The 53,739-nt window shown below is 62.7% G+C and carries 61 protein-coding genes and 1 riboswitch (2 of these 62 cut by a window edge); of the genes, 27 read left to right on the top strand and 34 right to left on the bottom strand.

Annotated features, from left to right (window positions below; all coding sequences use genetic code 11):
• On the top strand, positions 1-104 hold the end of the coding sequence (gene sseA / locus AC1RM7_RS08885; protein WP_024920413.1) for a 3-mercaptopyruvate sulfurtransferase. The gene continues 751 nt to the left of window position 1, outside the view; only the last 104 of its 855 coding nucleotides appear in the window; its start codon lies off the left edge, out of view; it ends in the stop codon at positions 102-104.
• Between the two features lie 10 nt (positions 105-114).
• Here the strand turns inward: sseA and AC1RM7_RS08880 are convergent, their stop codons facing one another.
• Complete coding sequence (locus AC1RM7_RS08880; protein WP_024920412.1) at positions 115-1,017, bottom strand: prolipoprotein diacylglyceryl transferase; 903 nt, start codon at positions 1,015-1,017, stop codon at positions 115-117.
• A gap of 344 nt (positions 1,018-1,361) precedes the next feature.
• On the opposite strand from AC1RM7_RS08880, the gene AC1RM7_RS08875 reads away from it, so the two are divergent.
• The 4 genes from AC1RM7_RS08875 (at position 1,362) to AC1RM7_RS08860 (ending at position 4,243) form a co-directional block, all read left to right on the top strand.
• Positions 1,362-2,618 (top strand): L,D-transpeptidase, encoded by a 1,257-nt coding sequence (locus tag AC1RM7_RS08875; RefSeq protein WP_024920411.1) that lies wholly within the window; start codon positions 1,362-1,364, stop codon positions 2,616-2,618.
• 178 nt (positions 2,619-2,796) lie between these two features.
• Entirely contained in the window at positions 2,797-3,342 is a 546-nt protein-coding gene (locus AC1RM7_RS08870) for an outer membrane protein (protein ID WP_492837979.1), read from the top strand.
• Positions 3,343-3,425: 83 nt separating this feature from the next.
• Entirely contained in the window at positions 3,426-3,635 is a 210-nt protein-coding gene (locus tag AC1RM7_RS08865) for an outer membrane protein (protein ID WP_492837981.1), read from the top strand.
• A 128-nt stretch (positions 3,636-3,763) separates the two neighbouring features.
• A complete protein-coding gene (locus AC1RM7_RS08860; protein ID WP_024920409.1) occupies positions 3,764-4,243 on the top strand; it encodes a VOC family protein in 480 nt (159 codons plus the stop codon).
• 166 nt (positions 4,244-4,409) lie between these two features.
• On the opposite strand, the gene AC1RM7_RS08855 is transcribed toward AC1RM7_RS08860, so the two are convergent.
• Together AC1RM7_RS08855 and AC1RM7_RS08850 are read right to left on the bottom strand one after the other, a co-directional pair.
• Positions 4,410-5,366: a D-2-hydroxyacid dehydrogenase family protein gene (locus AC1RM7_RS08855; RefSeq protein ID WP_024920408.1), complete on the bottom strand. Its 957-nt coding sequence runs from the start codon at positions 5,364-5,366 to the stop codon at positions 4,410-4,412.
• Between the two features lie 241 nt (positions 5,367-5,607).
• Complete coding sequence (locus AC1RM7_RS08850; RefSeq protein ID WP_034459231.1) at positions 5,608-5,817, bottom strand: hypothetical protein; 210 nt, start codon at positions 5,815-5,817, stop codon at positions 5,608-5,610.
• A gap of 280 nt (positions 5,818-6,097) precedes the next feature.
• Between AC1RM7_RS08850 and ettA the strand changes: the two genes are divergently transcribed.
• The 5 genes from ettA (at position 6,098) to AC1RM7_RS08825 (ending at position 11,255) form a co-directional block, all read left to right on the top strand.
• On the top strand, positions 6,098-7,747 hold the full coding sequence (gene ettA, locus AC1RM7_RS08845) for an energy-dependent translational throttle protein EttA (RefSeq protein WP_024920407.1): 1,650 nt from the start codon (positions 6,098-6,100) through the stop codon (positions 7,745-7,747).
• A 24-nt stretch (positions 7,748-7,771) separates the two neighbouring features.
• On the top strand, positions 7,772-8,284 hold the full coding sequence (locus tag AC1RM7_RS08840) for a MarR family transcriptional regulator (RefSeq protein ID WP_024920406.1): 513 nt from the start codon (positions 7,772-7,774) through the stop codon (positions 8,282-8,284).
• Between the two features lie 93 nt (positions 8,285-8,377).
• Entirely contained in the window at positions 8,378-9,148 is a 771-nt protein-coding gene (gene tam / locus AC1RM7_RS08835; RefSeq protein WP_024920405.1) for a trans-aconitate 2-methyltransferase, read from the top strand.
• Positions 9,149-9,287: 139 nt separating this feature from the next.
• Positions 9,288-9,908 (top strand): TIGR00645 family protein, encoded by a 621-nt coding sequence (locus AC1RM7_RS08830; RefSeq protein WP_006021777.1) that lies wholly within the window; start codon positions 9,288-9,290, stop codon positions 9,906-9,908.
• Between the two features lie 105 nt (positions 9,909-10,013).
• Positions 10,014-11,255 (top strand): lytic murein transglycosylase, encoded by a 1,242-nt coding sequence (locus tag AC1RM7_RS08825; RefSeq protein WP_024920404.1) that lies wholly within the window; start codon positions 10,014-10,016, stop codon positions 11,253-11,255.
• A 166-nt stretch (positions 11,256-11,421) separates the two neighbouring features.
• Here AC1RM7_RS08825 and AC1RM7_RS08820 read toward each other — a convergent pair whose 3' ends face one another.
• From AC1RM7_RS08820 to AC1RM7_RS08800, 5 genes are all read right to left on the bottom strand, one after another.
• Entirely contained in the window at positions 11,422-11,712 is a 291-nt protein-coding gene (locus AC1RM7_RS08820) for a hypothetical protein (protein ID WP_006021775.1), read from the bottom strand.
• Between the two features lie 273 nt (positions 11,713-11,985).
• Positions 11,986-12,297 carry a hypothetical protein gene (locus tag AC1RM7_RS08815; protein WP_006021774.1) on the bottom strand — a complete coding sequence of 104 codons (312 nt, stop codon included), beginning with the start codon at positions 12,295-12,297 and terminating at the stop codon, positions 11,986-11,988.
• Between the two features lie 200 nt (positions 12,298-12,497).
• Entirely contained in the window at positions 12,498-12,893 is a 396-nt protein-coding gene (locus tag AC1RM7_RS08810) for a hypothetical protein (protein WP_024920403.1), read from the bottom strand.
• Positions 12,894-13,170: 277 nt separating this feature from the next.
• Positions 13,171-13,665: a CinA family protein gene (locus AC1RM7_RS08805; RefSeq protein WP_024920402.1), complete on the bottom strand. Its 495-nt coding sequence runs from the start codon at positions 13,663-13,665 to the stop codon at positions 13,171-13,173.
• A 163-nt stretch (positions 13,666-13,828) separates the two neighbouring features.
• A complete protein-coding gene (locus AC1RM7_RS08800; protein ID WP_041712818.1) occupies positions 13,829-14,434 on the bottom strand; it encodes a pyridoxamine 5'-phosphate oxidase family protein in 606 nt (201 codons plus the stop codon).
• A 237-nt stretch (positions 14,435-14,671) separates the two neighbouring features.
• Here AC1RM7_RS08800 and AC1RM7_RS08795 point away from each other — a divergent pair, with 237 nt between their 5' ends.
• The 3 genes from AC1RM7_RS08795 to AC1RM7_RS08785 all read left to right on the top strand — a co-directional run bounded on the left by AC1RM7_RS08795 (position 14,672) and on the right by AC1RM7_RS08785 (position 16,599).
• On the top strand, positions 14,672-14,944 hold the full coding sequence (locus AC1RM7_RS08795; protein WP_006021770.1) for a (2Fe-2S)-binding protein: 273 nt from the start codon (positions 14,672-14,674) through the stop codon (positions 14,942-14,944).
• A gap of 135 nt (positions 14,945-15,079) precedes the next feature.
• On the top strand, positions 15,080-15,586 hold the full coding sequence (gene bfr / locus AC1RM7_RS08790; RefSeq protein WP_006021769.1) for a bacterioferritin: 507 nt from the start codon (positions 15,080-15,082) through the stop codon (positions 15,584-15,586).
• Positions 15,587-15,828: 242 nt separating this feature from the next.
• On the top strand, positions 15,829-16,599 hold the full coding sequence (locus AC1RM7_RS08785) for a DUF169 domain-containing protein (protein ID WP_006021768.1): 771 nt from the start codon (positions 15,829-15,831) through the stop codon (positions 16,597-16,599).
• A gap of 147 nt (positions 16,600-16,746) precedes the next feature.
• On the opposite strand, the gene AC1RM7_RS08780 is transcribed toward AC1RM7_RS08785, so the two are convergent.
• From AC1RM7_RS08780 to AC1RM7_RS08750, 7 genes are all read right to left on the bottom strand, one after another.
• Entirely contained in the window at positions 16,747-17,100 is a 354-nt protein-coding gene (locus tag AC1RM7_RS08780; RefSeq protein ID WP_006021767.1) for a hypothetical protein, read from the bottom strand.
• 124 nt (positions 17,101-17,224) lie between these two features.
• Complete coding sequence (locus tag AC1RM7_RS08775) at positions 17,225-17,836, bottom strand: hypothetical protein (protein WP_024920400.1); 612 nt, start codon at positions 17,834-17,836, stop codon at positions 17,225-17,227.
• A 58-nt stretch (positions 17,837-17,894) separates the two neighbouring features.
• Positions 17,895-18,587, bottom strand: a complete 693-nt coding sequence (locus AC1RM7_RS08770) for a YoaK family protein (RefSeq protein ID WP_006021765.1) — start codon at positions 18,585-18,587, stop codon at positions 17,895-17,897.
• A 36-nt stretch (positions 18,588-18,623) separates the two neighbouring features.
• Positions 18,624-19,019 (bottom strand): hypothetical protein, encoded by a 396-nt coding sequence (locus AC1RM7_RS08765; RefSeq protein ID WP_024920399.1) that lies wholly within the window; start codon positions 19,017-19,019, stop codon positions 18,624-18,626.
• Between the two features lie 30 nt (positions 19,020-19,049).
• Entirely contained in the window at positions 19,050-20,000 is a 951-nt protein-coding gene (locus tag AC1RM7_RS08760) for a hypothetical protein (RefSeq protein ID WP_024920398.1), read from the bottom strand.
• 16 nt (positions 20,001-20,016) lie between these two features.
• On the bottom strand, positions 20,017-20,238 hold the full coding sequence (locus tag AC1RM7_RS08755) for a hypothetical protein (RefSeq protein WP_081758519.1): 222 nt from the start codon (positions 20,236-20,238) through the stop codon (positions 20,017-20,019).
• 115 nt (positions 20,239-20,353) lie between these two features.
• Positions 20,354-20,608 (bottom strand): helix-turn-helix domain-containing protein, encoded by a 255-nt coding sequence (locus AC1RM7_RS08750; RefSeq protein WP_024920396.1) that lies wholly within the window; start codon positions 20,606-20,608, stop codon positions 20,354-20,356.
• A 277-nt stretch (positions 20,609-20,885) separates the two neighbouring features.
• On the opposite strand from AC1RM7_RS08750, the gene AC1RM7_RS08745 reads away from it, so the two are divergent.
• Together AC1RM7_RS08745 and AC1RM7_RS08740 are read left to right on the top strand one after the other, a co-directional pair.
• Complete coding sequence (locus tag AC1RM7_RS08745; protein WP_024920395.1) at positions 20,886-21,152, top strand: DUF2277 domain-containing protein; 267 nt, start codon at positions 20,886-20,888, stop codon at positions 21,150-21,152.
• A gap of 333 nt (positions 21,153-21,485) precedes the next feature.
• Positions 21,486-21,926 carry a hypothetical protein gene (locus AC1RM7_RS08740; protein ID WP_024920394.1) on the top strand — a complete coding sequence of 147 codons (441 nt, stop codon included), beginning with the start codon at positions 21,486-21,488 and terminating at the stop codon, positions 21,924-21,926.
• Between the two features lie 9 nt (positions 21,927-21,935).
• Here the strand turns inward: AC1RM7_RS08740 and AC1RM7_RS08735 are convergent, their stop codons facing one another.
• Entirely contained in the window at positions 21,936-22,634 is a 699-nt protein-coding gene (locus AC1RM7_RS08735) for a class I SAM-dependent methyltransferase (protein WP_006021757.1), read from the bottom strand.
• A 233-nt stretch (positions 22,635-22,867) separates the two neighbouring features.
• Between AC1RM7_RS08735 and AC1RM7_RS08730 the strand changes: the two genes are divergently transcribed.
• The gene (locus tag AC1RM7_RS08730) at positions 22,868-23,305 is read left to right on the top strand and encodes a hypothetical protein (protein ID WP_006021756.1); all 438 of its coding nucleotides are present in this window, start codon (positions 22,868-22,870) and stop codon (positions 23,303-23,305) included.
• 90 nt (positions 23,306-23,395) lie between these two features.
• Here AC1RM7_RS08730 and AC1RM7_RS08725 read toward each other — a convergent pair whose 3' ends face one another.
• The 5 genes from AC1RM7_RS08725 to AC1RM7_RS08705 form a co-directional block, all read right to left on the bottom strand.
• Complete coding sequence (locus tag AC1RM7_RS08725) at positions 23,396-23,902, bottom strand: collagen-like protein (protein WP_006021755.1); 507 nt, start codon at positions 23,900-23,902, stop codon at positions 23,396-23,398.
• 139 nt (positions 23,903-24,041) lie between these two features.
• Positions 24,042-24,509 carry a DUF6691 family protein gene (locus AC1RM7_RS08720; RefSeq protein WP_006021754.1) on the bottom strand — a complete coding sequence of 156 codons (468 nt, stop codon included), beginning with the start codon at positions 24,507-24,509 and terminating at the stop codon, positions 24,042-24,044.
• Between the two features lie 4 nt (positions 24,510-24,513).
• Positions 24,514-24,942 (bottom strand): YeeE/YedE family protein, encoded by a 429-nt coding sequence (locus tag AC1RM7_RS08715; RefSeq protein ID WP_006021753.1) that lies wholly within the window; start codon positions 24,940-24,942, stop codon positions 24,514-24,516.
• Positions 24,943-25,031: 89 nt separating this feature from the next.
• The gene (locus AC1RM7_RS08710) at positions 25,032-25,586 is read right to left on the bottom strand and encodes a dTDP-4-dehydrorhamnose 3,5-epimerase family protein (protein ID WP_006021752.1); all 555 of its coding nucleotides are present in this window, start codon (positions 25,584-25,586) and stop codon (positions 25,032-25,034) included.
• A 95-nt stretch (positions 25,587-25,681) separates the two neighbouring features.
• Positions 25,682-25,819, bottom strand: coding sequence for a hypothetical protein (locus tag AC1RM7_RS08705; RefSeq protein ID WP_192824440.1), 138 nt, complete (start codon positions 25,817-25,819; stop codon positions 25,682-25,684).
• A 186-nt stretch (positions 25,820-26,005) separates the two neighbouring features.
• Between AC1RM7_RS08705 and AC1RM7_RS08700 the strand changes: the two genes are divergently transcribed.
• Positions 26,006-26,698, top strand: a complete 693-nt coding sequence (locus AC1RM7_RS08700) for a hypothetical protein (protein WP_024920393.1) — start codon at positions 26,006-26,008, stop codon at positions 26,696-26,698.
• A gap of 107 nt (positions 26,699-26,805) precedes the next feature.
• On the opposite strand, the gene AC1RM7_RS08695 is transcribed toward AC1RM7_RS08700, so the two are convergent.
• The 6 genes from AC1RM7_RS08695 to AC1RM7_RS08670 form a co-directional block, all read right to left on the bottom strand.
• Positions 26,806-27,276, bottom strand: a complete 471-nt coding sequence (locus tag AC1RM7_RS08695; RefSeq protein WP_024920392.1) for a hypothetical protein — start codon at positions 27,274-27,276, stop codon at positions 26,806-26,808.
• Positions 27,277-27,460: 184 nt separating this feature from the next.
• Complete coding sequence (gene thiC, locus AC1RM7_RS08690) at positions 27,461-29,392, bottom strand: phosphomethylpyrimidine synthase ThiC (protein WP_024920391.1); 1,932 nt, start codon at positions 29,390-29,392, stop codon at positions 27,461-27,463.
• 35 nt (positions 29,393-29,427) lie between these two features.
• Entirely contained in the window at positions 29,428-30,036 is a 609-nt protein-coding gene (locus AC1RM7_RS08685) for a thiamine phosphate synthase (protein ID WP_492837995.1), read from the bottom strand.
• Positions 30,023-30,805, bottom strand: coding sequence for a thiazole synthase (locus tag AC1RM7_RS08680; protein ID WP_024920389.1), 783 nt, complete (start codon positions 30,803-30,805; stop codon positions 30,023-30,025). The genes AC1RM7_RS08685 and AC1RM7_RS08680 overlap by 14 nt, the downstream gene beginning before the upstream one ends.
• A 189-nt stretch (positions 30,806-30,994) precedes the next feature.
• Complete coding sequence (gene thiS, locus AC1RM7_RS08675) at positions 30,995-31,192, bottom strand: sulfur carrier protein ThiS (RefSeq protein WP_006021747.1); 198 nt, start codon at positions 31,190-31,192, stop codon at positions 30,995-30,997.
• Positions 31,183-32,217 carry an FAD-dependent oxidoreductase gene (locus AC1RM7_RS08670; protein WP_024920388.1) on the bottom strand — a complete coding sequence of 345 codons (1,035 nt, stop codon included), beginning with the start codon at positions 32,215-32,217 and terminating at the stop codon, positions 31,183-31,185. The genes thiS and AC1RM7_RS08670 overlap by 10 nt, the downstream gene beginning before the upstream one ends.
• Positions 32,206-32,315: riboswitch (TPP riboswitch) on the bottom strand. Its footprint overlaps the gene before it by 12 nt.
• Before the next feature lie 255 nt (positions 32,316-32,570).
• On the opposite strand from AC1RM7_RS08670, the gene AC1RM7_RS08665 reads away from it, so the two are divergent.
• The 3 genes from AC1RM7_RS08665 to AC1RM7_RS08655 are packed head-to-tail and all read left to right on the top strand — an operon-like array spanning position 32,571 to position 37,032.
• Entirely contained in the window at positions 32,571-34,067 is a 1,497-nt protein-coding gene (locus AC1RM7_RS08665) for a hypothetical protein (RefSeq protein WP_024920387.1), read from the top strand.
• Positions 34,064-35,563 carry a hypothetical protein gene (locus tag AC1RM7_RS08660; protein WP_024920386.1) on the top strand — a complete coding sequence of 500 codons (1,500 nt, stop codon included), beginning with the start codon at positions 34,064-34,066 and terminating at the stop codon, positions 35,561-35,563. The genes AC1RM7_RS08665 and AC1RM7_RS08660 overlap by 4 nt, the downstream gene beginning before the upstream one ends.
• Positions 35,560-37,032, top strand: a complete 1,473-nt coding sequence (locus AC1RM7_RS08655) for a hypothetical protein (RefSeq protein WP_024920385.1) — start codon at positions 35,560-35,562, stop codon at positions 37,030-37,032. Before AC1RM7_RS08660 ends, AC1RM7_RS08655 begins: the two co-directional genes overlap by 4 nt.
• Before the next feature lie 18 nt (positions 37,033-37,050).
• Here the strand turns inward: AC1RM7_RS08655 and AC1RM7_RS08650 are convergent, their stop codons facing one another.
• From AC1RM7_RS08650 to AC1RM7_RS08635, 4 genes are all read right to left on the bottom strand, one after another.
• Positions 37,051-37,551 (bottom strand): transglycosylase SLT domain-containing protein, encoded by a 501-nt coding sequence (locus tag AC1RM7_RS08650; protein ID WP_024920384.1) that lies wholly within the window; start codon positions 37,549-37,551, stop codon positions 37,051-37,053.
• Between the two features lie 235 nt (positions 37,552-37,786).
• A complete protein-coding gene (locus tag AC1RM7_RS08645) occupies positions 37,787-39,343 on the bottom strand; it encodes a DUF4403 family protein (protein ID WP_024920383.1) in 1,557 nt (518 codons plus the stop codon).
• A gap of 85 nt (positions 39,344-39,428) precedes the next feature.
• Positions 39,429-40,958 carry a FecR family protein gene (locus AC1RM7_RS08640; protein ID WP_244434390.1) on the bottom strand — a complete coding sequence of 510 codons (1,530 nt, stop codon included), beginning with the start codon at positions 40,956-40,958 and terminating at the stop codon, positions 39,429-39,431.
• 155 nt (positions 40,959-41,113) lie between these two features.
• A complete protein-coding gene (locus AC1RM7_RS08635) occupies positions 41,114-42,157 on the bottom strand; it encodes an MBL fold metallo-hydrolase (RefSeq protein WP_024920381.1) in 1,044 nt (347 codons plus the stop codon).
• Between the two features lie 345 nt (positions 42,158-42,502).
• On the opposite strand from AC1RM7_RS08635, the gene AC1RM7_RS08630 reads away from it, so the two are divergent.
• Positions 42,503-43,744 carry an extensin-like domain-containing protein gene (locus tag AC1RM7_RS08630; protein ID WP_024920380.1) on the top strand — a complete coding sequence of 414 codons (1,242 nt, stop codon included), beginning with the start codon at positions 42,503-42,505 and terminating at the stop codon, positions 43,742-43,744.
• 3 nt (positions 43,745-43,747) lie between these two features.
• On the opposite strand, the gene AC1RM7_RS08625 is transcribed toward AC1RM7_RS08630, so the two are convergent.
• Positions 43,748-44,389, bottom strand: a complete 642-nt coding sequence (locus AC1RM7_RS08625; protein WP_024920379.1) for a TetR/AcrR family transcriptional regulator — start codon at positions 44,387-44,389, stop codon at positions 43,748-43,750.
• A gap of 194 nt (positions 44,390-44,583) precedes the next feature.
• Between AC1RM7_RS08625 and AC1RM7_RS08620 the strand changes: the two genes are divergently transcribed.
• The 5 genes from AC1RM7_RS08620 (at position 44,584) to AC1RM7_RS08600 (ending at position 51,359) form a co-directional block, all read left to right on the top strand.
• Positions 44,584-45,837: an HlyD family secretion protein gene (locus AC1RM7_RS08620; protein WP_024920378.1), complete on the top strand. Its 1,254-nt coding sequence runs from the start codon at positions 44,584-44,586 to the stop codon at positions 45,835-45,837.
• Positions 45,838-45,877: 40 nt separating this feature from the next.
• Entirely contained in the window at positions 45,878-47,470 is a 1,593-nt protein-coding gene (locus AC1RM7_RS08615; RefSeq protein WP_006021735.1) for a DHA2 family efflux MFS transporter permease subunit, read from the top strand.
• Positions 47,471-47,527: 57 nt separating this feature from the next.
• Positions 47,528-48,664, top strand: coding sequence for a thiolase family protein (locus AC1RM7_RS08610; protein WP_024920377.1), 1,137 nt, complete (start codon positions 47,528-47,530; stop codon positions 48,662-48,664).
• On the top strand, positions 48,661-49,023 hold the full coding sequence (locus AC1RM7_RS08605) for a Zn-ribbon domain-containing OB-fold protein (protein ID WP_024920376.1): 363 nt from the start codon (positions 48,661-48,663) through the stop codon (positions 49,021-49,023). The genes AC1RM7_RS08610 and AC1RM7_RS08605 overlap by 4 nt, the downstream gene beginning before the upstream one ends.
• Before the next feature lie 539 nt (positions 49,024-49,562).
• Positions 49,563-51,359: an ABC transporter ATP-binding protein gene (locus AC1RM7_RS08600; RefSeq protein ID WP_024920375.1), complete on the top strand. Its 1,797-nt coding sequence runs from the start codon at positions 49,563-49,565 to the stop codon at positions 51,357-51,359.
• Positions 51,360-51,409: 50 nt separating this feature from the next.
• Here the strand turns inward: AC1RM7_RS08600 and AC1RM7_RS08595 are convergent, their stop codons facing one another.
• A complete protein-coding gene (locus tag AC1RM7_RS08595; RefSeq protein WP_024920374.1) occupies positions 51,410-52,249 on the bottom strand; it encodes an alpha/beta fold hydrolase in 840 nt (279 codons plus the stop codon).
• A gap of 64 nt (positions 52,250-52,313) precedes the next feature.
• Positions 52,314-53,150, bottom strand: coding sequence for a class I SAM-dependent methyltransferase (locus AC1RM7_RS08590; RefSeq protein ID WP_024920373.1), 837 nt, complete (start codon positions 53,148-53,150; stop codon positions 52,314-52,316).
• A 97-nt stretch (positions 53,151-53,247) separates the two neighbouring features.
• On the opposite strand from AC1RM7_RS08590, the gene AC1RM7_RS08585 reads away from it, so the two are divergent.
• Positions 53,248-53,739, top strand: partial view of a transcriptional regulator gene (locus tag AC1RM7_RS08585; protein ID WP_034459242.1) — the 5' portion only. It continues 1,575 nt past the right edge of the window; the window shows 492 of its 2,067 coding nt (coding positions 1-492); its start codon is at positions 53,248-53,250; the stop codon falls past the right edge of the window.

The following is a 53,739-nucleotide window of genomic DNA, read 5'->3' as shown; positions in this document are numbered from 1 at the left end:
TGGCGCTGTACCGGCTCGGGATTGCCGACACCGCGCTCTATGACGGCTCATGGGCGGAGTGGGGCGAGCAGGGCGGACCGCCGGTTGCGACCGGGCCGGCATAGCCGGGCCGTCTTAACCGCCGAACAGCGGAAATGCTTTTTGCTGCTGCCGCAATTGCTCAGCCCGTGCGCGTTCCTCCGCGCGGGCGCGAGCGACCTGACGCCGCTGTGCGACGGCGAGCGGATTGACGCGGCGGACTTTCTTCGCCGCAGGCCGGGGGATCGTCGCGGAGGCCGTTGCTTCCGTCGATCGTTCTAGAGACGCAACCGTCTCCGTCGATCGCGGTTCGGAGGCTTCGGTTTGCGAGGGCTTGGCCTCGGTTGGCTTCGCTTCGGGTGATTTCGCGTCCACCCGCTTCGGTTCAGCCAGGCGAGTTTCGGACACTGCATCGACAGCTTTCGCTTCGGAGATCCTGAACTCGGAGGCCTTCACGTCGGCGGGCCTTGCTTCAGCCGGCTTCGCCTGCTGAGGCTTCTCGCCCTGAACCTTCGTCTCGGGCGCGCCGGCTTCGGACGTCTGGATATCGGGGGATTTGACGTCCGCAGCCGATGTCTGCTCCGCAGGAGCCTCGGCGCTGGGCTGTGCATTCAGGGCGGCGGCGGTCTCTGCTGGCGGAGCAGGTTCGGCCGGAGTTTGCTCGGCGCTCCTGGCCGCGTCGCCGGTATCCGGTTTCGCGATCTCGGCCGGCTTCGCGTCCGGCAGGTTGCGCGGAATGTCGCGGATGATGGCCTGCTGGCGGATTGTTCTCTCCGGAGCCGGCTTCGCGTTCAGCGCCTCGACCCGCAGCATCGCCAGCGTCGGTCCGCTCATCTCGAACTGCGGCGCCAGCATCGGCTGCTGCGCCAGCCGCCATGACGGCAGGCTCGCGAATTCCTCATGCGCCGCGCGCAGCAGCGCGGCCGCGCCGAGGCCGAAGATCAAAATCGAGATCGCCAGCACCGTGGTCGCGAACAGGAGTCGGAGTCCGGGGAGCATGGTGAGGTGTCCTGCCTTCGGCGGCGGAGGCGCGAAGGTCTTCGAGCCAAAACTGAACGGATGTGAACGCTGGAAAACGCAAATCTGGAAGCTGACGGGTGGGCAAAAGGCCACGAATCAAGCCCCTTGAGAAGGATACCGCACGCCATGGATTTGCCCGAAAAAAGTTCGGCCGGGGCTGGGGACTGCGTCACATTGTCGGGAACCTGTTGCACGGCTGCAATCTCGCGAAAAAGTCAGCCATTCCGGGCGCTTTTTTCCAACGAATGTCTTGAATGCGCCGCTATCCTGCGCGAACTGCCGTTAACGATACGGTGGCGGGTTCGCGCTATATAAGGGGCATGATGTTCAATCGGCTTTCCAAGGGTTTTTCTGCCAGGTCTTTCACGACGGCTTTTGCGGTTTCCGCAGTGGCCGGCCTCTCGGGTGCATCTGTCGCACTGGCGCAGTCCTATCCGCCGCCTCCGGGCTATTCGCAGCCGATCCAGCCTGCGCCCTATGACGCGCGGGACGATCGCGGCGTGCCGGACTTCGACCGCCTCGACGGCGACGACCGCGGCACCGCGCTGTCGCCTCCGGGCTATCAGCAGCAGCCGAATTACCAGCAGTCCGCTCCGCAGCAGCAGAGCTACCAGCAGCCGGGCCTCGACCCGCGCGGCCCGGTGATGTCGCCGGACGATCCGCGTTATGGCCGGCCCACGGCCTATTCGCCGCCGCCAGCCTATTCGGATCGCGGTCCTGCACCGGCACCTGCCTATTCAGATCGCGGCCCCGCCCCGATCTACAGCGACCGCGGTCCGCCGCAGGGCGCCGATTTTACCGACCGTCCGCGTCCGCCTGGGACAGTGGACGGCGCGCCGACGGGCGCGCTCGATCTGCAGGCGCCCGGCACGGCGCAAGGCGCCAACGGCCGCTCCGTGATGTCGGCATTGCCGCCAGAAGAGCAGCCGGAAACCGGCCCGCGCAAGGAATTGCCCGAGCGCCTGCGCCGGCAGGAAGTCAATTATCCGACCAAGGAGCCGGCGGGCACGATCATCGTCGATACGCCGAACACGCAGCTCTATTACATCCTCGGCAATGGCCGCGCGATCCGCTACGGCGTGCGCGTCGGCCGCGACGGCTTCACCTGGACCGGCGTGCAGAAGATCACCCGCAAGGCGGAATGGCCGGATTGGCATCCGCCGGCGGAAATGATCGAGCGCCAGCCTTACCTGCCGCGCTTCATGGCGGGCGGCGACGGCAATCCGCTCGGCGCGCGCGCGATGTATCTCGGCTCGACCGTGTACCGCATCCACGGCACCAACCAGCCCTCGACCATCGGCCAGTTCGTGTCATCCGGCTGCATCGGCATGCTCAATGAAGATGTGACCGACCTGTTCGACCGCGCCAAGGTCGGCACCCGCGTTGTGGTGCTGCCCGGCGGCAAGCCGCCCGCACTGTCGCAGCCGGTGACGGCGTCCGCGCAGCCGTATCAGGGCGGACCTGCGCCCGCGCCGATGGCGAACGGTGCTCCTGCACCGCGTCCGACCGCGTCGATGGGCGTGCCCAATCAGGGGCCGACGGTCGTGCCGCCGATGCCTGCGCCGGTCACCATCCGGTAAATCAGGATTTCAGTTCGAATGAAAATGCCCGCGCCTGTCGCGGGCATTTTTGTTTGGGCTCGCAGTGTCAAAGAAGCCTATCGACAGAGTTCCACGCTGTTGCCCGCGCGCTACAGTAACGACCTTCGACTCTCCCTAAGGTGCAGCCAGATTTCATTGCATGTTTTTGAGGAATTTCATGAAAAAGCTTTTGGCCGCTGCTGCGGTTGCCGCTCTTGGCGCAACCGGCGCACACGCTGCTGACATCGCGGCGCGCCCCTATACAAAAGCGCCTCCATTGGCGGCTGTCTCAAGCTGGACGGGCTTCTACGCCGGACTCAACGTCGGCTATGGTTTTAACGATCCGGTTGCGACCTTTGCGCCCAAGGACGTTGTATCCGCGAACGTATTCAACTTTTCCAATCCAAACCCGGCGGCGTCGGTTGCATACGATGTCAAAGGCGTTCTTGGCGGCGCGCAGGCTGGTTACAACTGGCAGGTCTCGCCGAATTGGCTGATTGGTCTGGAAGCGGATTTTCAGGGCAGTGACATCAAGGGATCGGCGGCCACGCCCTACGCGCTCATCGGTCGGCCCGGGCAGGTTAACGCCGAGCAGAATGTTGAATGGTTCGGAACGCTGCGCGCGCGCGCTGGATGGCTCGCGACTGACAAACTCCTCGTTTACGGAACGGGCGGCCTGGCTTACGGCTCGGTCCACGCAAACTCCACCCTCAGCAACACATAGGCTATACCGCAACGGGTGGTGGCTTCGGTGCCGCGTGTCCTCCTGCTTCAGGAGCTTGCTACACGGGACCAACGACAAAGGTGATGACCGGTTACACCGCTGGTGGCGGCTTTGAATACGCAGCCTGGCGAAATGTTTCTTTCAAAGCTGAGTATCTCTACGTCAATCTTGGAAGTAGCAGCATCACTTCGGCTGCCCCCGGCGTTCCCGGTAACGCAATTTCATCTTACAACACGCACTTCAGCGATCTTGACTTCCATGTCGTGCGCGTCGGCGCGAACTATCACTTCTGATCTTTGATCCGTTAAACAGAAGCCCGGCCAAGACCTTAGGTTTTGCCGGGCTTTTTGTTGCGCATGACATGCAACTTTTGCAAATTTGCGATCTTGATGGAGTGACAACGACCGAGGAAGGAACCCGCATGGCCAAGAACAAGAGCACGATCTGCGTCTGGTACGACAAGGACGCGGAAGAGGCCGCGACGTTTTACGCAAGCGTATTTCCGGACAGCAAAGTCAACGCCGTGCACAAGGCACCGACCGATTATCCCTCCGGCAAAAAGGGCGACACCATCACGGTGGATTTCACCGTGGCGGGCATTCCCTATATCGGCCTGAACGGCGGCCCGGTCTTCAAACACAACGAAGCGTTCTCGATCTGCATCGCAACCGACGATCAGGCGGAGACAGACAAATACTGGAACGCCATCGTCGACAACGGCGGCCAGGAAAGCGCCTGCGGCTGGTGCAAGGACAAATGGGGCATCTCGTGGCAGATCACGCCGCGTGTCCTGACGGACGCGATGGCCAAGGGCGGCGAGGAAGCCAGACGCGCGTTCGAAGCGATGATGACCATGAAGAAGATCGATGTGGCCGCAATCGAGGCCGCGATACGCGGGTGAAGGCTTCGTTCATTCGTCATTGCGAGGAAACATATCTTCTCCCTCTCCCCGCCTGCGGGGAGAGGGTTGGGGTGAGGGGCAACCTGCCCACATCACGGATGCTTCCGCCCCTCACCCGGATCGTTTCACGATCCGACCTCTCCCCGTAAACGGGGAGAGGTGAACACTACGTCATCACCCGCACCGGCGCGCCGCTGAGCCACGCGGCGATGTCCTCGACCATGTCGCCGTAGTAGCGCCGGTAGTTGTTCTCGGTGACGTAGCCGAGATGCGGTGTCAGCACGACATTGTCGAGTTTGCGCAGCGGATGATCGAGCGGCAGCGGTTCCTGCGAGAACGTGTCCAGCCCCGCGCCTGCGATCTTCCTGCGCTGAAGCACATCCAGCAGCGCGGCTTCATCCACAATCGGGCCGCGCGCGGTATTGACCAGATAGCTCGTGGGTTTCATGCGTGCGAGATCGTCGCGCGTGATGAGCCCGCGCGTGCGCTTGCTCAGGATGACATGGATGGTGACGATGTCGGCGGTCGCGAATAATTCGTTCTTGCTGGCGTAGGTGACGCCCGCGGCGGCGCAGGCCTCCGGCGTCAGGTTCTGGCTCCAGGCGATCACGTTCATGCCGAGCGCCTTGGCGATCGTGGCGACCTTCGTGCCGAGCTTGCCGAGACCGACGACGCCGAGCGTCATGCCCTCGACGTCCTGCCCCATGGTGGTCTGCCATTGCTCGCCGGCGTGCATGCGCGCGTTCTCGAAGCCGATCTTGCGGGTCAGTTCCAGCATCAGGCCGATGGTCAGTCCCGCGGTGGCGTTGCCGACGCCGCCGGTGCCGCACACCGTGACGCCGCGCTCTTTCGCTGCCTCAAGATCGAACGAGGCGTTGCGCATGCCGGAGGTCAGCAGCAGTTTCAGCTTCGGCAGCGCGGTCAGCATCTCGCGGCTGAAAGGCGTGCGCTCGCGCATGGCGCAGACGATCTCGAAATCCTGCAACGCGCGTACGGCTTCGTCCTGTGAGGCAAACGGCTTGTCGAACACGGTGATGTCGATCCGGTCCTTGAGCGATGACCAGTCCGCGAACTTGAGCGCGACGTTCTGGTAGTCGTCGAGAATGGCGCAGCGCAGGGGCATTTGTTTGCTCTCTTTGTTATGTCCGCAAGAAATCGCGGTTCAACCCTCTCCCCGTTTACGGGGAGAGGGTTGGGGTGAGGGGCGCACGCGCGGCTTGCCCCTTACCCGGATCGTTTCACGATCCGACCTCTCCCTGCAAGCGGGGAGAGGTGACGCATGTCGTAAGCGGCGCGCAGTCGTCATCCTTCGAGGCTCGCAAGTGCTCGCACCTCAGGATGACGACCGATTGTCTTGGAAATTTTTACTTCGCGGTCTTGCCGAGTTTCCGCGCGCAGGCGGGGCCGGGGCCGCGCATATAGTGCCGTTCCGGGTGATAGGGGTCGAAGGCCGCCCTGATGAAGGTGCGCCAGAATTCGGCGATCTCGGCCAGCAATCCCTTGGAAGAGGAGGCCGTGCGGGGTGCGGACAGGTCCGCGATGCCGGGTGTGATCGATGTGCTTTGCGTCGTCATGGCTTCTGCTCGACGATCTGTATTCTTGATTCGTGTGACGCTTGCTTATTGGTCGCGGCGCGCCTGTCCGCGGTTCGAACCGGCAGGTTGCGCGGATTCGATTAAAAAGCCGTTTCGCCGCGGCAATGGCCTCAGATCGCTGGAAAATTCTCTCGGCAGCCTTTCCAAAACCCTACCTTTGGAGGGCGTGCCGGTTGCCCTTTGCGGTTCCCGCCGCTACATCAACGGCAGCAAATTTCCCCGCACAACGAAGGTTTTCCGGAACCGTCAAAGGATCACGATGGCTCGCCAGTTCGTCTACTTCATGCAGGGTCTGACCAAGGCCTACCCGACCCGCAAGGTGCTCGATAACGTGCATCTGTCGTTCTATCCCGACGCCAAGATCGGCGTGCTCGGCGTCAACGGCTCGGGCAAGTCGACGCTGCTGCGGATCATGGCCGGCATCGACAAGGACTATAACGGCGAAGCCTGGGTCGCCGAGGGCGCGCGGGTCGGCTACCTCGAACAGGAGCCGCAGCTCGACGCCACCAAGACCGTGCGCGAGAACGTCATGGAAGGCGTCGCCAAGCAGAAGGCGATCCTCGACCGCTACAACGAACTGGCGATGAACTACTCGGACGAGACCGCCGACGAGATGACCAAATTGCAGGACGAGATCGAGGCCGCGGGCCTGTGGGATCTCGACAGCAAGGTCGATCAGGCGATGGACGCGCTGCGCTGTCCGCCGGACGATGCCGACGTCACCAAGCTCTCGGGCGGTGAGCGCCGCCGCGTCGCGCTGTGCCGCCTGCTGCTCGACCAGCCGGACCTGCTGCTGCTGGACGAACCGACCAACCATCTCGACGCGGAGTCCGTGTCGTGGCTGGAAGGCCATCTGCGCAACTATCCCGGCGCGATCCTGATCGTGACCCACGACCGCTACTTCCTCGACAACGTCACGGGCTGGATTCTCGAACTCGACCGCGGCAAGGGCATTCCCTACGAGGGCAACTATTCGCAGTGGCTGGTGCAGAAGCAGAAGCGCCTCGAGCAGGAAGGCCGCGAGGACGCCGCGCACCAGAAGACGCTCGCCCGCGAGCAGGAGTGGATCGCCTCCTCCCCGAAGGCACGTCAGGCCAAGTCCAAGGCGCGCTATCAGCGCTATGAGGACCTGCTCAAGCAAGCCAGCGAGAAGCAGACCCAGACCGCGCAGATCATCATTCCGGTGGCCGAGCGTCTCGGCAACAACGTGGTGGACTTCGAGGGGCTCAGCAAAGGCTTCAACGATCGCCTGCTGATCGACAATCTCACCTTCAAGCTGCCGCCGGGCGGCATCGTCGGCGTGATCGGCGCCAACGGCGCCGGCAAGACCACGCTGTTCAAGATGATCACCGGACAGGAAAAGCCGGATGCCGGCACCATCACCATCGGTGAGACGGTTCATCTCGGCTACGTCGATCAGTCGCGCGATGCACTCGACGGCAAGAAGACCGTGTGGGAGGAAATCTCCGGCGGCAACGACCTGATCCTGCTCGGCAAGAAGGAAGTGAACTCGCGCGGTTACTGCTCGGCGTTCAACTTCAAGGGCGCGGACCAGCAGAAGAAGGTCGGCGCGCTGTCGGGCGGTGAACGCAACCGCGTGCACCTCGCCAAGATGCTGAAGTCGGGCGCCAACGTCCTGCTGCTGGACGAACCGACCAACGACCTCGACGTCGACACGCTGCGCGCGCTCGAAGAGGCGCTGGAGGATTTCGCCGGCTGCGCCGTGATCATCAGCCACGATCGCTGGTTCCTCGACCGCATCGCGACGCATATCCTTGCCTTCGAGGGCGACAGCCACGTCGAATGGTTCGAAGGCAACTTCCAGGACTACGAGAAAGACAAGATGCGCCGGCTGGGTCAGGATTCCGTGATCCCGCACCGCGTGAAATACAAGAAACTGACGCGGTAGCGCAGCAAGGGTGGCCGGGGGCAAATGGCAGACGACGACAAGGCATTGACGTCTGAGGAAATCAGCGCCTCCGCGCCGGTCACATTCCATCAGAGCGAATGCACGATCGATGCGCAGGAGCGCGCCGCACTGGCCATCGATGTCGCTTACGTTCAGTGGCGTGCGGACTTTCGGCGCACGGTGATCGCCGCCGGCGTGCTGAACCGGCCATGGCGCAGCGTGTTCGAGGCCGACATGATGTTCAGCATCGTGGCGCATCGCTGGCTGGCCGAGCGTCCGATCACGCACAAGGAGCTTGCGACCTATTTCGAGATCTTCGTGACCGAAGCGACAGTCTCGCGACATCTCGATGACATGGAAGAAAGCGGCATGATCGTGCGTCAGACCGATCCCGACGACCGCCGTCGTATCTTTCTGCTGCCGACGCGGCGGCTGGAGACCATCGGCCACGGATATCTCCAGGCGAGAATCCGTCTCATGCGCGAAAACGGTTTTGTCTGGGTGGGGCGCAACGAAGCCGCCAGCGATCTTGCATGAGCCGGCGCTGAAGGCCAGACGTCGCGCTCGGGTAATCTGGCCATCGCTTGCCGGGTGACGTAGAAAGGTCATCCGAAAGCGTGGAGCGTCACGATGGCCGACTGGGATGCGCAGCAATACCTCAAATTTGAGGACGAGCGGACGCGGGCGGCCCGCGACCTGCTGGCGCAGATTCCGGTTCAGGACGCGCGGGGTGTTGTGGACATCGGCTGCGGGCCCGGCAATTCCACCGAGCTTCTTGCCAGGCGCTGGCCGCAGGCGAAGATCACCGGCATCGATACCTCCGCGGACATGCTGCGCCAGGCCCGCGAGCGGCTGCCGCAGCACACCTTCATCGAGGCCAATATTTCGCACTGGGCGCCGCCGTCCGGCACCGACGTGCTGTTCGCCAACGCGATCTTCCAGTGGGTGCCGCACCACCTCAAGCAACTGATGCGTCTTGCCATGGCGCTGCCGGACGGCGGAGCGATGGCCGTTCAGATGCCCGACAATATGGATGAGCCGTCGCATGTGCTGATGCGCGAGGTGGCGCGCCTGCCGCAGTTTCATACCCAGCTCGCGCACGCGCTGGAGGCGAGGGGCGAGTTGCCGAAGCCCGGCGTTTATTACGACGCGCTGCGGCCGCTGTGCCGGCGGATCGACATCTGGCACACCATCTACAATCACGTGCTCGAGGATGCCCCGGCCATCGTCGAATGGGTCAAGGGCACGGGGCTGCGGCCGTTCCTCGATCCGCTCGAAATGCCCGAGCGCCGGGAATTCCTGGAGGCCTATACCGCGCGTATCGCCGCGAGCTATCTGCCTCAGTCCGACGGCAAGGTGCTGCTGCGGTTCCCGCGGATTTTCATCGTGATCGTCAAGTAGCGCCGCAGCCTGACAAATCTGACGCGATGATGTCGAATCGGAAAATCCACTGCGGTTAAACGCCGCGACAGCGCGCGTCGACAGAATCTGACATGTTCCTTAGCTGAGTACCGTCCGAAAACGGCCAGCCGGAGCACACATGTCCCTTACGCCCGATACCCCCTTGCCACCACGAGGCGATACCTCGCTGCGTCCGATCCCGATGCTGATCTTCGGATCGCGCTGGCTGCAATTGCCGCTCTATGTCGGTCTGATTGTGGCCCAGGGCGTTTACGTCATTCTGTTTCTGAAAGAGCTCCTGCACCTCATCACCCATTCGTTCGACTTCTCCGAGCAGCAGATCATGCTGGTGGTCCTCGGTCTGATCGACGTGGTGATGATCTCCAATCTTCTGGTGATGGTGATCGTCGGCGGCTACGAGACATTCGTGTCGCGGCTGCATCTCAAGGGCCATCCCGACGAGCCGGAATGGCTGAGCCATGTCAACGCCAGCGTGCTGAAGATCAAGCTCGCCATGGCGATCATCGGCATTTCCTCGATCCACCTGCTGCGTACCTTCATCGAGGCGGGCAACCTCGGCGGGGCGGGCCGCACCACCAACTACACCGAAGCCGGCGTGATGTGGCAGACCATCATCCACGGCATGTTCATCCTCTCCGCCATCGGCATCGCCTATGTCGACCGGATTTCAAACGGGCCGGTGCTGGCGCCGAACGGCGAGGGCGGGCATGGCGGCACGAAGGGACATCACGGGCACTGACGCAGCCACGCGAAAGCCGTCATTGCGAGCGAAGGATGAACATGGAATTTCTCCTTCTTCCCTCATTGCGAGCGAAGCGAAGCAATCCATATCGGACCCGCAGCGATGATCGATAAAAGACTAGATTGCTTCGTCGCTGCGCTCTTCGCAATGACGTTGTTTCTGATTCCGCAGTCTTCACGCGCCGCCGACGCCGGCTTCACGAACTTCGTCGCCTCGCTCTGGCCCGAGGCGCAGAAAGCCGGTGTCTCGCGCGCGACGTTCGATGCGCAAACGCGCGGGCTGGAGCCGGATTACAAATTGCCGGATCTGCTGCTGCCCGGACGTCCATCGACCGGCGCGCCGTCACAGGCCGAATTCGTGCAGGTGCCGGCGGATTATCTGAAGGAGGCAAGCATCGCGCGGCTTGCCGCGCACGGCCGCACCCTGATGCAGCAGCATGCCGCGACGCTGAAGGCCATCGAGCAGCGCTTCGGCGTCCCCGGCACGATCATTCTGGCGATCTGGGGCCGCGAGACCGACTACGGCCGTTACGCGCTGCCGTATGATGGCCTGCGGGTGCTGGCGACACAGGCCTATGTCGGGCGGCGCAAGGACCAGTATCGCGGCGAATTCATCGAGGCGCTGAAACTGATCCAGAACGGCGATGTCACGCGCAAGGATCTGCGCACCTCATGGGGCGGCGCGACGGGGCTGACGCAGTTTCTGCCGTCCGAGTTGTCCAAGCACGGCGTCGATTTCGACGGCGACGGCCATATCAACATCTGGACCTCGGTGCCGGATGCGCTTGCCTCTGCCGCCCAGCAGTTGAAAAACAAGGGCTGGGAGCCGGGCCTGCGCTGGGCCTATGAAGTCCGCGCGCCGGCCAACGCCGATTGCTCGCAGGGCGTGCCGGAAGTGACCCGGCCGATCTCCGAATGGCTGCGTCTGGGCTTCGTGCCGGTGCGCGGCCTGCGTTTGTCCGCCGCCGAGCAGGCGCAGGAGGCATCGCTGTTGCAGCCGGAGGGAATCTACGGCCCGGCGTTTCTGACCACGAAGAATTACTTCGTCATCAAGGAATACAATTTCTCCGATCTCTATGTGCTGTTCGTCGGCCATCTCGCCGACCGCATGGCGGGCGGCCAGCCGTTTGCGACGCCGTGGTCGGCGTCCACGCAACTGCGCAGCGCCGATGTCGAGGCGATGCAGAAGCATCTGACGCGGATCGGCCTCTACTCGTCCAAACTCGACGGCAAGGCAGGGATGCAGACCCGCGCGGCGCTCGGCGCCTATCAGAAGCAGGCCGGGCTGAAGGTCGATTGCTGGCCGAGTGCGGACGTGCTGCGCGCCATGAGCGCGGGGCGATAACTCGTCATTGCGAGCGAAGCGAAGCAATCCACTCTTAAGAAGACAAGCTGGATTGCTTCGTCGCTGCGCTCCTCGCAATGACGGAGCTTCTTCAAAAACAAAAAACCCGGCCGCGAGGCCGGGTTTTGAAACGCATGTCTCACGACGCAATCGTGAGAAATTCAGATCAATCGCAAACCTGAACGCGGCGAACGCGCCAGCCGTAACCGTCCCAGAAACGCTCGCGCACGAGGCGGCAGGCGGGTTCTTCAACGTACACGGGGCCGGGAGCGTAGCCGTAGCCGTAAGCCGGACGGCTGTTGGCGATCGCGGCACCGGCGATCGCGCCGCCGAGAATGCCAAGGCCAACGCCGGCGGCAACGGCGCCACCATCACGCGCCTGAGCGGCAGGCATCGCGGTTGCAAGCGAACCAGCGATCGTCGCGACCGCGAGGAACGCTGAAAGAACCTTCTTCATGTTTATCTCTCCTCAGATCACGCCACAGCCCGGCGCAAGGCGATTGGTCTGCAAGAAGCCAATGACGGAACTCAAGATAGCCCGATTTGGCCCCCGTTAGAAAGTACCGGCGTCATCCCCCACCGGCGATTCAGCATTGTCCCGGCGTCAATATAGCGGATTCTGGCCCCCGGACCTTTACAAAAAACGCCCCGGAGCGGCTTTTGCCGTCCGGAGTGTACCTTTCTTCCAAGCCCGGACGGCCAAAAAATGGCCGCCCGATGAACGGTTGCGTCAGTTACAAACCTGCACGCGGCGGACGCGCCAGCCGTAACCGTCCCAGAAGCGCTCACGCTGCCAGTAGCAGGGCGCGCCACCGTAATAGACGGGGCCGGCACCGTAATAGCCGTAGCCTGGGCCATAGTAACCGCCGCTGTTTGCGATCGCCGCGCCTGCGATGGCGCCGCCGAGGATGCCGAGGCCCACGCCGGCCGCGATGCGCCCGCCGCGCGCTTCGGCCGGTGCCGGGGCTGCGAGGGCGGTGACTGCGACAGTGGCGGCAGCGGCAACTGCCAAGACGATCTTCCTAGCGCCGATCTTCTGCATGGCTTTCACCTTTCATCGTTGTGACCGTTAGATAACGGGTCCCGGCGGTGAAGGTTTCACAGTTGCGTTGAACGGGATCTGAATGGAGGGGCCGGATTTCAGCCATCATCAGGCGCGGGCATAAGAAAAACGGCGCCTCGCGAATGCGAAGCGCCGCTGGAATTTTCGAAAGCCGCGCGGATGATCCGCGTGGCCGATGATCAGAACAGCGAAGCGTACTGCTGCAGACCAGCCTTCTGCACGAGGCCCATCGCCGTGCGCTTCTGGTCTTCATCGAGGGTGGCGAACAGCGCCGAGGCTGCCGGAGCGAAGCGGCGGACGGCGGCTTCGTTGACCTGCGGTTCGCGGGCGAGCGCACGCAGTGCGTTGGCGACTGCGGGCCAGTACCTTGCCTGTTCGGCCTTCAGCTTCAGCGCGGCGCGATAGCGCATGATGGCGACTTCGCTCATCGCCGACTGGAACATCGAAATCTTTTTTTGAGGCGCGGCGGTTTCGGTGCCGACGGACGCAGTGAAGTCCTGAGCGGAGGCGGGTGCAGTGACGGCAATTGCCAGCGTGGCAACAACAGACGCAATCGCGATTGGCAATTTTCGCATTTGTCTCACTTCTGTGTGGGGAATGATGGTGGCGAGGTACGTGCCATATGTGACCAAAATGCGATGGGTTGAGTTAACAAACCCAGAAAATCCGGGTTGATGCACCATTAAGGTTTAGGGGCCGGATTTGTTCCCAAAAAACAATGCTGTATTTGCAGCCGTAACATTCGCTCACGAAAGGTGAAGCGGGTTCCTTGGTTAATTCAGGAACATGAACGACGGAATCTGCCGATAAATGCTGGATATTCGCAATGATTGCGATTCGCGGCAGTTTAGTTCAGCGCGCGGAATCCATCGTTTCGGCGAACAGCTCGAGCGAGCGAAGCGCGAAGGCGCGCATGTTGGCGATGCGATTGCTGTCACCGGTCTCGAGCGTAATGACGCGCGCGAGCGGTCCCGCAACCGCCATGCATGAATGCCCCGCGGCGTCGCCGTAACGGTTGCCGCTTGGGCCGGTCGCGCCGGTCTCGCTCAGGCCCCACGTGGTGTTGAGAAGTTCGCGCGCGCGGTTCGCCAGCAGGGTGGCATAAGGCTCGGTCGCCCCGCGCATGCCGATGGCTTCCATTTCTTCCTTCGTGATGTTCACCAGCGCCGCACGCGCACGCGGCGTGTAGATCACGCCGCCGCCGCGGTAGTAGGCCGATGCGCCGGGTACGGAGAGCAGCGCCGCCGAGATCAATCCGCCGGTGGAGGACTCCGCGACGGCGATGGTTTCTTTTCGCGCGATCAGGGACGCGGCGATTTTTTCCGCGAGCGGCAGCAGCTTTTCCATAACGGGACTTTCAGTATGAGGGCGACGTAAGCGGTACGAGAGGAGAGTCCTGATGCAAGATGATGTCTGTCTCTCTGCTCGTCCCCGCGAAAGCGGGGACCCAGATATTGAGTACTGGATTCCGGCTTCCGCGGGAATGAGCGGATACTTGTATCGGCGCAGATCAGAGCTGCGTCTTGTAACGCGCTTCGACAGCGTCCTGACTTTCCGGCGTGCCCTGGCCGGTCTGCTCGTGGATGACCTCAGAGATGCTCGGCTGAGCCGAGCGCGCCACGCGCGCCTCCGGCGACCACAGCTTCGAGCGCATCAGCGCCTTGCCGCAGTGGAAATAGACTTCGCGCACGGCGATATCGAGCACGGCGCGCGGCAGCTTTCCGAATTCGATCATGGTGGCCAGCACGTCGGCGTCGGCCGAGAGCTTTGCATTGCCGCCCACGCGCAGGGTTTCATCGAGGCCCGGCACGAAGAAGATCAGTTGCACATAGCCGCTGCCCGACAGCACATTGCGGAAGCTGTCGATGCGGTTGTTGCCGGGGCGGTCCGGCATCAGGAGGCGCGTCTCGTTTTCAATGCGGACGAAGCCGGGATTGCCGCCGCGCGGGGAGGCATCGACGGTGCCGTCGGGACCCGCCGTCGCCAGCACGCAGAACGGTGACATGCCGATGAAATTGGCGGCATGGCGGTCGATGCGCGGAAGCTGTTTCGCGATCACGCGGTCGGTGGGCGGCGCGTAGATGGCGCCGAGGTCGTCAGGTCCGATATGCGTCACGCCGTCGTGCTCCTGTTCTTGCGATACGGACGTTTAACCCAATCTGCAGCGCCCTGCATTTGGCGGCTGCGCCACAGCGCGAGCCTTGCAGGCAGGTTCCGTTTAGATCGATTCTAGATTGGATTGCAGCGGCTTAGCCAGTTTGGAATAGCTTAAAACTGGCTGTTTTCCTTTTGCATCGGGGGCTGCGGTTTAATACCTGTTGGTCAACAGTCCTTACAGGTTCTCCAGACATCCATGATTGTTTGTTCCTGCAACGTCCTGACTGACCACGACGTGCGCAACGTTGTGACCCAAGCCAAGGATTTCCCGCGCACGGCCGGGCAGGTCTACGGCTGCCTTGGCTGCAGTGCCGAATGCGGCCGTTGCGCCCGAACCATCAAGAAAATCATGGACGAAGCTCTGGGCGCCTGCGCCAAGGCCTGCTGCTCGGGATGCCCCCACAGCCAGCACGAAGCCGCGAACGAAGACCAGCAGCCGGTGGTCTTGCTGGCTCAGGCCGCCTGCTAACCACCTTCCGACATTCAAATTTCCCCAGCCCCTCCCGGTCCTTCGGCCCGGGGTTGTACTTGCCCGTAATCTCATTTAGAACGCTTCTAAATTGAATTGGGGCCGTCCAGCGACGGTTCCGCAAGGGAGTGCAACATGAAGGGCGACCCGAAGGTCATCGATTATCTCAACAAGGGACTGCGCAGCGAACTGACGGCGATCAATCAGTACTGGCTGCATTTCCGGCTGCTCAATCATTGGGGCCTGAAGAGCATGGCCAAGCATTGGCGCAAGGAATCCATCGAGGAGATGCACCACGCCGACCGCTTCACCGACCGCATCCTGTTTCTCGACGGCTTCCCCAACATGCAGGTGCTGGATCCCTTGAGGATCGGCCAGAACGTCAAGGAAATCCTGGAATGCGATCTCGCCGCGGAAGTCGGCGCGCGCACGCTTTATCAGGAGGCGGCGACCTACTGCCACAGCATCAAGGACTACGTCTCGCGCGACCTGTTCGAGAGCATCATGAAGGACGAGGAGCATCACATCGACTTCCTCGAAACCCAGCTTGATCTCGTCGAGCGCATCGGAATCCAGCTTTACGAACAGAAGCATGTCGGCGATATCGGCGACGACAATCCGCCCGAAGGCGAGGGGCACTGAGCTTCTGTTTTCCTCGAGCGATCTTCGTCCGGGCATAATTTACAACGGGTCGTCCCCGCGAAAGCGGGGACCCATACTCTCTTAAGTCCCGTTTTCCGGCGGCTTCTTTGTCCGCATTTTTCCAAAATGAAAATCCGGTGGTTATGGGTCCCCGCTTTCGCGGGGACGACGCACGTTTTTGTGCGCCTTCGCGTAAAAATCATTTAGCCTCGCCGGCAACAAAAACATTCGGGAGAAACGCGATGACCTACGACTGGCCCGCGATCGTCGATGATCTCAACACGCTGCTGAAGCTTCGCTCGATCCCGTTCGGCATGAAGATGTTCGCGCGGCGCGAGGACATGGAAGCGATCCCGAAGATCCGCCGGCCGCAATCGGTGCACACGCTGGATCAGATCGTGGCGCAGGCGGCGCGGATCGGCTGGACGGTCGGCATCACCAGCGACGATCTGGTCGGCGCGCAGTGCCGCGCCGTGGTTGGTCTGGGCGGCGCCAAGACCGAGGCGTGGCAATCCGGTCAGCACATGACCGGCGTGTGGTTCTCGACCCAGCAGGATGCGCAAGCGCATCAGGAAGCGATGCACTGCGTGCCGGACGGACAATACGATGCGCTCGCGGTCGGTCCGCTGTCGTCCGGCAAGCTCGATCCGCCGGATATCGCGCTGTTCTATGCGACGCCCGGTGCGATGATCTATTTCATCAACGGATTGCAGTGGTCGGGCTACAAGCGGTTCGACTGGAGCGTGGTCGGTGAATCCGCCTGCGCGGACTCATGGGGCCGGGCGCTGACCACGCGATTGCCGAGCCTGTCGATTCCGTGTTTCGCCGAGCGCCGCTACGGCGGCGTGCTCGACGAGGAAATGCTGATGGCGACACCGCCGGAATATCTCGTCAGCGCCATCGCCGGCATGAAGGCGCTGTCGAAGAACGGATTCCGTTATCCGTTCGCACAGTATGGCGTGCAGCAGGACGTGCGCGCCGGCATGGCGGTGAGTTATCCGGGCAGGGCATAGGGCGCATCTGAAGACCAACACTCGTCATTGCGAGGAGCCATGAGCGCGTCTTCGACGCGCTTTGGCGACGAAGCAATCCAGCTCTTTCCTGTAGCTATGGATTGCTTCGCTCCGCTCGCAATGACGATCGGGAGACGCCTGCGTTCCTCACGATCCGTCCGCCGGCACGAAGCATGTGATCTCGATGTTGCCGCGGATCGTGACATACCACACCACGGCGCCGCCGGTGGGATTGCCGCCGGTGCGGATGATCGCCTTCTCCGGCACAAGCCACCACGAACCCTCGATCGGCACCCAGTAGCTGCCCTCGCGGACATCGTAGTCGGTGCGATGGCCATCCGACACGTCGCAGCACGGCACACCGGCCGGACTGCGCGCATCCCTGAACCATTTGCGGATGTGTTCGGGGACATCGCCGAATTGCCCGCGATCGACCGCGAGGGCCGCAGCAGCAGACAGCGTCAGCGGAATCATCAGGGCAAGGCGAAGCGGCCACCGCATGCGATCCTCCGCGATCAGAATCGTCAGGAGTTTCGGACGGCCATCTGAAGGCGTCCAGACACACCCGCGCGAGGCGCCGTGTTCTTCCCGCGCATAGTTGAGGCACGATGCATCGCAGCATCGGTTACGCCTTCGCGGCGCGCTTCTTCTTTTTCGTCTCTGGCGGCGGCGCAAGAGGCGTCAGCGGGCAGCCGGCAAACGCGGCTTCAAGCGCGGCAGGCGCACCGTCGAGCTTGAATTCGGCGGTGGTGCGTCCCGCGGCGAGCGAGCGGATCCGGATCACGAGCGTGTTTGAGGTCGCAAGTTCGTTGGCGAATGTCGTCACCGCCGCCCGGTCCTCGATCACGACGGTCCGGTATTCCTGAAGAAAGCGCGCGGCGATGTTGTCGTGGCCGGGCTTGTCGTCGAAGCGATAGCCGAGCGTCGAGTTCGGGTCGGTGCCGACCTTGAACTCGAAGGCGAAGCGCACCATCGGCTTGCCATCGAAGCAGGTGAGCTGCATCGAAGCCATCTTGGCGTAATCGGCGAAACTGTTGGAGGCATTGTCGACAATCAGCATCGCGCTCGGCACCGGAACGCCGGTGATGCGATCGGTCTGCTTCTCGATCTTCCAGTTGCCGGACGTTGTGGTTGCCGGGGTGGCCACATAGGGATCGCGCATGGCGCACGCGCCAAGGCCCGCGCTCAAGCCTGCGCCCAGCAAGACGGCCATCACGGCGAACGCGACACGACGCACAACGCAATCCCCAGCCCGTCCTTATCCTGCAACCGGAGCGGGTAGGGCGCAAGCGGGTTTATGCCGGGCGTGTTTCCTCGACGCGGATTATCGCGGCGGCGAAACCTACGGCGACCGAGAGCGCCAGACACCAGAAGCCGACATAGACATACATCACCGCAGCGACAGCGCAGCCGGACGCGAAGAAGCAGATCGCAAGCGCAAGGCGGCTGAAACGGGTTTTCACCGCCACACGCTCCTCGGGTTTGGTGCCGGTGAGGAGATCGACGGCGTCAAGCGTGACCTGCACGGTCGATCCGGTCATCATGGTGGACGGCGGCAGGCTGGCCATGTGCACGCGCTGCACGGCGTTCTGCATCGCCATCGCGGCAACCCCGGCAAATCCGGTTAGCAGCGCCATCGGTGTGTTGGCGTCGGGAAACGGCCCGTACTGCACGGCGAGAAGAAAGAACGCCAGCAGACATGCGACTTTAACCCCGAGCAGGATCTGCATCGCAGGCAGACTATGCGCGCGCAGCGCAATGCCGGCGAGCCGGGCAAGCGCGATCACCGCGACGAATTCGGGCAGTGCCAGGATCTTGCCGACGATGCCGTGGCTGCCATGGACCAGCGCCGCGCCCAGCGTGACGAAGTTGCCGGTGACATGCGCGGTGAACAGCCCGGCGAGACCGAGGAAGCCCGCGGTGTCGACGAAGCCGCCGTTGAACGACAACAGTGCCGCGACGACATTGGATCGGGTGATCTGTTTCATATGCAGATACTCGCGCTCGCAGTTGAAGTCACCAGATCATGGTATGTGCCGGATCACGCGCAGAATTCGCAGCAGGATCGACGAATGATAGAAAGCGTAGCCGGCCAGGACGGCCGCCGTGCCTGCGGGAATCCATCCAAGAATCAGGCCCCAGAACTCGAATTCCGAGATCAGGATAGCGTACAGAATTATCACTGTTAAAGAAGCGCCGAGAAATGCAGAAGCCATGCGCACCCGGTGTTCCGCCTTGTCGGCTGTGTCCCGTCTCTTGACGGCAATGAGCTTGCCCGAAGAGTAAATTTGATAACTTACGGCTTCATCGCCGATAAAGGAGCGGCCTTCCTTCGCCCAATGAAAGGCGTCGGCGCGATCCTCGAATGTCCTTTCGTTGGTCGCGCCATCCAGTGACTTCAGTCGGACCTTAAAAGTCATCCCATGTGTCCCGGTTAGGCGTGCGCCGGTCTAGGTTTCATCATCTGTGAACAGCCCGACTTCTTCGCGCACGGCGTCGATCGGCTGGATCGCAGCCGACCAGAAATCCCACTCCGGAGCGAACAGGTCGGCGGTGGTGTCTTCACCGCGCGCCCAGGCGTAAAAGAATTCCTCCGGCTCGAAGGCGCCTGTCGCAGCGCCGGCGACATCGTTGAGCGGAATGCCGAGATGCCAGCTCAGCATCACCGGCAGCACGTGGCCGGACATGGCGTTGACGCGATGCATGGTCGCGGTCAGCGTCGATGTCATCAGTTCGCCGCGCGGCGAGGTGTCGTAACCGGCGAGCACGTGGGTGGAATCGTGCGGCACGGCGAATTCGAAATTGAGCGCGGTCGGCTCGCCGGGATAGGCGTAACCGTTGGCCTGATAGAACATCGCAAATGCATGGCCGAACGTGTTGTCCGGCAATCGCGCCAGCGCGTGAAATCGCGTCGCCAATGCGGGATCGGGCTCGGTGTCGTAGGGCTGCAGCCACGGGCCCATCTCGTCGGCAGTCCATGTACGGCCGGTCACGCTTTCGAGATTGGCGAGGAGCATATGGGCCTTGGCGTCTTTCAGATCGCCCAGCGCGATGCGCGCAAGATCATGGACAAACTCGTCCTTGACGCCGAGCGAGTCCGCAAGCTTCACGACCCCGCTGAGCTTCGCGGTGTTGATCGTACCGTCGACGAGCGCCATGACCGCTGCGAAACTCACGGCCTGCGCGGCAAGAGCGGGATCTTCGGCAAGTTCGGCCTGCCGGTGGGGACTGAGAGGCGTCAGCCCCGCGAGGCCGAACTGCGGCTCAAGATGAAAAATGTAACGCGTGGCCGCGGCGATGGTCTCGTGGTCGATTTCGGTCGGCGTTCCCTCGGTGGCGGCAATGCCGAGCATCACGGCGAGGGTGCTGCGGGCCTGATCCAGCGTCGCGGGAATGTGCATGGGGTCTGCCGCGTTCCTACCTGAACTGCGTCTGGCAGAGCGGACTGAGCCTTCTGACATTCTTCTGCATGCAGGCGGTGATGCGCTTCACGTCCGGGACGAACTCCCGGCAGTATTTCATCGCGTCCTTGCGGCAGGCACGGCGCTGCTCCGGCGTGCCCGCGGCATGTGCCGACGAGGCGTAAGCCATGGCGATGGCCGCACAGGCGGCAAGGGTTTTGACGAGCGGTCGGGTCATAATCAGATTCCTGGTGAGGGAACCGTAACCCGATCGTTCTCGCCCATCAAACGGTAAACCGGTGCTGGCGAACTCCGGCTTTTTTGTCTGGCATAATCCTGGACCAGCATCATCGCTAATGATGTGCAGGGACCTCGGCGCCGTCTGCCGAATACTGCCGGATCTTGTTGCGCAGTGTGCGCACCGAGACGCCGAGAACCCGAGCCGCATGGGTGCGATTGCCGTCACAGCGGGCAAGCGTTTGCAGGACGAGTTCGCGTTCGATTTCCTGGACTGTGGCGCCGATGAGCAGCGGGACCACCTGGCCCGGTGCCACGGCCGGCGCATCAGGCAATAATTGCGATGCGCGTACGTGCATTTCCTGGGTCATCGAGACCTCCTGACCACTGCTGCACCTGTCAGGGACGCAGACTATATCCAAGGTTCTCCGATCTCAGCCCGGGTTGAGGGTGGGCCGATAGGGTTAACAGGACCTTAATTTCCGGGATAACCCGTTCATGGAACTCGTGAATTGGAACCCGATGGAACCGCGCGGGATCGCAGGAGAAATCGGATCGGCTGCGAACGCACGCCTAAAATTTGCGCGTCTCACCGCCGGGAATTAAGTGAGATGCAGGCCCGCGCCGGGCGTGAAGGGAAGAAGACTCATGTGCCGCAATATCAAAACGCTGTTCAACTTCGAGCCGCCCGCCACCGAAGACGAAATTCACGCGTCGGCCTTGCAGTTCGTGCGCAAGCTCTCCGGCTTCAACGCACCGTCGAAGGCGAATGAAGAAGCGTTCAACCGCGCTGTCGCCGAAGTCTCCGACAGCGCGCGCAAACTGCTGACCTCTCTGCACACCCACGCGCCGGCGCGCGATCGTGAGGTCGAGGCAGAGAAGGCGAAAGAGCGGAGCCGGGCGCGGTTCGGCTAAACGCAAAACGGGCCAGCGAGAGCCGGCCCGTTTTCTTTTGCGTTGCGAAGTGCTTCAGGAGCGCGGCATTGCGATCGGCACGAACCTTGGATCGCTGGCGCGGCGATCGATTGCCGCGACCCGGAGCAGGGCTTCAAGCTTCAATAAAAAAATTTCCGCCAACATTGTCATAATCCCTTCCGGTTGACTGTATGGCAGTTGGACGCCGACTCAACGCCGCGCGTTCAATGTCTGAAATAAAACTATGCCTCGCCGTTGTCGTTCGCAATGGTCTTGCCGCCGGATGATAGGAAGTTAACGTTACGCACCGCCAGTGGGGATCGGGGGCATTTGATGAAACGTGTCGTCGCACCGCTGCTGTTCATCCTCTCGCTGGGCTGCGCGGCGTCTGTCGCGCAGGCCGACACCTCGGACCGCTTCGCCATGGGCGGCTGGATCGAGAAATTCCAGCCGGCCATCGATCAGGCCAACGCCAGCGGCGAACTGTTTCGTATCCGCGGTCATTGCCAGTCGAACTGCACGCTGTTTCTCGGGGTGCGCAATGTCTGCGTCGAGCGCAGTGCGCGGCTGCTGTTTCACGCCGGTCATGGCCGCGGGCCCAACAGGTATGTCATCAACGCCGGTTCGACCCAGCGGATGCTGAACGCCTACAACGGAAAGCTGCGGCAGTACGTCGTCGCGAATGGCTATTTGGAAAAGCTGGAGTTCAGCACGATCTCCGGCGCGCGGATCATCGACGAGTTCGGCTACAGAGAATGTCCGCGCGGCGGGTGATGCCGCGCGTCACGCCGCGCGCTGCGCCAGGAAGCCCCAGTCCCACGGCAATTGCCGGGACAGCCGGGGTTTGCGCAGGCCGTCCACCGACCAGGGATAGTACACCTTGGCGATCCGTGTGACCTCGAAGCCCGTCCCGGACACGGTGGAGATCAATTCGTCGCGCTCGTAGAATTTCTGCCAGACGCCGTCACGGTGAACGAGACCGCCCGCCTTGATCCTGTCCGCCGACGCGCCGAGCTTGTTGACCATCAGTTGCGACTCCATCGACGGCACCACCACCAGCGCAAAGCCTTTTGGCTTGGTGACATCGGCCATGGTCGACCACAGCGCATCGCGCTTGGCCTGACGCGGCGAGGTGATGACGTTCAGACAGACCGTCAGGTCGGCGACGGTGCCGAGGACTTTGGCGGACTGGGTGACATCCATCGCGAGCCATTTCGCGTTCGGAAGGTCCGCGCACCGCTTCCTTGCACGCGCGACAATGCGCGGCGCGAAATCGATTCCGGTGATCCGCTCGAAGCGGTGTCCGAATTTCTTGACGAAGCTGCCGACTCCGCAACCGAGATCGACCAGCTCAAGATTTTTCCGCGAGCGGCAGGCCGCAGCAACGAAGCGCGGCATCTGGCCGCTCGTCTCGTCCGTCACGATGTCGCACACCAGCGACTCGAATTTGGCCGCGTGCAGATCCCATTCAACTCGATTCACAGGAACCTCCGCCGGTCATTGTGACGCCCGAATCGATTAAACAACAGAAATCGGCGCGGCGATATGCACCGCAGCGCCGAATCTGTTGATCGATTCTGCTGCTTCAGGGTTCCGCTTGCGCCATTGGCGTTTTGCGAATCTGCGCCGTGGGCTAGTGTTGATTCGGTTTTGTCGGTCCCGCTTCGCAGCATCCGCTGCTCATTCCTCGTCCACACCAATCCGGAGAATCCATCATGCGTTTGCCATCTGCCATTCGCGCCGCGCTGATCGCCGTGACGGCGCTCATAGGAGCCGGTCTGTCGTCGGCCCATGCCGACAGCGGCACCGTGTCGCTCGTCATCTACAAGGCCGGATGGTTCATCGGCGGTTCGGGCGGCACCGGCACGCTCAACTTCCGCGGCAGGTCCTATGCGCTGTCCACCGGCGGCATCGACTACGGTCTGGTGTTCGGCGGATCGAAGACGGTGCTGCGCGGCCGGGTGAGCAACATCAACCGTCCGTCGGATGTCGCCGGTGTCTACGGCGCGGCGGGCGCGGGCATTGCGGTGGGCCGCGGCGCACGCGCGATCGTTCTCACCAACCAGAAGGGCGCGGTGCTCGAACTCTCCGGTCAGCAGACCGGCCTGATGGCCAACGCCGATCTGAGCGGTCTTGCGATCACGCTGAAGTAAACTTGCGCAACCGCTGCGCTCGCTCAAAGGAAAAAGGCCGGACGCGAGTCCGGCCTTTTGTTCGATATCGCGAGGTGTCGCGGCTTGTCGCTATTTCTTGTCCTTGCGATGCTTCTTTTTCTTCTTGTGATGCTCGTCGTCATCATCATCGCTGTCGTCGTCGAGCGCGCCCGCTGCAAGAGCCGCGGCGTGGCGGGAGGCAGCTTCCTGCGCCTCGCGCTCCTTCGCTTCCTGCTCGCGCTTGCGGCGATGATCTTCCCATGCGTCGAAAATCGTTTCGAGCCAGGGAAGGATTTCCTCGAAAGAAGGCAGGCGGCCGGGCGGCCCCTGTTCGCCGCGCGGGCCTTGCGGGCCCACGGGGCCTTGCTTGCCCTGCGGACCTTGTTCGCCGCGCGGGCCCTGCGCGCCGGGTTTGCCCGCCGGTCCGGCTTCGCCGCGCTTGCCCTGCGGTCCTGCTTTGCCCGGCATCCCCGGCTTGCCGCGCGGACCTTCCGGCCCGGGCCGGCCCGGATGTCCTTGCGGTCCCGGCTTTCCGGGTTTTCCCTGCGGGCCTGGCGGTCCGCTCCGAGGTTGCCGTGTGGTCGCGTCGTTCGCCACGTCTGCACTCCAGGTAATTTGCTACAAGTGATTTGCTACAGGTGAATTGCTACAAGTGATTTGCTACGCCGCCCTTCTAGCAGCGTTTTCATGACTGCCATAATTCAGCGGAAGGACGCCGCCTTTGAAATCGGCGGCGCTAGCCGTCTCCGCCTGCTGCAACAGTGGCTTGCGCGGTCTGTCGCGCAGAGGCGCGGGATCTGTTCCAGGCATCATGGCCCAGCATGCCGACAGCCATCGCGGCGACGAACACGATCACCGGCAGGCTCAGCCCTGCGAGATTGACCAGCGCCGGGCCGGGGCAAAGACCGGCCAGACCCCAACCGATCCCGAACAGAGCCGCGCCGGTCACCAGCGGTACGTCGATGTCCCTGCGCGTCGGCCAGAGCGACTGCGCGGCAAACACCGGCGCGCCCCGCCGCCGTGCGAGCACAAAGCCGATGCTTGAGACCGCAACCGCACCGGCCATCACGAAAGCCAGCGTCGCGTCCCACGCGCCGAAGATGTCGAGGAAGCCGAGCACTTTCGCTGTATCCGTCATGCCGGAGATCAAAAGGCCCGCGCCGAAAATGAATCCACAGGCGAAACTCACGAGAACGAGCGGCATCGCATCAGCCTCCCACCCCATGACGCACAACGGCGACGGTGAGGATCGCGGCCGCCATGAAGATCGCGGTGGCGACAAGCGAGCGCGCGGACAGCCGCGCCACGCCGCAGACGCCGTGACCCGAGGTGCAGCCGCCGCCCATGCGGCTGCCGAAGCCGACCAGCAGACCCGCGATGACGATCACGATCAGACTCGCGGGCATGGCGGGTGAGGGGAGCGGCGTGCCGGTGGCGAGTGCCGCGGTCAGCGGCGCTGCGATCAGGCCTGCGATGAAGGCGAGCCGCCAGCCGCGATCGCTTATTGCGGGCGAAAGAAGCCCGCCAAAGATGCCGCTGATGCCGGCGACGCGTCCGGTCAGCAGCATCAGCATCGCTGCGGCGAGCCCGATCAGCGCGCCGCCGATCAATCCGGAAAGAGGCGTGAGGTTATGCATGTGCGCTCCATCGAGGCGTGCCGGGTCAGCACGAAGCATATCATAACGCACGATTGCGCGCGCTTACCCTTTGACCGGCGATGACGGCCTCAATCCCGGAAGCTGAACGGAATGCGCGGATCGTCGATCGGCAAGCGGCACTTGTCCGGATCGCGGGGATTGTAAGCCCTTGTCGGCATATTGGTGAACGTCGCGTCCTCGCCGAGATTTTGCACGGCATGAACGACGAAAGGCGGAATGCGCAGCAGGCCGGGCCGCTCCTTGCCGAGGATCAGAACCGAAAGCTTGTTGAAGGTCGGGCTGTCCTGCCGGATGTCCAGCAGCACGACCCTGAAGCGGCCGCGCGTAAAGGCCAGCCGGTCGGACTGATGGCGATGATACACCCAGCCGCGGAGCGATCCGGCTTTGGCCTCCACCTCATAGACATGCACGATGGGCTCGCTCAAGCCGTGGCGCGTGGTGAGAAGTTCGGTCAATCCGCCACGATGATCGGCGCGCGTGACCAGCGGCGTCACCGTGACACCGTCGATCAGATCGGCGACAGGCGTTGCGGCGGCCGCTTGTCCCGGCACAAACGGTGCGTCCTGAACGAAATCGTCCGGGGTGAGGAAGGTGGCGGGGGTGGGTTTGTTTGACGTGATCATGGACGTGCCGTCTGACTTGAAGGCGTGACCTATACACCAGCCGGCCCGGAGGGGAAGGTGATTTGGGGCGTGGAGGCTGGCGACAAGCCCCGCGACTAAGGTGACACGCCGGTCGTGACATCCGTCACGGGTGAAAGAAGTTCACCGAAGATGTTTGTGATCCCGGCGATGCGTCCCGTCAGCAGCATCAGCGGGCTGCCGAGGAGTCCGGCGAGACGTGTGAGGTTGTGCATGGCCGGAGCGTATTACAAATCTGCGACAGGATTCGTAGCCCGCATGAAGCGAAGCGGAATGCGGGACAAGCGGGCCTGAATCGAACTCCGGATTGCGCTATGCTCCATCTGGGCTACGCTTGCTAAGAGGCAACAGTGGACAAAGCGGACACAAACTCGATCCTGCGAAGGTTAGTGAAGATTCTCATGAGTGTGCGTTTTTGGTTCGTGTTGAACTCACTCGCGCTGCTTTTGCTATTGATTGTCGATTTTGGGTTTATGGCCGCTCTGAAAAAATCAGAGTGGTGGCCTGATTTATTCAGCGTTCTCACGAATCTTCTAACTGGTGGGATCATTTCCTTTTTGTTCTATTTTCTGGTCGTGGTGGTCCCAGAAAGACGCAGAAGATCTGTCATCAAAACAAATTTGGCAAAAATGTATCGCCGTGTAAAATTGGATATTCTTTGGCAGATTGTTTTTGCAAGCATAAAAGGTGGTCGTCATGATCTTTCTACAAGCCTAGACGAGGTTGAAAGATTATTGGACGTTAACGCGTTTAAGGCGGCATTCGAGCACGGTCGAGAATCAAATGACGGATTCTATGCCTTTGAAAATCAAATGGACGATAAGACGAGCGAATTTCTTGAGATCATTTTAAATTTAGAAATTCTCGCCAAGCAGATCGAATACGTTCTTTCTCACTATGCTATTGATAATCAAAATATCTTCGATTTTTTTAAGCGTCTCGAGGCGTTTCTAATAAAGATGCGGCATCTTCAGCCTGGATATGACGAATCCAAAGCTCTTTGCAGGTTTATTTGGGAGATATTTGCTGGATTCGACTTTGTCGACGGCTATCGAGGCTATGATGTCGTGGAGAAAATGATCCACGACATCTAAGGCGATAATGTTTATCACAACACCTTGTTGCTCTCTTTCGCGGCGCCCGCCTCGCCATAGACCTGTCCGCCCATCTTGACGAACTTCTCGCTCATCACCGCGTTCGGCTATCTTCCCGTCACAACCCGCATCTGGAATGCGCCGCCTTGCTTGCTCTTCGAATTGGCTTCCATAGCCATGCCGATCAGCCCGAGCATCGCTGTCCCACTGCTGTGTGGCGAGATTTCGATGGTGTAGCGCGCGCCGGGCTTGACGTTCAGAGTCTGCGTCCAGCTGCCCGGATAAGTCGATGCATCGACGGTGATGACGTTCGCGCCCGGCGCAACGTCGACAGTGGTCGACGCGCCGCTCCAAAGGCCGGCAACCTGCTTGCCGTTGATTTTTACCGTCGCCTGCACGCCCGCATACTGCAATCCGCTGACACGGGTGAGGGTGAGTTTGGCGCCGCCTGCGGCGGCTGCCGGCGCGGCGGCGATGCAGGCCGCGGCCAGAGTGGCAGCAACGAAAATCAAGGTGCGGAAAACAACAGCCGTCATCTGCCGGCGAACAGCGCCGGTCGCATTCAGTGCATTCATCATTTGTCTTGCCCTGTACGGCGAGCTGGTGAAAACGCCCGCCTTCTTCCCCGACGACAGCGTAGCGAGATCTCGCCGCAGTTCAACTATCGCGAGTGCAAGCCAGCGGGATTTTTTTGGAGGCAAACGAAAACGGCGGGCTACGCTCTCGCGCGACCCGCCGTTTGATAGGCTGCAATGAAGAGGATCAGAAAGCCTTGTTGCTTTCCTTCACCGCTTCCGCCTCGACATAGACCTGTCCGCCCATCTTGACGAACTTCTCGCTCATCTGCGCCATGCCGTCGGCGATCACGCCCGAGATCGTCATGCCGACGCCGGGGAGCTTGCCGTCGAGATTGAGCGCGGCCTTCTCGTTGTCGCCGAGGGTTGCCGCGTAGTCGCGCACGTCCTGCGTGATCTTCATCGAGCAGAATTTCGGCCCGCACATCGAGCAGAAATGCGCCACCTTGTGGGCTTCCTTCGGAAGCGTTTCGTCGTGATAGCTGCGTGCGGTGTCCGGATCGAGGCCGAGATTGAACTGGTCCTCCCAGCGGAAGTCGAAGCGGGCGCGTGACAGCGCATCGTCACGGAGCTGCGCCGCCGGATGGCCCTTGGCGAGATCGGAGGCGTGCGCCGCGATCTTGTAGGTGATGACGCCGACCTTGACGTCGTCGCGGTTGGGCAGGCCGAGATGCTCCTTCGGCGTGACGTAGCAGAGCATGGCGCAGCCGAACCAGCCGATCATGGCAGCGCCGATGCCTGACGTGATGTGGTCGTAGCCCGGCGCGATGTCGGTGGTCAGCGGCCCGAGCGTATAGAACGGCGCTTCGCCGCACTCCTTGAGCTGCTTGTCCATGTTGATCTTGATCTTGTGCATCGGCACGTGGCCGGGGCCTTCGATCATCACCTGGCAGCCCTTGGCCCAGGCGATCTTGGTGAGTTCGCCGAGCGTTTCGAGTTCGGCGAACTGCGCGCGGTCGTTGGCGTCGGCGATCGAGCCGGGACGCAGGCCGTCGCCCAAAGAAAATGAAACGTCATACTTGCGCATCAGGTCGCAGATTTCCTCGAAGTGGGTGTAGAGGAAGCTCTCCTTGTGATGGGCGAGGCACCACTTCGCCATGATCGAGCCGCCGCGCGAGACGATGCCGGTGACGCGGTTGGCGGTGAGATGGATGTAGGGCAGGCGCACGCCGGCATGGATGGTGAAATAATCCACGCCCTGTTCGCACTGTTCGATCAGCGTGTCCTTGTACAGCTCCCAGGTCAGCTTGACCGGATCGCCGTCGCACTTCTCCAGTGCCTGATAGATCGGCACGGTGCCGATCGGAATCGGTGCGTTGCGCAGAATCCATTCGCGGGTGGTGTGGATGTTGCGGCCGGTGGAGAGGTCCATCACGGTGTCCGCGCCCCAGCGGATCGCCCACACCATCTTGTCGACTTCTTCCTCGACCGATGACGTCACGGCGGAGTTGCCGATGTTGGCGTTGATCTTGGTCAGGAAGTTGCGGCCGATAATCATCGGCTCGAGTTCGGCATGGTTGATGTTGCAGGGGATAATGGCGCGGCCGCGCGCGATTTCGCTGCGGACGAATTCCGGCGTGATGAACGCGGGAATCTCCGCGCCGAACGACTCGCCGTCCTTCAGGGCGGCTTCCGCGCGCTCCAACTGCTGCTTGCGGCCGAGGTTCTCGCGCGCCGCGACGTAGATCATCTCCTTGGTGATGATGCCCTTGCGGGCGAATTCAAGCTGCGTGATCGGCGCATCGCCGACGCCGCGGATCGGCTTGTGGTGCGCCTTGAAAGCGGCGGCAGCATGGGACGCGCCGACATTGCCGTTGTCTTCCGGCTTGATCTGGCGGCCTTCATATTCCTCGACGCCGCCGCGTTCCTTCACCCATGCAAGGCGAGTGCGCGCCAGACCGGCGTTGACGTCGATGATGACGTTCGGGTCGGTGTAGGGGCCGGAGGTGTCGTATACGGGCAGATTGGGTTCACCCGCGCCCTCGGACAGAATGATCTCGCGCAGGGGGACGCGCAGGTCCGCCGCCTCGTCGGGCGTCACGTAGATCTTGCGCGACGACGTCAGGCCGCCGGTGGTGACGGCGGGCTTGATATCGGCCGTGTTGATTTGTTTGTTCATGGCGTCCTCCTTGTGGGTCGCGGGAGCGTTCTCGGTTAAACGGGTTGAGCAACGTGTTCGAGCCAGGCGCGCACGCGCGCATCCGGATCGGCGTTCTGGGTGACGTCGCTGACGACGGCGATGGAGTTCGCGCCAGCGGCAAAAATCATTTCGGCCTGTTCGAGCTTGATACCGCCGATCGCGACCAGCGGAATGTCGCCGATATCGAGCTTCCACGCGGTGATGCGCTCGATGCCCTGCGGCGCGAAGCGCATCGCCTTCAGGGTGGTCGGAAAGATCGGGCCGAGCGCGATGTAGTCCGGCTTTTGCCGGAGCGCGTTGTCGAGTTCGTCTTCATCGTGCGTGGAAATGCCGAGTGTCAGGCCGGCGCGGCGGATCGCAGGAACGTCGGCCTCCGCGAGATCTTCCTGGCCGAGATGCAGATGCTGCGCGCCCGCGTCGATCGCCGCGCGCCAGTAGTCGTTCACCACAAGCCGCGTCGGCCTGCCTTTGGTGACGGCGAGGGCTTCTTTCACAATGGCGAGCGCCGCTGCGTCATCGAGATCCTTCGCGCGCAACTGGATCGTGCCGACACCGAGCTTGGTCAGCCGCGCGACCCACGCGACGCTGTCGACCACGGGATAGAAACGATCAGGATACGGCATGCCAGAACGGTGTCCCAACGACAGGGGTTGACGGAGAGGCGAAATCGCGCGCGCCCATCAGGCCCGCTTGGTATCCGGCGCGGCCGGCCTCGGCGGCGAGACGGAACGCGTTGCCCATGGCGACCGGATCGTCGGCCTTGGCGATGGCGGTGTTGAGCAGCACGGCGTCATAGCCGAGCTCGAACGCTTCGGCGGCGTGCGACGGCGCGCCGATGCCGGCGTCGACCACAAGCGTGATGTCGGGGAAACGGGCGCGCAGCAGCTTCAGCGCATCGCGGTTGGTGATGCCGCGTGCGCTGCCGATCGGAGAGGCCCACGGCATCACAACCTTGCATCCGGCATCGACCAGGCGCGAGGCGACGCTGAGATCCTCGGTGCAGTAGGGAAACACCTCGAAGCCGTCCTTGATCAGGATGGACGCTGCCTCGACAAGTCCGACCACGTCGGGTTGCAGTGTCTCGTCATCGGCGATCACTTCCAGCTTGATCCACGGCGTGTTGAACAGTTCGCGCGCAAGTTTCGCCGTGGTCACGGCTTCGCGCACGCTCTTGCAGCCGGCGGTGTTCGGCAGCACGGTGACTTTCAGCTCGCGGATCAGCGACCAGAACTGATCGCCGGTCTTGCCGCCTGCGGTTTCGCGGCGCACCGACACGGTAACGATTTCGCTGCCCGCGGCGCGGATCGCGTCCTGCATGATCTTCGGCGAGGGATAGAGCGCGCTGCCGATCAGCAGGCGCGAGGAGAATTCGCGGTCGTAGAATTTCAACATGGGAGCACCTTCTGCTCCCTCTCCCCGCTTGCGGGGAGAGGGTTGGGGTGAGGGGCAGCGCACTGCGCGTGAACCTGCCCCTCACCCGGAGCCTTCGCTGCGCTCAGTCTCCGACCTCTCCCCGTAAACGGGGAGAGGTGACAGATGGGTTCCCGCCTTCGCGGAGACGACGTGGAGAGATTTTTCATTTCATCCCCCCTGCCGTGGCGTGAGGATTTCCACTGAATCATTGTCGTTGAGCGCCGTCTCGGCCCAACGCGCGCGTGGCACCACGTCGTAGTTCACCGCGACGGCCAGATGCGTGCCTTCATATTCAAGTTCAGCCAGCAGCGCGTCGACGCGCGTGGCCTTGGTCTCGACCCGTTCGCCGTTGACGATCAGGAACATTGCATCACCTCGTTATCGATGGCGCCGCGCTCGACATAGGCGAGCGTCAGTTCGGCAAGGGCAGGCGCCAGCAGGAAGCCGTGGCGATAAAGCCCGTTGACGGAAATGCGCTTCGCGTCGATCGCGATGCGCGGCAGGTTGTCAGGGAAAGCCGGGCGCAGGCCCGCGCCGATCTCGACGATCCGCGCCTCGGCGAAGGCCGGATGCACCGCATAGGCCGCCGTGAGCAGTTCCAGTGCGGAGCGCACGCTGACGCCGGTGTCTTCGGCTTCGACAGTGGTTGCGCCGATCATGAAGCGGTTGCCGTCGCGCGGAATGATGTAGAGCGGCCAGCGCGGATGTATCAGCCGCACCGGGCGCGACAGTTGCACCTCCGGCGTCTCGATGATCACCATCTCGCCCTTGACGCCGCGCAGATCGCGCGTGCCAGATTCTCTGGCAGCAAGTCCGCGGCACTCGATCACGATGCCGTTTTGGATTTCTTGGGCGATCTTGTCGGGCTCGCAGTCGCTCTGGAATTTGATCGCGGCGCCCGCTTCGGCAAGTTGCTTATGCAGCTTCGGCAATACGGCGCGCGGCTCGACATGGCCTTCGCCGGCAAAGAACAGCGCTTCGCGAAAGCGGCCGTCGAGCGACGGTTCGAGTTCTGCAATGCCGGATGCATCGAGACGTTCATGATCGGTGGTGAGCTTGGCGAAACGCTCAAAGTCTGTGCGGTCGCGCGGATGCGACACCACCAGCGAACCGTTGAACGGCGTCTCGGGAAGCTGTTCGCGCCACAGATCGAGCGAGCGGATGCCGAGGCGGGTGATGACCGGTTCGGAGGCTTCGCGCTCGCACCATGGCGCCAGCATGCCGCCGGCCCAGTGGCTGGTCGCCTGCGTCATTTCGGCGTCACCGCGCTCGTGCAGAGTGACGTCATAACCCGCGCGCGCGAACAGCAATGCCTGCCACGACCCGGCAATGCCCGCACCGATAACGTTGACGGAAGATTCCCCTCGCGGAGATGTGGCTTTCTGTAACATCCCTGTCCCTTCGCCGGCATGACCCGGATCAGGTTCAAAGGGTCACCGCGCATCACGCGGTATCTCAGCTCCACGCCGGAGCCCCCCTCGGAACATCAATACGATAGACCCGATGATCCGGGGTTTCAATGGCCGGAGCCCCGACGTGGCATGGCTTTTCCGCATCGTGGGAACGCGTTTGCGCATTTCGCATCGCAAAGATTGACGCAGAACGCCGCAGGTAAGGGTTCGTTGACCTTGCCGGGGAGCGATTTTGAGGCCGTTCCACGCCGGTTTCCGGGGCCAGAGTTTACCCGGAATTATGCCGCCGGTGGTTAGGTCGCGGAAACAGGTTCCGCACTTCAGGATCAATAATGAGCATCGCCGGTCTCGATCACATCGGGCACAAGCCAGGCACGGCCGAGAAAACCCTCGGGCAGGTGCCGGCATGGCTGTGGTTCGGTGCCGGGCTGTTTCTGTTGTTCGTGATCGGCGGCAATCGTGCGCTTCAGGATGCAGACACCTACTGGCAGATCGTGGTCGGGCAATCGATCATCGATCATCGTGCGCTGCCGCAGACCGACGTCTATTCGTTCACGCGATTTGGCGCGCCGTGGATGTCGTCGTCCTGGCTGGCGCAGGTTCTCTATGCCGCCTCATACGCGATGGCCGGCTGGGCCGGGCCTGTGATCCTTGCCGCGTTCGGAACGGCGGCGGCATTCGCGCTGCTGGTCTATATCCTGTGCCGGTACTTTTCGGCGGCGCATGCGATCATCGTGGCGATGGCCGCGGTGCTGATGTCCGCGCATCATTTCGTCGCGCGCCCGCATCTGCTGGCGCTGCCTGTGATGGTGGCGTGGGTTTACGGTCTGGTGAAGGCCAGCGATGCGCGCAGGGCGCCGTCACTCTGGCTGCTGCCGCTAATTATACTGTGGGCGAACCTGCACGGCGGCTTCGTGCTCGGGCTGGCGCTGATCGCGCCGTTTGCGCTCGATGCGCTGTGGAACGCGGAGGCATCGCAACGAGTCTCGCTGGCATTGCGCTGGATGGCATTCGGCATCTATGCGCTGTTTGCAAGCTGGATCACGCCTTACGGCTGGAACTCGCTGCTGGCGGCGCGCCAGATCCTCGATCTCGGCGATGCGATGCCGCTGATCGCCGAGTGGCAGCCTGCGGATTTCAGCAGTCTCGGTGTGTTCGAGATTTGTCTACTGGCGGCGGCGGCCGCGGCGCTCTGGCGCGGCATCGTGCTGTCGCCGCCGCGCATTCTGCTGGTGCTCGGCTTGCTGCACATGGCACTCTCGCACAACCGCAATATCGAAGTGTTCGCGCTGCTGACGCCGCTGGTGGTTGCGGGTCCGCTCGCTGCGCAGCTCGGAAGAGCTGAAGCCGTTGCGCGGACAAGAAGCTGGATCGGCGTTGTCGCTGTTGTTCTGGGTGTCGTGGTGGCGACCACGGCCTTTGCCGTGAGCCATACCTTTTCACCGATGGTCAGCCAGACACCGGCTGCCGCGGTCGATGTGCTGAAGGCCCGCAAGGCATCGCGAGTTCTCCACAACGCGGGCTTCGGCGGCTATCTCATCACGCAGGGCATTCCAACCTTCTTCGACGGGCGCGGCGAACTCTATGGCGCGCCGTTCCTCGTCAAGACGTTCGATGCGCTCGCGCTCCGGGACGTCGACGGATTTCTCGGCCTGCTCGACAGTTACAAGATCGACGCGACGCTGCTGACGTCGGACACGCCTGCGGCCGGACTTCTCGACCGGCTCGATGGCTGGCAGCGCATCCATACCGACGGCATCGCCGTCGTCCATGTGCGCAAGCCCGCCACGGCCAATCCAGCAATCAAACCGGAAGGCGCTGCGCGATGACCGCACAGGCAATCGACGCAGCACCGGCGGAGCGCTGCACCCTGCCGCTGTGGGTCGGCCTTATCGTCTATGCCGTGCTGCTGAGCACCGGCAACCGGCTGCTGATTGATCCCGATACATTCTGGCAGGTCGCGGTCGGGCAGTGGATGGTCGATCACCGCACGGTGCCGCTGACCGATGTGTATTCGTTCACGATGCAGGGTCAGCCATGGATGTCGACGCAATGGCTGGCGCAGGTGATCTTCAGCCAGGTCTACGGATGGTTCGGCTGGGCGGGGCTCGTCGCGCTGACGGCGCTGGCGATCGCCGTGACGTACACGCTGCTGACGCGGTTTCTGGTCCGCTATTTCGGCGACACGCCGGTGATGATCCTGCTTCCGGTATCGTTCCTCATCGGACTGCCGCATTTCTACGCGCGGCCGCATGCGCTGGCGCTGCCGGTGATGGTGGCGTGGGTTGCGGCATTGCTGTCGGCGGCTGAGCGGCGGCAAGCGCCGCCGTTCGTCTTGGTCCTGCTGATGACGCTGTGGGCGAACCTGCACGGCGGTTTCGTTCTCGGTCTGATGCTGATTGGTCCGATCGCGCTGGATGCGGTGCTGAACGCCGAAGCGCCGGCGCGGCTGCGGCTGCGGCTGTTGCTGCGCTGGTTTGTGTTCGGTCTGGTTGCGCTCGCAGCGAGCTGCCTCACGCCCTACGGCTGGAATTCGCTGCTGGCGGCGCGCGCCATTCTCAATCTCGGCGAAGCGCTCACCCTGATCCGCGAATGGGCGCCGGCCGATTTCAGTTTCCTCGGTCCGCTGGAGGCCGGGACGCTGCTGATCATCGTGCTTGCGTTCCTCAAGGGCGTGAAGCTGCCCTTGATGCGCACCGTGCTGTTCGTCGGTTTGCTGTACATGGCGCTGGCCCACATCCGCAATGCGGACGTCTTTGCCCTGCTGGGGCCGATGGTGGTCGCGGCGCCGCTCGCCGCGCAATTCGGCGGGCGAAACGGCGAGGCGGGCCTGACCTTTCCGCAGCCTCAGGGCATCGCGGCAGCACTGACCGTTGTCCTGATGGCCGGCATGACCGTGGCGGCGCTTGCCATGGGCCAGTATCGCCCGGCGGAAAACATGTCACCGGCCGCGGCGGTGCTGGCACTGAAACAGCATCAGGCGAAGCGGGTGTTCAACGATTACGACTTCGGCGGCTACCTGATCTCGCAGGGTGTCGCGCCCTATATCGACGGACGCACGGAATTGTACGGCGAGAAATTCGTGGTCGAGCACAGCGCGGCGAGGGGCCTGCGCAATCCGGCAAGCTTCTTCGACCTGCTGGAGCGATACAAGATCGACGCGACGCTGCTGCGCAAAAAGACGCCGGGCGCGCAACTGCTCGACCAGATCGACGGCTGGCGCAAGGTCTTCGCCGACGACGATGTCGTCGTTCATGTCCGCGACGCGAATGCGCGTCATACCGCGCAGCCCAACGTCAAACCGCCTGAAGGCGCGGCGCGATGACGGCGCAGGCCAGCGATGCTCCGGCAAGGTGGTTGTCGTTGCCGCTGGTGACGGGCGTCTGCGTCTACGCGGGACTGCTTGCGCTCGGCAACCGGATGTTGGCGGATCCCGACACGTTCTGGCAGATCAAGGTCGGCCAGTGGATTCTCGATAGCGCCGCCGTTCCGCAAGCCGACATCTTTTCCTTCACGATGCAGGGCCAGCCCTGGATCTCGACGCAGTGGCTGGCGCAGGCCTGTTACGCGTTCGCTTTTTCTGTCGCGGGCTGGGCCGGTCCGGTCATCCTGACGGCCGCGTCGATCGCAGCGGCATTTGCACTGCTCGCGCGGTTTCTCGAACGGCGTCTGGATACGTCCGTCGTGCTCATTCTTCTGCTGGCGGCGCTCGCGATAGCGTCGCCGCATTTTCTGGTGCGGCCGCACGCGCTCGCCATGCCGGTGATAGTGGCCTGGGTCATGGGTTTGATCGCGACGGCTGACCGCGGCGGTGTGCCGCCGTTCTGGCTGCTGCCGCTCATGACGCTTTGGGCAAACCTTCACGGCAGTTTCATTTTCGGCCTCGTGCTGATCGGGGCGATCGCACTCGACGCGATGATGAGGGTGGAGCGTCCTGCACGCGCTCCGTTGCTGATGCGCTGGTTCGTGTTCGGTCTCGTCGCACTCGCGGCGAGCTGCATCACGCCCTATGGCTGGAATTCGCTGCTCGCGGCCCGCAACATTCTCAATCTCGGCGCTGCGCTGTCGATGATCACCGAATGGCGTCCGGCGGACTTCACGCGCTTCGGTGCTTTCGAGGGCGTTCTGCTGCTTGGGCTGGGAGCGATCCTGTTCAAAGGATTGAAGCTCCCCTTGATGCGGATCGTGCTCGCGCTCGGGCTGCTTCACATGGCGCTGGCGAGCGCGCGCAACGCCACCGTGCTGGCGTTGCTGCTGCCGATCGTGCTGGCTGCGCCGCTGGCGGCGCGTTTCGCCCAGCCGGCGATATTGCCGGCGAATGGCACACGGCTGCGGTCGATGGTTGCAGTGGCGGCGCTGGTGCCGGTTATCGCGATAACAGGATTTGTGATGGCGACCGGCCGATACGCGCCGCCGTCCGGCATTGCGCCGGCCGTTGCGGCATTGAAGGAGCGCGGCGTGTCGCGCGTGCTGAACGACTACGACTTCGGCGGCTATCTGATCTGGTCGGGAGTGCCCGTCGCGATCGACGGGCGAACCGAATTGTATGGCGAGCGCTTCATGGTGGATGTCGATCGCGCCATGACTCTGAAGAGACCCGATGCGCTGTTCGATATGCTCAAGTCATACCGCATAGACGCCACCCTGCTATGGCGGCGGACACCTGCCGCGCAACTGCTCGATCATGTCGACGGCTGGAAGAAAGTTTTCGCCGACGACAATGTCGTGGCGCATGTGCGCGATCCATCGGCGCGTCATTCGGCCGAGCCGGAAATAAGGCCGGCTTCAAACTGAAGCCGGCCTGCTTTCTTATCAGTGATGGTGGCGATGATGACGATGCCGCCGCACGGGCAGCACCTGCGCGTTCGCGTCGAACAGCGTGATCGACGGTTCGGCCTGCGCCTGAACCTGCTGACGCGGCAGAAGGCCCTGACGTTTCGCCGCATAGTAATAGCCGCCTGCATAATAGGAGACCGCGCGGTTGTGATTGCCGCCCGCCGCCTGATACGCGCCGGCGAGATACTTCACGGCGTAGGTGAGGTTGGTGTCGGGATCGAGCAGGCCTTGCGCTGTGCCGGTGTAGCCAAGGCTGCGCGCGGTCGCGAGCTTGATCTGCATCATGCCGTAATTGCCCTTGCTGACGGCGCGCGGATTGTAGCGGCTCTCGCGCACGATCACGCGATGCACGAGTTCCGCGGGAACTCCGTTTGCGGCGGCGTGACTGGCGACCATCGACTCGTAGTTGGCGCGCTGTGCGCTGGCGGGATGAATCAGGATCATCGCCGCGGCTGCGGCGAGCAAGACTCGTTTCATGATGTAAATCCTCAGCAATGAATTCTTGGAGATGGGTTCAGCGCGGGCACTCTGTGCAGGCGCGACGACTGGCCCGGCTCAACGGCCACGGGCGCAAGCGGTTCCAATGAGGAGCAAATGTGGAGAGAACGTGTCGCGAGTGTTAACGCGGGAACTCGCAGGAATTAACGCTCTGATATGAGCAGCTTGCAGCTATGCGAACATGCGGATGAGCTATGCGCCAGCGATTGCGCGTTCACTGCTGCAAATTCGGCAGCGATGTCACCGCGACACTGATTGACCCTTCCGCTTCCGCGATGATCCGCAGCGTACTGGAATCGAATGCAATGCTGCCGAGGCGCACACTCGACACCGATGCTTCGACACGAATGCCTTCATCGTTCTTGCGGAAATCCGAGACGATCGCCGAAATTTTCTGCTGGGCGTTCGCGGCGAATGTTTTCAGATCGATGGTGGCGCGCTGCTCGAGCGCGCGTTGCAGATAAGGGATCGCCGGGCGCGCAGCGGACCCTAACAGGCCGAATGCGGAATCGGATTCGACCGCGAGTTCGAGATCGGTCAGCCGCAGGATCTGTTGCGCCTGATCCAGCACCGGGCGGCCCCAGATGTGTATCGTGGCTTCGCCGCCGAGGCCTAACCAGCTCTTCTTCTCCCTGGCGTTGACGAGCAGCGAGATCAGGAGCCGCTGACCGGCGGCGGCAACGCTCGCGCTTTTCACCGTGACATCGACCGAGCCGCTGCCGTCTTCAGGAAACGTGCGCCCCTTCAACTGCGTCGCGACGATCTTGCTGACTTCGGTGAAGGGCAGATCGATCGGCACGCCGATGGCGATGCGGCCGCGATCCGGCGGCGGCACAATGTCGAGATTTGCCGGGAACGGACAATCCGGCTTGGTCTCGGCGGGAAGCACGCGCGTTTCCGCCTGCAAGCCGAGCATGAAGTTCACCGAGTTGGGATCGATGCGCGGCTGGGCCGCCATGGCGCGCACCGGCCGCATCTCCAGCCAGAGCGTCGGCATTCCCACCGCCGCCGGAGGCAGCGGGATCGAACGGCAAAGTTTCGCCCATTCGCGCCGCGCATTCTGTTCGAGCGAGCGGTCGTTGCGCAGCCGCGCCTGCAACTGCGCCATCTGCTCGTTGACCGTCTTGTCGATCACCGGCTTGACCTGTGCAGGCACCGCGACTTTCGCGCCTGCGATGGTGAGACTGCTTTCGCCGAGTGTCACCTGTGCGGTCAGCTTCGGATCGATCCGCCACTCCCGCAGGACTTCGGGCTTTGAGGTGATCGCGACATTGCCGTGGATCGCGGCATTCGCATTCAATTGTTTGATATTCACACTGCCAAGCTGCTTGACGGCGTTGCTGCCGAGCACGTTCCCCAGTGCATTGCCGAGCGCCGTGCCGCTTGCCGCCGACAGCGAGCCAAGCACGGTCAGCTTGCCGTCGAGCGGTGTCGACAGCGACAGCGCGTTCTGCACGCCGCTTGCGGCGATCGGCCCGCGCGTCACCGTCCAGTTGATGTCGGCGTTCTGGAGAATCTGGCTGACGGGATTGTCCGCCTTGCCGCCGAGATTGCGCGGCGCGGCGCGGTCGAGCCCGTCGCGGAGCGCGGCGATCGAGATGGAAATGGGGGTGAGGATTTCGGAATTGCGCGAGACCGGCGGGAGCGGCGGCAGCTTCGCCAGCACCGGCTTCTCAACTGTCGTCGGCCAGAACCTGTTCATCGCATAAAGACTGGCGGCGAACGATGCGACGAGCACCGCCAACCCGAGCAGGATGAATTTCAAGCGCATAGCGACTCCGGCAGCGTCATGACAACGATGCTACAGGCGGTGTCCGCGGCACGCCACCCCGCGTGAGGCAGCGGTATGGATCAACCTATCGGAGCAACTCTTTCGGCAACTTGTCCTTCGGTGTGCCTGGCAGCTTTTTCTGCAAGGCAGGGACTGCGGGCTGGCCGGGACGCGGTACTGCTGATGGCACCTGCGGAATGCCGAGACGGTTCGGCACACCGAGCCGGTTGAGAATTCCCGCCGGACCTTGCATCGCCGGCGCACTCGGCACCGCAGATGGCCGCTGCAATCCGCCCGGCACGCCGGGTTGTGGTTGAAGCGCGGGCCGGTTCGCGAGGCCCGGCTGGCTCGGAAGCGCCGGCCTTGACCCCAACTGACCCGGTGCGCCGGGTGCTCTTTGCAGTCCGCCCTGGTTCGGCAAACCGGGGCGCCCCGGTTGGCCAGTGCCCGGCTGCAAATTGCCGCGCTGTCCCGGCGGGTTTTGCAGGCCCGGCCGCCCCGGCTGGCCAGGTTGATTCAGGCCCGGACGATTTGGCTGCCCGGGCTGATTGCGCAGGCCTGGCTGGTTCGGCTGTCCCGGCCTGTTGTTCAGGCCGGGCTGGTTGATGCCGCCGCGTTGACCCGGCTGATTCAGGCCGGGGCGCTGGCCGGGCTGATTGAGTCCGCCGCGCTGCGGAGCGTTCGGATTGAAGCCGGGCCGTCCGAAGGCCGGCGGACGATTCGGATTTTGCAGACGGAAGTTGCGCTGCTCCATCACAACCCGCCGTCCGATGTCCTGCATGGTGTGAACGCGCTGCATGAAGCCGCGATCGCGCGCGATCATCTGCGCGGACATCACCATCGGCATCGCGGACATGCGCATGCCGAAGCCCGGCACCATCGTGCCCCGCACGGTGAAGCCGCTCGCAGCCTGGGTCAGCATGCCGAGCGGCGCGCCGTCGCGCGCCCTGACCTCGATGCGGCCGACCTTGCCGTCTGCGTCGGGATAAAGCTTGACCCCGACATTGCTGGCATTGGCGGTGCCGGCCGTTGCGCCCTCGGGCACTTCGACAAGGCCTGTCGTGCCGCGAATGCCGAGCGTTGCGGTCGGCGTTTCGATCTTCATGTCGCCGGTCTTGGCAACCGCAGCGGCGACGAAGGCCATGGTGCCGCGCGTGACGTTGAGAAGCGCCGCGTTATCCTTGGACCCTTCCTGGTAGACGAAATTGTCCACGGACACGCGCGAGCTTGCGGAGAGATTGAGCGTGGTGTCATCGCTGAACGTGACGCCGAGCGTCGAGTTCTTGCCGGTCTGAAGAACGTCGCCCTTGAAGATGTCGTCTTGCAGTTTCAGCGGACCGGTCATGCCGCCGCGCGTGACGGTTGCGGTGCCTTTGAGGATGGCGACATTGCCGGCGGGTTCGTCGCTGGCCTGTTGAGACGGATCTGCCGCAGGCTGATCGGCTGGAGCGGACGGCGTTGTTTGCGCGGACGGTGCGGACGAATCCGCCGGCGCCGGTGCGGGGCCCGCCGGTTGCGCGGGTGCGGCCTGTGCGAGCTGGATGATGTGTTCTGCATGGGCGGGCGCAAAGGCGAGGCCGCACAGCATCGATGCAACGAGCAGGGCAGAGCGCATCAACATATTCACCTGCTCGGGGAGCAATCTGAAAGGCCGCACAATGGCATCATTTTTGACAGCCCTCGCAGGGCGATGCAACGCCACGCGCTCTGACAGCCGGATTTTTCATTGCAATTGTGATGCGAAAGAGGTGGCGGTTCAAACCCCGCGCGTCATCGCTCGGGCGCGATCGTGCCGCCGGCGCGGCGCCAGGCCTCGATGCCGCCCTGGATATGGCGGGCCGCGGTAAGTCCGGCTTCCTGTGCGGCCTGCACGGCCATCGCGGAGCGTTCGCCGAACGCGCAATAGAACAGCAACTGATTGCTGGTGGATGTGCCGAGCTGGTGGAGGACGCCGCCCGGTTTCACATTGTCTTCGAGAGCAGGGTAAGGCGCATGCAGCGAGCCCGGAATGACGCCGTGTTTTTCGCGCTCGCGCCGTTCGCGCAGATCGATAAGCACGACGTCGGACCGGCCGGCCATGTCCTTGGCTTGCGAGGCCGTCAGCGCCCAGCCGCGCCGCGCGACTTCGTCCTGTGCCAGACCCATATGCAGGTTGGCCGGCACCGCCACATCCATCATCTTCGGATTCGGCAGGTGCAGGCTGTTCATCAGGTCGACGTATTGATCGACCGACTTGACCTGCAGCCGCGGGTTACAGGCCTTTTCCTCGCCGATGGTCGAGACGGTGTCGCCCTTGTAGTCGTGCGCCGGAAAGATCAGCGTCTGGTCGGGCAGCTTCAGCAGCCGTCCGAAGATCGACTCGTATTGCGCGCGCGGGTCACCGTTCTGGAAATCGGTGCGTCCGGTGCCGCGAATGAGCAGCGTGTCGCCGGTGAAAACCCGATCGGGCAGGATGAAGCTGTAGGAATCATCGGTGTGGCCCGGCGTGTAGAGCACATCGAGGCTGAGGCCCTCGATGTCGATCTTGTCGCCGTCGGAGACGCGCATCGACACGACATCGACCCCGCTCTGCTCGCCCATCACGGTGATGCAATGGGTCTTGTCGCGCAGTGCGCCGAGGCCGGTGATGTGGTCGGCGTGGATATGCGTATCGACCGCCTTGATCAGCTTGAGATCGAGGTCGTGCAGAAGCTGGATGTAACGGTCGACCTTCTCCAGCACCGGATCGATGATCAGTGCTTCGCCGCCGCGGCGGCTCGCAAGAAGATAGGTGTAAGTGCTGGAAACGCTGTCGAAGAGCTGACGGAAAATCATGGAACCATGATTGCAGATTCCTGTGAGCGATCAAGGGTGGACCGCGTCACTCAATCTGATGATCCGCTTGGCGGACAATATCTCTAGAACATGCCCAGCACGATCGCGCCGACCAGAATAAACGACGCATACGCTGCAACGACGCTCAGAGGTCCGACGATGGTCATGGGGAATCTCCCTTGGCTCAACGCTGGGTCATGTAACGCGGACGCTACCAAGACGTTCCCCCTTCAAAAAAGTCAGAGCTGCTGACGGATCATCGGCCGCGGCGCGCCAACATGGTTAAAAAACCTTGAATAACAATGCGTTGAAGAGTCTTTAATTATCTTCGGTGAACTTGCGCGGATGACGCGTGGAGTGAGTTGGTTCGTCGTCGGCTCCCTTGTCCTTGTTGCGCTGGCGGGTTGCGGCCGCGGTTTCATGACCGCCGAACGCGAACCCTGGCGGGCTGAGGCGGAGAAGGCGTGCCTGAAATCCGGTGCGGTCAAGGAGACTGCCGATCTCGTCCGCATCGATCCGATTTCCGGCCCTGGCGCGTGCGGAGCTGAATTCCCGCTGAAAGTGGCGGCACTCGGCGAGCCGATGAGCAGCCTCGGTTACGCCGACGACCTGCGTCCGCCCGGCAGCATCGGCAATCAGCCGCGCTGGCCGGCATCGCAGCCGCAGTCTCCGTCCTATCAGCCGTCTTATTCGTCGTCGCAGCCGCCATCATATCCATCATCATCTTATCCATCGCAGCAGCCTTATCCGGCGGCGCGTTCGCCGTCGTATCCAGAGCAGGCCGGCGCGCCGATGCGGTTGAATGCGCCGGGAACAGAGCCGCCGGATGAGGAAGATCTGGCGGGAGCTCCTGACTCCGCGTCGCCGACCATCAGTCGCCCGCAAACCCGCGCGCCCTATGCCGCGCAGCCTTATCCTCCCGCGAGCCAGCCTTACACGCCGCCGCGTCTCGGCCCTTCGCGGGGCTCGCCGGTGAACGGGTTCGGCGCTGTTGCGGTGAAGCCAGCGGCAACGCTGGCGTGTCCGATCGTCTCGGCGCTCGACCGCTGGCTGGCGGACGCGGTTCAGCCTGCGGCGCAGCGCTGGTTCGGCTCGCCGGTCGCGGAGATCAAGCAGATTTCGGCCTACTCATGCCGCGGCATGAACGGCAATTCGCGCGCGCATATTTCCGAGCACGCCTTCGGCAACGCGCTCGACATTGCCGCATTCACGCTGGCGGACGGGCGGCGCATTTCGGTGAAGGATGGCTGGAAAGGTTTACCGGAAGAGCAGGGCTTCCTGCGCGATGTGCAGGCCGCCGCGTGCCAGCAGTTCAACACCGTGCTGGCGCCGGGATCGAACGTCTATCACTACGATCATATTCACGTCGATCTGATGCGCCGCGCCAGCGGACGCATCATCTGCCAGCCTGCGGCTGTGTCCGGCGAGGAAATCGCGGCGCGCGCGGCACCACGCGGCTATGCGCTGCGCGATGGCGGCGTCACCGGCTCGATCGGGCAGCGCGTGAAACGGATGTTCGCGCGCGGTCCGCTGTCGAAGGAAGACCAAGAGTCGATCGAAGACGAATCCCGGATCAGGGAGCGCTGAGCTTTAGCTCTTGCTGGAAGCGCGATAGCCGGCGAGGAAAACGCGCGTGGCGCTGTCGACCACCGTTGCGATTTCCTTTTTTGTCGGGGCGGGCTTGACCTGAAAGACGTAAGGCTGAAACAGCGTCGCCTGGCACATCATCATGAACTGTGCACCAGCGAGATAGCAGTCGTCGATCGCAAGCTCCCCGGCTTTGACCCGCGCTGCAAGATAATCGCCGAGCAGGCGCATGGTGTGGGCGATAACATGATCATAGAAACGCCTGCCGACATCCGGCATCCGTTCCGCGATGGCCATCACGGTTCTGACCGCTGAACCGCCATCCGGGCGGCACACGATTTCCAGATAGGCGCGGCCGAATGCGCGCAGGCTGGTTTCGGCATCCTGCGCCGGGTCGAAGTTGAATGCCTTCTTGCCGTGCTCGAGACTTTCCTGTTCGACGATGGCCTCGAAAAGCCGGTTCTTGTCGGTGAAATAGACGTAGAGCGTGCCTTTGGAGACGCCAGCGGCGCGGGCGATCTCGTTCATGCTGGCGCCGTCGAATCCCAGATCCATGAAGACACGCCGCGCGCCATCCATGATCTGATGGCGCTTCGCGCTGTCTTCGTCGCCGGACGCGACCGTCAGGTGGCTCTGTGTAACCATTTGTTTAGTCTGTTTTTTCGTTCCGCTGTGGATCGCGCCGCCGGAAAGAATACGGGAACCCATAATACGGTATCCAAGTATCGCCCTAAAATACATTTGACCGAACCGTTCGGTCAATGATAATTTTGTCGCAGGTCGGGTTGCCGCTATCGGCGCCGGGCGTGTGTTTGAGTTTAGAATTTAAGGAAATAGTGATGGCTGTGCCTGCCCGAGACCAGGTCGCAAGGGTTGTCCACCCCAAGCCTGATGCATCTGACACCGATGCATCGCACGCCGTTCCGGCGGCGGAGATCGAGCAGCGTTCACGTCCTGCGGAACAGCCGGCTCCCGAAGCGCCGGTGGCGGATGGATCGGATGATGCCGTCGGGCAATCCGCCAAACCGAAATCCAAAACCCGCAAGAGGGTTCTGGTTGGCGTCGGCGCGGTGGCTGCGCTTGCCGGCATCTATTTCGGCTACCACTACATGGTCATCGGCCGTTACATGGTGACCACCGACGACGCCTATGTGCGCGCCAACAACTCCACCATGGGCGCGAAGATCGCCGGGCACATTTCCAAGGTGATGGTGGGCGATAACGCGCGCGTCGGCGCGGGCAATGTCCTCTTTATGATCGACGACGGCGACTATCAGCTGGCTGTCGAAAGCGCGCGCGCCAAGGTCGCGACGCAGGAAGCCACCATCGAGCGCATCGGCCGCCAGATCGCAGCCCAGCAGAGCCAGGTCGATCAGGCCCGGGCACAGCTCGTTTCGGCCGAGGCCGGGATCAAGCGCGCGCAGTCTGACTTTGAACGTCAGGAATCGCTGAGCACGAAGGGCTTCGCCTCCAAGGCGACCTTCGATGTGTCGCAGGCCGGTCGCGATCAGGCCGTTGCCGCGGTGCAGGCCGCGCGGGCCACGCTTGAAGCCGCGGAAACGCAGGTCGACGTCATCAAGTCGCAGAAGGCTGAAGCCGAAGGCCAGTTGCAGGAACTGCGCGCGGCGCTCGCGAAAGCCGTGCGCGATCTTTCGTTTACGGTGGTGCGTGCGCCGGTTGACGGAATTTTCTCCAACCGCATTGTCAGTGTAGGTGACTACGTGCAGCCCGGTCAGCGACTGGCCAATGTGGTGCCGATCGACGACGTCTATATCGATGCCAACTACAAGGAAACGCAGCTCGGCCGTCTGAAGCCCGGACAGCCGGTCTCGATCACGGTCGATGCGGTGTCGGGTCGCACCATCAACGGCGTTGTCGACAGCCTCGCGCCAGCCTCGGGCTCGGTGTTCACGCTGCTGCCGCCGGACAATGCCACCGGCAATTTCACCAAGGTGGTGCAGCGCGTGCCAGTCCGCATCCGCGTGCCGTTCTCGGTGGCGCGCGAAAACTTGCTGCGGCCCGGCATGTCGGTGATCACGACGGTGAACACCAAGCCAAACCCGGAGCACGTCGATCCGATCGCGGCGCGATAACAGCATAAGGTCCCGCATCGCGGACCTTTAGGACAACGTGATGTCGTCAAACACCGCATCGCCAACCATGGACGGCATTCCGGCGTCGCCGGCCGTTCCCGAGACGATCAGCACGCGGCGGCTGATCGCGTTCCTCATCATGGTGTTCGGGATGTTCATGTCGATTCTGGACATCCAGATCGTCTCGGCATCGCTATCCGACATTCAGGCTGGCCTTTCGGCAAGCTCCAGCGAAGTCTCCTGGGTCCAGACCGCATATCTGATCGCGGAAGTGATCGCGATCCCGCTTTCGGGTTTTCTGTCGCGCGCACTCGGCACGCGACTTCTTTTTGCGATCTCCGCTGCGGGTTTCACCGCGGCGAGCTTCATGTGCGGCCTGACATCGACCATCGAGCAGATGATCCTCTGGCGCGCGGTTCAGGGTTTTCTCGGTGCGGGCATGATTCCGACGGTGTTCGCGTCGGCCTACACCATCTTTCCCCGTTCCAAGATGCCGATGGTGACGCCGATTATCGGCCTTGTGGCGACGCTGGCGCCGACGGTCGGCCCGACGGTCGGCGGTTACATCACCGACGTGATGTCATGGCACTGGCTGTTCTTTATCAACATCGTTCCCGGCATCGGCATCACCATTGGTGTGTGGATGCTGGTTGATTTCGACAAGCCGAACTTCAAGCTGCTCGAGAAATTCGACTGGTGGGGGCTGGCATCGATGGCCGGTTTTCTCGGCGCGCTGGAATATGTGCTCGAGGAGGGCCCGCAATATGACTGGTTTCAGGACCCTTCGGTGTTCTGGCTGGGCATCGTCTGTGCGTTCTCGGCGTTCGTCTTCTTCTGGCGCGTGCTGAGGGTCAAGGAACCGATTGTCGACATCCGGGCCTTCACCGACCGGAATTTCGCACTTGGCAGCATGTTCTCGTTCTGCGTTGGCATCGGGCTGTACGGGCTCACCTACATCTATCCGCGTTATCTCGCGGAAGTGCGCGGCTACAGCGCCTTGATGATCGGCGAGACGATGTTCGTTTCCGGCATTGCAATGTTCGCCACCGCGCCGCTGGTCGGAAAGTTGATGACCAAGGTGGATCTGCGCTATCTGATCGCGGCGGGCCTCATCATCTTTGCCATCGGTTCCTGGCAGATGACCTGGATCACGCGCGATTACGATTTCTACGAATTGCTGTGGCCGCAGGTCTTCCGCGGTGTCGGCATGATGCTGGCGATGGTCCCGGTGAACAATATCGCGCTGGGTACGCTGCCGCCTGACCGCCTCAAGAACGCCTCCGGACTTTTCAACCTGACGCGCAACCTCGGCGGCGCGGTGGGTCTTGCGATCATCAACACGGTGCTCGATCACCGGACCGATCTTCATATTTCGCGGCTTCATGATCGCGTGACATGGGGCAACGCGATGGCGGTCGAGACGCTCAATATGCTGACGCAGAAATTCCAGGGCGCGGGCAATGCCTCGCTGATGGCGATGAAGCAGCTGTCGCAGATCGTGCACCGGCAGGCGGTGGTGATGAGCTTCGGCGACGCCTTCTTCATGCTGACGTGCTTCTATCTTGTGCTGAGCACGCTGGTCTTCTTTGTCCGCAAACCCAACGTGATGGGACCGCCGCCGGACGCGCATTGAAGATCGCCGGCAGCCGTGGCAAACCACGGCACGGTATCTCAATGACACGAGTGGCGAATGAGTTTCATCAGCGGCGTCGGACTGACCGCATTCGGAAAACATGAAGGCCGCTCGACGCTCGATCTGATGACCGAGGCGGCCGAAGGCGCACTGTCGGATGCAGGCCTCCGGCGTGCGGATATCGAGGGTCTGCTGACCGGTTACTCCACCACCATGCCGCATTTGATGCTGGCGACGGTGTTCGCCGAGCACTTCGGTGTGCGGCCGTCTTATGCCCACGCCATTCAGGTCGGCGGCGCCACGGGTCTGGCGATGGCGATGCTGGCGCATGAACTGGTCGAGGCGGGAGTCGCCAAAACCATTCTCGTCGTCGCGGGCGAGAACCGACTGACCGGGCAGGCACGCGACTCGGCGATGAGCACGCTGGCGCAGGTCGGCCATCCCGATTACGAAGTGCCGCTCGGCCCGACCATCCCGGCCTATTACGGATTGCTCGCCTCGCGTTACATGCACGACTACGGCCTGACGCAGGCCGACATGGCGGAATTCGCGGTCTTGATGCGCAACCACGCGATGCTGCATCCCGGCGCGCAGTTTCACGATCCGATCACGGTGGCCGATGTGCTGGCGTCGCGCGAAATATCCTCACCGCTGAAGCTGCTCGATTGCTGCCCGGTGTCGGACGGCGGCGCGGCCTTTATCGTCAGCCGCGAGCCGACGAGTGACCATCATGTGCGCGTATTGGGCTGCGGGCAGGCGCATCTGCATCAGCACGTCACGGCAGCGAAATCGTTGTCCGATGTCGGTGCGGCAGTCGCGCTGAAGCGGGCGCAGGAAAAGGCGGGCGTCGATCTGCACAATATCAGGTATGCCGGCATCTATGACAGCTTCACCATCACGCTGGCGATCCTGATCGAGGAGCTTGGCCTCGCGCAGCGCGGCGAGTCCGCCGCGCGTGCGCGCAACGGCGATTTCGGCATCAACGGTGCGCTTCCGCTTAATACCCATGGCGGACTGTTGAGTTACGGTCACTGCGGCTGCGGCGGTGCGATGGCGCATCTGGTCGAGACGCAATTGCAGATGACGGGAAGGGCAGGGCAACGGCAGGTGCGCGACGCATCGCTGGCGCTGCTGCACGGCGATGGCGGCGTGATGTCGTCTCATGTCAGCATGTTTCTGGAGCGGGTGCGATGAGCGAAGTAGCAGAACTCAAAGGCTGGACCGACGGAGCTGACGCGATCCTTTATCAGTCATGCGGCGCGTGCCGCCATCTCTGGTACTTCCGCCGTGCGTTCTGTCCGTCGTGCGGAGACGCGTCGCCGCAGACTCACGAGGCAAGCGGCAAGGGTGTGGTTTATTCCACAACAATCGTTCGCCGCGCGGCGACGCCGGACGCTAAGGCGCATGTGCCATATGCGATCCTGCTGGTCGATATGGCGGAAGGCTTTCGCATGATGGCGCACGGCGACAGCGATTTGCGCATAGGAGATCAAGTCGTCGCGGAATTCAGGCCCTTTACCGGCCTGCGCACGCCGTATTTCGTGAAGTTGTGACGATGTCATTCCGGACAGTCCGCGCCGCGGACTGATCTAGAATCCAGAAGAGTTCTTCGGAAGCAACTTCTGGATTCCGGGCTCGCGCTTTGCGCGCCCCCGGAATGACAGTCGAGATTCGAGTGCGGCACCTCGTCGCGCGGACATTGCCGAATTTCAATCAGCCGGTACAAAATTTGCCGTAATTATTGCCCAAAACATCATCAGCGGCTCACGCAACGTTGAGTCAGCATTGCTCGAACGCGGGAGGATCGCATGGATTTGAAGTTTGCGTTTATCGCGACCCCGCGAGTCCTGCGCATTCGCGCCTCGGCATTCGGATACCCCATCGGTTAACCCCGCGGTCCTCCGCGCAAGGTTGCCGGCTGCCATCGGTTCTCCGATGGCCTGTCCGTGGTCGTCCGGTTCGAGTTGTCGCGAACCTTCGCTGACCAGATTCCACAACCTGTTTCTTTGACACGTGACGATTGTGCGCCGCGCTGCCCGCTGCGTCGTCCCTCATTTGGAGTCGGCTTGCGCCTGCGCAGCCGAAACATGCCATGACTCTGTCTCGTAACAAAAAGTCCGCCTTACGCGCGGTGCTTCCATTCGTCTTCCGCCACTGGCGCAATCAGCCGGCGCGGCTCTCCGTGGTTGCCGGTGGCCTGATCGCCGCTGCGGCTGCGGACGTCTTCATGCCGCTGTTCGCAGGAAAGCTGGTGGACTCAATTGCGCGAACCGATCCAGCCGCGGCGCGTCACGGGGCGATGATCGCTTTCGGTGCCATCGTCGCACTCGGTCTTGTGGCGATGATCACCCGTTTCGTCGGCCTGAAGGCGATCATCCCGTTCACGCTGCGCATCATGTCGGATGTAGCGCAGAATGCCTTCGTGCGAATCCAGCGCTTCTCGACCGACTGGCACGCCAACAGCTTTGCCGGCTCAACCGTGCGCAAGATCACGCGCGGCATGTGGGCGCTAGATCTGCTGAACGACACCATCCTGATGGCGCTGATCCCGTCGCTGGTGGTGCTGCTCGGCTCGACCATCCTTGTCGGCTGGCACTGGCCGGTGCTGGGTGCCGTGATTGCCCTGATGACGGTGATCTATGTCGGCCTCACGGTGGCCCTGACCACGAACTACATCGCGCCTGCCGCGCAACTGTCCAACGCGCTCGACACCAAAGTTGGCGGCACGCTGGCCGATGCGTTGACCTGCAATGCGGTCGTCAAGTCGTTCGGTGCGGAAGCACGGGAGGACGAGCGTCTGGGCGGCGTGCTCGGCAAGTGGCGCCGCCGCGCGACCCGGACATGGTCCCGCTACACCTATGTCGGCACGGCGCAGCATGCCGTGCTGGTGTTGATGAGCGTGACTGTGATCGGCGGCGTGCTGCTGCTGTGGGCCGCGGGCCGTGCGACGCCGGGTGAGGTGGCCTATGTGGTGACGACCTATTTCGTCATTCACGGCTATCTCGGCGACATCGGTCAGCACATCAGCCATCTCCAGCGTTCGGTGAACGACATGGAGGAACTGGTGGCGATGCATGACGAAGTGATCGGCATTGCCGATGCGCCCGATGCGAGGCCGATCAAGGTCGCCGGCGGCGGCATCGTGTTCGACGATGTGACGTTCCACTATCGCGGACACGACACGCCGCTCTACGACCGGCTTGCGGTCAGCATCAGGCCCGGCGAGCGCGTCGGTCTGGTCGGCCGCTCCGGCTCCGGCAAGACGACCTTCGTCAAGCTGGTGCAGCGGCTGTACGACGCAACTGGCGGCCGCATCCTCATCGACGGTCAGGATGTCGCGAAGGCCACGCAGCAGTCGCTGCGCAGCCAGATAGCCATCGTGCAGCAGGAGCCGACCCTGTTCCATCGCTCGCTCGCGGAGAACATCGCCTATGGGCGGCCGGGCGCGAGCATGGCGCAGATCGAGGAAGCGGCGCGTCTTGCCAACGCGCATGACTTCATCATGCGGCTGCCAAAGCGTTACGAGACGCTGGTGGGCGAGCGCGGCGTGAAACTGTCGGGCGGCGAACGTCAGCGTGTGGCGCTGGCGCGGGCCTTCCTTGCGGACGCGCCGATCCTGATCCTGGACGAGGCCACGTCAAGCCTCGACTCGGAATCGGAAGCCTTGATTCAGGAGGCGATGGACCGCCTGATCCAGGGCCGCAACGCGATCGTGATCGCGCACCGTCTGTCGACCGTGCGCAGCCTCGACCGTATCCTCGTGTTCGACCGGGGCCGGATCGCGGAAGAGGGGACGCATGCCTCGCTCGCACGGCGTTCCGGCGGCATCTACCGCTCGCTGTTCGAGCGGCAGGTGCTCGAACTCGACCGCATGTCGGCAGCCGAGTAAGGCCTTGTCCCACAAGAACGCGAAGCCGGAATCGAAAGGTTCCGGCTTCGTCACCCCGCGGCGCAGCCGTCGAACACGCAACGCTTTTCAACGCGGGTGATGTGATCGGCGATCGCGCGGGCAGTGTCTTCGGGATGGGTCAGGATCATGAAGTGCGCAGCGCCCTCGGTCGTCACGAGCGATGCGCCCTTGATGTAGATGCTCAACAGTTCGTTGGCGCGTTTCACGGCCGGGTGACTTTCTGCACCCCGCACGACCATGACGGGAATATCGATACCGGCAAGCACCGGCGGGAACAGCTCGAAGGCATAAGCGCTCGCCCAATCGAGAATGTTGACGTGTGTCGTCTCCATTGCATAGGCGCGGCCACGGGACGGCCATGACGCGAAGGTGCCGTTGCCGCCGTAGAAGTCGATCATCGATGAAATTGCTTCTTTGTCTCCGCCGCGGAAGGCTGCGAAATAGGCATCGGACATTTCCCGGAACGTGCGGTAGTGCCGGTACTCGCCAATTTCCCGCAGGATGTTGACCGCCGGAGCTTCCATGATCGTCAGGCTTTGTAACGGCACCCTGGCGCGCAGTGCGACGGCGAGCGAAGCAAGGCCGCCAAACGAATGACCAACCAGGTGGACAGGGCCGCCCGCTCGCCGGATGACGGCCTCAATAAGTTCGGCCTCGTGAGCGATCGAAGGATTGCGTGCGGTGCGGCGCTCCTTGGTTCCGCCATAACCGAGCAGGCTGGTGGTTATGCACCGAAAACGGCCGTTCAACGCGGAGATCACCGGCCGCCAGGCGGCGCCGGTGCTGCACGAGCCGGGCACGAACACGATGCTCGGGCCGTCGCCGGTCTCGTCATAGTCGAACGCGTCAATGAATGGTTCGGCGATCATCTGCTTGTCCTGACATCGGTTAGCTGAAACGGGCTGCGGCAATCGAGACGCAGCCCGTCCGCATTCAGCGCTTGTTGATGACGATCTCGAGATATTCGCTCGGCACAACCACGGTGCGGTCGCCGGAGCGGTTGAACTGGGTAATGAGCGCTCTGATGTCGCGTTCCAGCGCCGATTGCGCCGTGGCGTCGAGCGCCGCAAATGCCTTGAGCACCGGCCCGTAGTATGTCCTGAAGACGTCCAGCCAGTGATCCTGCGAGCGATAGCGGAAGACGAAATTCCGCTGCGCAGTGACAATGGATGAGGCGTCGGGCTCGAACATCTCCTGGATTCGCTCCCGCGTGCCCCACAGGGCGGGGGACTTGACACCCGCAGGCGGGGGAACGTGCTTGCCGATGGTCTTGAACAACTGGCCGATGAAGCCGTCGGGCGTCCAGTTCGCGAGGCCGATTTTGCCGCCCGGCTTGCAGACGCGAACCAGTTCGCTCGCGGCGAGGTCATGGTTCGGAGTGAACATCACTCCAAAGGTCGAGACCACCACGTCGAAGTTGTCATCGGGAAACGGCAGCGCTTCCGCATCGGCTTCGCGGATCGTGAGATTGAGCCGGTCGGCAGCCGCACGCTCCCGGGCGCGTTCGAGCAGCGCGCCCACATAGTCGGTCGAAGTGACATCGCACCAGCGGCGCGCGGCAGCGAGAGACACGTTGCCGTTGCCGGCTGCGACATCCAGCACGGTTTGCCCTGCGCGTATGTCGAGCGCTTCACACAACTGCTCGCCGACGATCTGTAGTGTAGTGCCGACGACGGCGTAATCGCCGGACGACCAGGCTCCTTGCTGGCGGGCCTTGACCGCCGTAAAGTCGATGGGTGCCTTGCTAGCGGTATCGACGGAAGTCAGCATGGTTCTTCTCCGATTGTCCTGGGATAGCCCCGCGAGCGGGGCAAGCATTGGATCCGGCCATCTGAGCCATTTCCTTGACACACCGTAGCGGCCGCACATGGAGACGAGCGTGGTAGCCGGCGTGGAAAAGCACGTGGAATCGGGTCGCGCCGGCCGCGGTGATTTGTCGCTGCAGGTGCAATTGCTTGGCGCCCTGACGATTTCCCGAAACGGCGCTGCGCTGAAGTTGCCGGCGTCGCGCAAGGTGCGCGCGCTTCTCGCCTATCTGGCCCTGGCTCCGCATGCTGTGCCGCGAAGCCAGCTTTGCGAATTGCTGTGGGACGTTCCGAGCGATCCGCGCGGCGAGCTTCGCTGGTGTCTCAGCAAGCTGCGAAGTGTCGTTGATGAGCCGGATCGGCCGCGCGTTGTGACCGATGGAGATACTGTCGCGTTCGATCTGACGGATTGTTTCGTTGACGCGGTCGAGATCGCGCAGGCGACACAAGAGGGACTGGACGCGCTGCCGCCTGAGCGGCTGCGCGCGCTGTCGTCGTTGTGTCACGGAGAATTTCTCGAAGGCTTCGAGATCGATCGCAACCCTGCTTTCAAC

The organism is Afipia sp. GW822-FHT03D08, assembly GCF_058801645.1.
The sequence above is the reverse complement of the archived record's forward strand: the minus strand, read 5'-3'. Positions and strand labels throughout refer to the sequence as shown.

Coding starts and splice junctions, on each gene's coding strand:
- AC1RM7_RS08865 (WP_492837981.1), top strand. CDS start 3,426: ATGACCGGTTACACCGCTGGTGGCGGCTTTGAATACGCAGCCTGGCGA.
- tam (WP_024920405.1), top strand. CDS start 8,378: ATGGCCGACTGGGATGCGCAGCAATACCTCAAATTTGAGGACGAGCGG.
- AC1RM7_RS08880 (WP_024920412.1), bottom strand. CDS start 1,017: ATGCTCCCCGGACTCCGACTCCTGTTCGCGACCACGGTGCTGGCGATC.
- AC1RM7_RS08715 (WP_006021753.1), bottom strand. CDS start 24,942: ATGCATAACCTCACGCCTCTTTCCGGATTGATCGGCGGCGCGCTGATC.
- AC1RM7_RS08640 (WP_244434390.1), bottom strand. CDS start 40,958: ATGCGCTCTGCCCTGCTCGTTGCATCGATGCTGTGCGGCCTCGCCTTT.
- AC1RM7_RS08635 (WP_024920381.1), bottom strand. CDS start 42,157: ATGATTTTCCGTCAGCTCTTCGACAGCGTTTCCAGCACTTACACCTAT.
- AC1RM7_RS08660 (WP_024920386.1), top strand. CDS start 34,064: ATGACCGCACAGGCAATCGACGCAGCACCGGCGGAGCGCTGCACCCTG.
- AC1RM7_RS08610 (WP_024920377.1), top strand. CDS start 47,528: ATGAGTTTCATCAGCGGCGTCGGACTGACCGCATTCGGAAAACATGAA.
- thiC (WP_024920391.1), bottom strand. CDS start 29,392: ATGAACAAACAAATCAACACGGCCGATATCAAGCCCGCCGTCACCACC.
- AC1RM7_RS08755 (WP_081758519.1), bottom strand. CDS start 20,238: ATGACCCGACCGCTCGTCAAAACCCTTGCCGCCTGTGCGGCCATCGCC.
- AC1RM7_RS08650 (WP_024920384.1), bottom strand. CDS start 37,551: ATGAAACGAGTCTTGCTCGCCGCAGCCGCGGCGATGATCCTGATTCAT.
- AC1RM7_RS08785 (WP_006021768.1), top strand. CDS start 15,829: ATGACCTACGACTGGCCCGCGATCGTCGATGATCTCAACACGCTGCTG.
- AC1RM7_RS08625 (WP_024920379.1), bottom strand. CDS start 44,389: ATGGTTACACAGAGCCACCTGACGGTCGCGTCCGGCGACGAAGACAGC.
- AC1RM7_RS08630 (WP_024920380.1), top strand. CDS start 42,503: ATGACGCGTGGAGTGAGTTGGTTCGTCGTCGGCTCCCTTGTCCTTGTT.
- AC1RM7_RS08705 (WP_192824440.1), bottom strand. CDS start 25,819: ATGCACAACCTCACACGTCTCGCCGGACTCCTCGGCAGCCCGCTGATG.
- AC1RM7_RS08720 (WP_006021754.1), bottom strand. CDS start 24,509: ATGCCGCTCGTTCTCGTGAGTTTCGCCTGTGGATTCATTTTCGGCGCG.
- AC1RM7_RS08740 (WP_024920394.1), top strand. CDS start 21,486: ATGAAACGTGTCGTCGCACCGCTGCTGTTCATCCTCTCGCTGGGCTGC.
- AC1RM7_RS08745 (WP_024920395.1), top strand. CDS start 20,886: ATGTGCCGCAATATCAAAACGCTGTTCAACTTCGAGCCGCCCGCCACC.
- AC1RM7_RS08695 (WP_024920392.1), bottom strand. CDS start 27,276: ATGATGAATGCACTGAATGCGACCGGCGCTGTTCGCCGGCAGATGACG.
- AC1RM7_RS08815 (WP_006021774.1), bottom strand. CDS start 12,297: ATGCAGAAGATCGGCGCTAGGAAGATCGTCTTGGCAGTTGCCGCTGCC.
- AC1RM7_RS08680 (WP_024920389.1), bottom strand. CDS start 30,805: ATGTTGAAATTCTACGACCGCGAATTCTCCTCGCGCCTGCTGATCGGC.
- AC1RM7_RS08795 (WP_006021770.1), top strand. CDS start 14,672: ATGATTGTTTGTTCCTGCAACGTCCTGACTGACCACGACGTGCGCAAC.
- AC1RM7_RS08840 (WP_024920406.1), top strand. CDS start 7,772: ATGGCAGACGACGACAAGGCATTGACGTCTGAGGAAATCAGCGCCTCC.
- AC1RM7_RS08830 (WP_006021777.1), top strand. CDS start 9,288: ATGTCCCTTACGCCCGATACCCCCTTGCCACCACGAGGCGATACCTCG.
- AC1RM7_RS08870 (WP_492837979.1), top strand. CDS start 2,797: ATGAAAAAGCTTTTGGCCGCTGCTGCGGTTGCCGCTCTTGGCGCAACC.
- AC1RM7_RS08875 (WP_024920411.1), top strand. CDS start 1,362: ATGTTCAATCGGCTTTCCAAGGGTTTTTCTGCCAGGTCTTTCACGACG.
- bfr (WP_006021769.1), top strand. CDS start 15,080: ATGAAGGGCGACCCGAAGGTCATCGATTATCTCAACAAGGGACTGCGC.
- AC1RM7_RS08645 (WP_024920383.1), bottom strand. CDS start 39,343: ATGCGCTTGAAATTCATCCTGCTCGGGTTGGCGGTGCTCGTCGCATCG.
- AC1RM7_RS08820 (WP_006021775.1), bottom strand. CDS start 11,712: ATGAAGAAGGTTCTTTCAGCGTTCCTCGCGGTCGCGACGATCGCTGGT.
- AC1RM7_RS08760 (WP_024920398.1), bottom strand. CDS start 20,000: ATGCACATTCCCGCGACGCTGGATCAGGCCCGCAGCACCCTCGCCGTG.
- AC1RM7_RS08605 (WP_024920376.1), top strand. CDS start 48,661: ATGAGCGAAGTAGCAGAACTCAAAGGCTGGACCGACGGAGCTGACGCG.
- AC1RM7_RS08590 (WP_024920373.1), bottom strand. CDS start 53,150: ATGCTGACTTCCGTCGATACCGCTAGCAAGGCACCCATCGACTTTACG.
- AC1RM7_RS08765 (WP_024920399.1), bottom strand. CDS start 19,019: ATGACTTTTAAGGTCCGACTGAAGTCACTGGATGGCGCGACCAACGAA.
- AC1RM7_RS08615 (WP_006021735.1), top strand. CDS start 45,878: ATGTCGTCAAACACCGCATCGCCAACCATGGACGGCATTCCGGCGTCG.
- AC1RM7_RS08710 (WP_006021752.1), bottom strand. CDS start 25,586: ATGATCACGTCAAACAAACCCACCCCCGCCACCTTCCTCACCCCGGAC.
- thiS (WP_006021747.1), bottom strand. CDS start 31,192: ATGTTCCTGATCGTCAACGGCGAACGGGTCGAGACCAAGGCCACGCGC.
- AC1RM7_RS08595 (WP_024920374.1), bottom strand. CDS start 52,249: ATGATCGCCGAACCATTCATTGACGCGTTCGACTATGACGAGACCGGC.
- AC1RM7_RS08825 (WP_024920404.1), top strand. CDS start 10,014: ATGATCGATAAAAGACTAGATTGCTTCGTCGCTGCGCTCTTCGCAATG.
- AC1RM7_RS08850 (WP_034459231.1), bottom strand. CDS start 5,817: ATGACGACGCAAAGCACATCGATCACACCCGGCATCGCGGACCTGTCC.
- AC1RM7_RS08810 (WP_024920403.1), bottom strand. CDS start 12,893: ATGCGAAAATTGCCAATCGCGATTGCGTCTGTTGTTGCCACGCTGGCA.
- AC1RM7_RS08780 (WP_006021767.1), bottom strand. CDS start 17,100: ATGCGGTGGCCGCTTCGCCTTGCCCTGATGATTCCGCTGACGCTGTCT.
- AC1RM7_RS08665 (WP_024920387.1), top strand. CDS start 32,571: ATGAGCATCGCCGGTCTCGATCACATCGGGCACAAGCCAGGCACGGCC.
- AC1RM7_RS08620 (WP_024920378.1), top strand. CDS start 44,584: ATGGCTGTGCCTGCCCGAGACCAGGTCGCAAGGGTTGTCCACCCCAAG.
- AC1RM7_RS08670 (WP_024920388.1), bottom strand. CDS start 32,217: ATGTTACAGAAAGCCACATCTCCGCGAGGGGAATCTTCCGTCAACGTT.
- AC1RM7_RS08600 (WP_024920375.1), top strand. CDS start 49,563: ATGACTCTGTCTCGTAACAAAAAGTCCGCCTTACGCGCGGTGCTTCCA.
- AC1RM7_RS08730 (WP_006021756.1), top strand. CDS start 22,868: ATGCGTTTGCCATCTGCCATTCGCGCCGCGCTGATCGCCGTGACGGCG.
- AC1RM7_RS08700 (WP_024920393.1), top strand. CDS start 26,006: ATGAGTGTGCGTTTTTGGTTCGTGTTGAACTCACTCGCGCTGCTTTTG.
- AC1RM7_RS08770 (WP_006021765.1), bottom strand. CDS start 18,587: ATGAAACAGATCACCCGATCCAATGTCGTCGCGGCACTGTTGTCGTTC.
- ettA (WP_024920407.1), top strand. CDS start 6,098: ATGGCTCGCCAGTTCGTCTACTTCATGCAGGGTCTGACCAAGGCCTAC.
- AC1RM7_RS08685 (WP_492837995.1), bottom strand. CDS start 30,036: ATGCCGTATCCTGATCGTTTCTATCCCGTGGTCGACAGCGTCGCGTGG.
- AC1RM7_RS08805 (WP_024920402.1), bottom strand. CDS start 13,665: ATGGAAAAGCTGCTGCCGCTCGCGGAAAAAATCGCCGCGTCCCTGATC.
- AC1RM7_RS08860 (WP_024920409.1), top strand. CDS start 3,764: ATGGCCAAGAACAAGAGCACGATCTGCGTCTGGTACGACAAGGACGCG.
- AC1RM7_RS08855 (WP_024920408.1), bottom strand. CDS start 5,366: ATGCCCCTGCGCTGCGCCATTCTCGACGACTACCAGAACGTCGCGCTC.
- AC1RM7_RS08750 (WP_024920396.1), bottom strand. CDS start 20,608: ATGACCCAGGAAATGCACGTACGCGCATCGCAATTATTGCCTGATGCG.
- AC1RM7_RS08655 (WP_024920385.1), top strand. CDS start 35,560: ATGACGGCGCAGGCCAGCGATGCTCCGGCAAGGTGGTTGTCGTTGCCG.